The organism is Actinophytocola sp. (assembly GCF_035634895.1).
Classification (GTDB): domain Bacteria; phylum Actinomycetota; class Actinomycetes; order Mycobacteriales; family Pseudonocardiaceae; genus Actinophytocola.
Window position 1 is genome coordinate 1 of sequence record NZ_DASQCC010000127.1, and the last position, 57,671, is coordinate 57,671.

42 protein-coding genes (1 of these 42 running past the window's edge) are annotated in these 57,671 nt (G+C 70.9%); 27 read left to right on the forward strand and 15 right to left on the reverse strand.

Annotated features, from left to right (window positions below; translation table 11 throughout):
* The coding region (locus VET29_RS18415; protein WP_324921849.1) for a hypothetical protein at positions 1-473 on the reverse strand (473 nt) is incomplete at its 3' end.
* A 367-nt stretch (positions 474-840) separates the two neighbouring features.
* Here VET29_RS18415 and VET29_RS18420 point away from each other — a divergent pair.
* On the forward strand, positions 841-1,692 hold the full coding sequence (locus tag VET29_RS18420) for an LLM class F420-dependent oxidoreductase (protein WP_324921853.1): 852 nt from the start codon (positions 841-843) through the stop codon (positions 1,690-1,692).
* Between the two features lie 117 nt (positions 1,693-1,809).
* Complete coding sequence (locus tag VET29_RS18425) at positions 1,810-3,246, forward strand: Nramp family divalent metal transporter (RefSeq protein ID WP_324921856.1); 1,437 nt, start codon at positions 1,810-1,812, stop codon at positions 3,244-3,246.
* A 69-nt stretch (positions 3,247-3,315) separates the two neighbouring features.
* Here VET29_RS18425 and VET29_RS18430 read toward each other — a convergent pair whose 3' ends face one another.
* The 4 genes from VET29_RS18430 to VET29_RS18445 all read right to left on the reverse strand — a co-directional run bounded on the left by VET29_RS18430 (position 3,316) and on the right by VET29_RS18445 (position 9,835).
* On the reverse strand, positions 3,316-4,125 hold the full coding sequence (locus VET29_RS18430; RefSeq protein ID WP_324921858.1) for a hypothetical protein: 810 nt from the start codon (positions 4,123-4,125) through the stop codon (positions 3,316-3,318).
* A gap of 156 nt (positions 4,126-4,281) precedes the next feature.
* Positions 4,282-8,727, reverse strand: a complete 4,446-nt coding sequence (locus VET29_RS18435) for a protein kinase domain-containing protein (protein ID WP_324921861.1) — start codon at positions 8,725-8,727, stop codon at positions 4,282-4,284.
* Positions 8,728-8,766: 39 nt separating this feature from the next.
* A complete protein-coding gene (locus VET29_RS18440; protein WP_324921863.1) occupies positions 8,767-9,417 on the reverse strand; it encodes a hypothetical protein in 651 nt (216 codons plus the stop codon).
* 1 nt (position 9,418) lies between these two features.
* A complete protein-coding gene (locus VET29_RS18445; RefSeq protein ID WP_324921866.1) occupies positions 9,419-9,835 on the reverse strand; it encodes a hypothetical protein in 417 nt (138 codons plus the stop codon).
* A gap of 309 nt (positions 9,836-10,144) precedes the next feature.
* Between VET29_RS18445 and VET29_RS18450 the strand changes: the two genes are divergently transcribed.
* From VET29_RS18450 to VET29_RS18480, 7 genes are all read left to right on the forward strand, one after another.
* Entirely contained in the window at positions 10,145-11,617 is a 1,473-nt protein-coding gene (locus VET29_RS18450; protein WP_324921869.1) for an argininosuccinate lyase, read from the forward strand.
* Positions 11,618-11,625: 8 nt separating this feature from the next.
* Positions 11,626-13,761, forward strand: coding sequence for a pyridoxal-phosphate dependent enzyme (locus VET29_RS18455; RefSeq protein ID WP_324921872.1), 2,136 nt, complete (start codon positions 11,626-11,628; stop codon positions 13,759-13,761).
* A 118-nt stretch (positions 13,762-13,879) separates the two neighbouring features.
* Complete coding sequence (locus VET29_RS18460) at positions 13,880-23,557, forward strand: non-ribosomal peptide synthetase (RefSeq protein WP_324921874.1); 9,678 nt, start codon at positions 13,880-13,882, stop codon at positions 23,555-23,557.
* 7 nt (positions 23,558-23,564) lie between these two features.
* Positions 23,565-26,168: an amino acid adenylation domain-containing protein gene (locus VET29_RS18465; RefSeq protein ID WP_324921876.1), complete on the forward strand. Its 2,604-nt coding sequence runs from the start codon at positions 23,565-23,567 to the stop codon at positions 26,166-26,168.
* The gene (locus VET29_RS18470) at positions 26,168-26,464 is read left to right on the forward strand and encodes a hypothetical protein (RefSeq protein WP_324921878.1); all 297 of its coding nucleotides are present in this window, start codon (positions 26,168-26,170) and stop codon (positions 26,462-26,464) included. Before VET29_RS18465 ends, VET29_RS18470 begins: the two co-directional genes overlap by 1 nt.
* The gene (locus VET29_RS18475; RefSeq protein ID WP_324921882.1) at positions 26,464-27,693 is read left to right on the forward strand and encodes an MFS transporter; all 1,230 of its coding nucleotides are present in this window, start codon (positions 26,464-26,466) and stop codon (positions 27,691-27,693) included. The genes VET29_RS18470 and VET29_RS18475 overlap by 1 nt, the downstream gene beginning before the upstream one ends.
* The gene (locus VET29_RS18480; protein WP_324921884.1) at positions 27,680-29,893 is read left to right on the forward strand and encodes a penicillin acylase family protein; all 2,214 of its coding nucleotides are present in this window, start codon (positions 27,680-27,682) and stop codon (positions 29,891-29,893) included. The genes VET29_RS18475 and VET29_RS18480 overlap by 14 nt, the downstream gene beginning before the upstream one ends.
* A gap of 358 nt (positions 29,894-30,251) precedes the next feature.
* On the opposite strand, the gene VET29_RS18485 is transcribed toward VET29_RS18480, so the two are convergent.
* Both VET29_RS18485 and VET29_RS18490 read right to left on the reverse strand, forming a co-directional pair.
* Positions 30,252-30,491 carry a zf-HC2 domain-containing protein gene (locus VET29_RS18485; protein WP_324921886.1) on the reverse strand — a complete coding sequence of 80 codons (240 nt, stop codon included), beginning with the start codon at positions 30,489-30,491 and terminating at the stop codon, positions 30,252-30,254.
* Positions 30,492-30,518: 27 nt separating this feature from the next.
* Positions 30,519-30,893, reverse strand: a complete 375-nt coding sequence (locus VET29_RS18490) for a VOC family protein (RefSeq protein ID WP_324921964.1) — start codon at positions 30,891-30,893, stop codon at positions 30,519-30,521.
* A 117-nt stretch (positions 30,894-31,010) separates the two neighbouring features.
* Between VET29_RS18490 and VET29_RS18495 the strand changes: the two genes are divergently transcribed.
* Positions 31,011-31,607: a TetR family transcriptional regulator gene (locus VET29_RS18495; protein ID WP_324921888.1), complete on the forward strand. Its 597-nt coding sequence runs from the start codon at positions 31,011-31,013 to the stop codon at positions 31,605-31,607.
* 55 nt (positions 31,608-31,662) lie between these two features.
* Entirely contained in the window at positions 31,663-33,183 is a 1,521-nt protein-coding gene (locus VET29_RS18500; protein WP_324921890.1) for an FAD-dependent monooxygenase, read from the forward strand.
* Here VET29_RS18500 and VET29_RS18505 read toward each other — a convergent pair.
* Positions 33,171-33,386, reverse strand: coding sequence for a hypothetical protein (locus tag VET29_RS18505; RefSeq protein ID WP_324921892.1), 216 nt, complete (start codon positions 33,384-33,386; stop codon positions 33,171-33,173). The two genes, VET29_RS18500 and VET29_RS18505, sit on opposite strands and share 13 nt — an antisense overlap.
* Positions 33,387-33,526: 140 nt before the next feature.
* Here VET29_RS18505 and VET29_RS18510 point away from each other — a divergent pair, with 140 nt between their 5' ends.
* Positions 33,527-34,381, forward strand: coding sequence for a helix-turn-helix transcriptional regulator (locus VET29_RS18510; protein WP_324921894.1), 855 nt, complete (start codon positions 33,527-33,529; stop codon positions 34,379-34,381).
* Here VET29_RS18510 and VET29_RS18515 read toward each other — a convergent pair.
* Positions 34,378-35,130: a putative hydro-lyase gene (locus VET29_RS18515; RefSeq protein ID WP_324921896.1), complete on the reverse strand. Its 753-nt coding sequence runs from the start codon at positions 35,128-35,130 to the stop codon at positions 34,378-34,380. The two genes, VET29_RS18510 and VET29_RS18515, sit on opposite strands and share 4 nt — an antisense overlap.
* Positions 35,131-35,191: 61 nt before the next feature.
* Here VET29_RS18515 and VET29_RS18520 point away from each other — a divergent pair, with 61 nt between their 5' ends.
* A complete protein-coding gene (locus VET29_RS18520) occupies positions 35,192-36,475 on the forward strand; it encodes a hemolysin family protein (RefSeq protein ID WP_324921898.1) in 1,284 nt (427 codons plus the stop codon).
* A 15-nt stretch (positions 36,476-36,490) separates the two neighbouring features.
* Here VET29_RS18520 and VET29_RS18525 read toward each other — a convergent pair whose 3' ends face one another.
* Both VET29_RS18525 and VET29_RS18530 read right to left on the reverse strand, forming a co-directional pair.
* Positions 36,491-36,682, reverse strand: coding sequence for a DUF397 domain-containing protein (locus VET29_RS18525; RefSeq protein WP_324921902.1), 192 nt, complete (start codon positions 36,680-36,682; stop codon positions 36,491-36,493).
* A gap of 124 nt (positions 36,683-36,806) precedes the next feature.
* Complete coding sequence (locus VET29_RS18530; RefSeq protein ID WP_324921906.1) at positions 36,807-37,772, reverse strand: GlxA family transcriptional regulator; 966 nt, start codon at positions 37,770-37,772, stop codon at positions 36,807-36,809.
* Positions 37,773-37,824: 52 nt separating this feature from the next.
* On the opposite strand from VET29_RS18530, the gene VET29_RS18535 reads away from it, so the two are divergent.
* From VET29_RS18535 to VET29_RS18545, 3 genes are read left to right on the forward strand one after another with little or no spacing between them, the layout of a single operon-like run.
* The gene (locus tag VET29_RS18535) at positions 37,825-38,220 is read left to right on the forward strand and encodes a cupin domain-containing protein (RefSeq protein ID WP_324921909.1); all 396 of its coding nucleotides are present in this window, start codon (positions 37,825-37,827) and stop codon (positions 38,218-38,220) included.
* 47 nt (positions 38,221-38,267) lie between these two features.
* A complete protein-coding gene (locus VET29_RS18540; RefSeq protein WP_324921912.1) occupies positions 38,268-39,128 on the forward strand; it encodes an NAD(P)-dependent oxidoreductase in 861 nt (286 codons plus the stop codon).
* Positions 39,125-39,562, forward strand: a complete 438-nt coding sequence (locus VET29_RS18545; RefSeq protein WP_324921916.1) for a GNAT family N-acetyltransferase — start codon at positions 39,125-39,127, stop codon at positions 39,560-39,562. Before VET29_RS18540 ends, VET29_RS18545 begins: the two co-directional genes overlap by 4 nt.
* Here VET29_RS18545 and VET29_RS18550 read toward each other — a convergent pair.
* Positions 39,548-40,117, reverse strand: coding sequence for a TetR/AcrR family transcriptional regulator (locus VET29_RS18550; RefSeq protein ID WP_324921918.1), 570 nt, complete (start codon positions 40,115-40,117; stop codon positions 39,548-39,550). The genes VET29_RS18545 and VET29_RS18550 overlap by 15 nt on opposite strands.
* 144 nt (positions 40,118-40,261) lie before the next feature.
* Here VET29_RS18550 and VET29_RS18555 point away from each other — a divergent pair, with 144 nt between their 5' ends.
* Positions 40,262-41,527 carry a hypothetical protein gene (locus VET29_RS18555; RefSeq protein ID WP_324921920.1) on the forward strand — a complete coding sequence of 422 codons (1,266 nt, stop codon included), beginning with the start codon at positions 40,262-40,264 and terminating at the stop codon, positions 41,525-41,527.
* A gap of 51 nt (positions 41,528-41,578) precedes the next feature.
* Here VET29_RS18555 and asnB read toward each other — a convergent pair whose 3' ends face one another.
* A complete protein-coding gene (asnB, locus tag VET29_RS18560) occupies positions 41,579-43,504 on the reverse strand; it encodes an asparagine synthase (glutamine-hydrolyzing) (RefSeq protein ID WP_324921966.1) in 1,926 nt (641 codons plus the stop codon).
* A gap of 191 nt (positions 43,505-43,695) precedes the next feature.
* Here asnB and VET29_RS18565 point away from each other — a divergent pair, with 191 nt between their 5' ends.
* Genes VET29_RS18565 through VET29_RS18595 form a run of 7 tightly spaced genes read left to right on the forward strand, consistent with a single transcriptional unit; the run spans position 43,696 to position 50,883 of the window.
* A complete protein-coding gene (locus VET29_RS18565) occupies positions 43,696-44,499 on the forward strand; it encodes an MBL fold metallo-hydrolase (RefSeq protein WP_324921922.1) in 804 nt (267 codons plus the stop codon).
* Entirely contained in the window at positions 44,496-44,747 is a 252-nt protein-coding gene (locus tag VET29_RS18570; RefSeq protein ID WP_324921924.1) for a hypothetical protein, read from the forward strand. The genes VET29_RS18565 and VET29_RS18570 overlap by 4 nt, the downstream gene beginning before the upstream one ends.
* Entirely contained in the window at positions 44,744-45,355 is a 612-nt protein-coding gene (locus VET29_RS18575) for a DedA family protein (protein ID WP_324921926.1), read from the forward strand. The genes VET29_RS18570 and VET29_RS18575 overlap by 4 nt, the downstream gene beginning before the upstream one ends.
* Positions 45,339-47,432 (forward strand): phage holin family protein, encoded by a 2,094-nt coding sequence (locus tag VET29_RS18580; protein ID WP_324921928.1) that lies wholly within the window; start codon positions 45,339-45,341, stop codon positions 47,430-47,432. Before VET29_RS18575 ends, VET29_RS18580 begins: the two co-directional genes overlap by 17 nt.
* Positions 47,422-48,516: an alkaline phosphatase family protein gene (locus tag VET29_RS18585; protein ID WP_324921930.1), complete on the forward strand. Its 1,095-nt coding sequence runs from the start codon at positions 47,422-47,424 to the stop codon at positions 48,514-48,516. Before VET29_RS18580 ends, VET29_RS18585 begins: the two co-directional genes overlap by 11 nt.
* Positions 48,517-48,526: 10 nt before the next feature.
* On the forward strand, positions 48,527-49,297 hold the full coding sequence (locus VET29_RS18590; protein ID WP_324921933.1) for a cyclase family protein: 771 nt from the start codon (positions 48,527-48,529) through the stop codon (positions 49,295-49,297).
* On the forward strand, positions 49,294-50,883 hold the full coding sequence (locus VET29_RS18595) for a thiamine pyrophosphate-binding protein (RefSeq protein ID WP_324921935.1): 1,590 nt from the start codon (positions 49,294-49,296) through the stop codon (positions 50,881-50,883). Before VET29_RS18590 ends, VET29_RS18595 begins: the two co-directional genes overlap by 4 nt.
* Before the next feature lie 19 nt (positions 50,884-50,902).
* Here the strand turns inward: VET29_RS18595 and VET29_RS18600 are convergent, their stop codons facing one another.
* Complete coding sequence (locus VET29_RS18600) at positions 50,903-51,862, reverse strand: magnesium transporter CorA family protein (RefSeq protein WP_324921937.1); 960 nt, start codon at positions 51,860-51,862, stop codon at positions 50,903-50,905.
* Positions 51,863-51,944: 82 nt separating this feature from the next.
* On the opposite strand from VET29_RS18600, the gene VET29_RS18605 reads away from it, so the two are divergent.
* The 3 genes from VET29_RS18605 (at position 51,945) to VET29_RS18615 (ending at position 54,869) form a co-directional block, all read left to right on the forward strand.
* On the forward strand, positions 51,945-52,391 hold the full coding sequence (locus VET29_RS18605; protein WP_324921939.1) for an SRPBCC family protein: 447 nt from the start codon (positions 51,945-51,947) through the stop codon (positions 52,389-52,391).
* A 113-nt stretch (positions 52,392-52,504) separates the two neighbouring features.
* Complete coding sequence (locus tag VET29_RS18610; RefSeq protein WP_324921969.1) at positions 52,505-53,725, forward strand: exonuclease domain-containing protein; 1,221 nt, start codon at positions 52,505-52,507, stop codon at positions 53,723-53,725.
* Positions 53,726-53,837: 112 nt separating this feature from the next.
* Positions 53,838-54,869: an alpha/beta hydrolase gene (locus VET29_RS18615; RefSeq protein WP_324921941.1), complete on the forward strand. Its 1,032-nt coding sequence runs from the start codon at positions 53,838-53,840 to the stop codon at positions 54,867-54,869.
* Here the strand turns inward: VET29_RS18615 and VET29_RS18620 are convergent.
* A protein-coding gene (locus tag VET29_RS18620) for an AfsR/SARP family transcriptional regulator (protein ID WP_324921943.1) crosses the window boundary here: on the reverse strand, positions 54,862-57,671 show its 3' portion. 442 nt of this gene lie beyond the right edge of the window; the window shows 2,810 of its 3,252 coding nt (coding positions 443-3,252); its start codon lies beyond the right edge, outside the window; the stop codon is at positions 54,862-54,864. The genes VET29_RS18615 and VET29_RS18620 overlap by 8 nt on opposite strands.

The window sequence follows — 57,671 nt, forward strand, 5'->3', positions numbered from 1 at the left end:
GACAGCGCGAAGGCCTCCAGCAGCAGGTAGTTCCGGTGCCAGGGCCCGGCCAGTGCGATCCGCTCCAGCTTGTCGACCCCCATCATGGGCAGGCCCTTGGTGACGAGGACGAACAGGGCGTACGCCGCCAGGCACGCCAGCGCCACCGGCAGCAGCTCGTAGGACCTCGTGGACCGCGCGGGCCGCGCCTCGTCGAACGTCCGCCGCTGCGGTGCGAGCAGGTCCGCGATCGCCATCGCGACGAGGGCGAGCGCGAACCCCGTGGCCGCCCTCGGAATCTCCTCCACCACGATCCCCGAGTACGCGGCGGCTCCCGCGATGAGGTTGACCAGCGGGCCGAACGTGACGAACACGAACACCGCGGCGATGCTCACCAGGACGTTCCGCGTCCCGCCTCGGAGGTAGAGCCGGACCAGGACGGCCAGTGAAACGGCGAGGTCGACCAGCACGACCGCCGCGGCCTGTGCGGTCAACCGGACCTCTCGCTCTCGCCCGAGGAAGCGCGTTCCGGTGCGCGGTCACCACGCGTCGAAGCGTGCCCATGTCCCCGGGGTCCCGTCCCGACACCGTGGTGCGACACGGCCCCGAAGCGGTCGGACAGGTCTCGGCTCACGGTGTTGCCACCCATCGGTCAATCAGCTGGCTGGTGGGACCCACCACCGCCCGTGACGCTAGGGGAGGCTGGACGCGGCCCGCCACACGGAACGATCGATCTCAGCCCAACGGTGGGGATGTCCGCTCGAACGGGTGGTTCCGGTCCACGCCGGCGACACCCGATAACCAACGGCGATAAGAGAAGGTCTTGGACCCGTCGTGCCTGCCCGGGCCACGCTGGCGAGCATGGAGCTGGGAGTACAGGGACTGAACGCCAAGGCCGTGCTCGGGCCGGACCACACGGTGCGGCTCGCGCGGCTCGCCGAGGAGCTGGGCTACACGTCGTGGTGGGTCGGTGAGCACGTGGTGCTGCCGAGCCCGCGAACCCCCGAGTCGCCGATGGCGTCGACCGATCCCATCCTGGACCCGTTGGCGCAGCTGGCTTTCGTGGCCGCCGTGACCACGCGGATCCAGCTCGGCACCGGGATCGTCATCCTGCCGCAGCGCAACCCCGTGGTGCTGGCGAAGCAGGTGGCCAGCCTGGACGTGCTGAGCGGGGGGCGGTTCATGCTCGGCGTCGGCGCGGGCTACCTGGAACCGGAGCTGGCCGCGGTCGGCGTCGACCTCGCGACGCGTGGCAGCCGGACGGACGAGTACCTGGACGCCATGGCGTCGCTGTGGCACGACGAGGCGCCCGCGTTCCACGGCCGGCACGTCTCGTTCGAGAAGGTCGACGCGTATCCACGCCCCGAGAACGTGCGGATCGTCGTCGGCGGGCACAGCCGGGCGGCGTTCCGGCGGGCGGTGTCCCGCGGCCACGGCTGGTTCGGCAACGGCGGGCCGGAGGACCTGGTGGCACACCTCGATGGCCTGGCGCGGGCCGCGGACGAGGTCGACCGGCCGGCGCACCTCGGTCGCCTGGAGATCAACTACATGCAGCTGAACCCAGTGCGGCTCGACGCGCCGACCGTGGCCCGGTACGCGGCGCTCGGCGTCGACCGGTTGATCGTCTTCCCGCTGCCGCTCGAGGACCCGGACGACGTCGCCCGGTTCCTGGAGTACCACGCGGACCTGGTCACCCGCCGGCGACCGGGCTGACCCGGCTCCGGTGTCACGAGAAGTCGCCGGTCGATCCCTCGGATGCAGTATGCGGTATGCCTGTTTTCCCGCGTACGATCTTGCGCGAGACCCTTTTCCCGCGAAGGGATCACCGCAATGACGAGGCAGCACGACGACGTGTCATCTTCGGCGGCCTGGCGGTTCCCCGCCCGGTACCTGCCCCGGCCGGAGGTCCGGCCGTTACCGGCGCCGCCGGCGTCCACCTGGCGCATCATCGGTCCCGGCGTCATCGCCGCCGGGGTCGGGCTGGCGTCCGGCGAGTTCATCCTCTTCCCCTACATCGCGTCCCAGGTGGGGCTCGTCTTCGTCTGGGCGGCGGTGGTCGGGCTCGTCACGCAGTTCTTCCTGAACATGGAGATCGAGCGGTACACGCTCGCCACCGGCGAGACCGCGCTCACCGGCTTCAGCAGGTTCTGGCGGCACTGGGGCCTGGTGTTCGCGGTGCTGACGATCTTCGCGAACCTGTGGCCCGGCTGGGCGACCAGCTCCGCCACGATGATCACCTACCTGACGGGCGGCGGGAACGTCGCCCTGATCACCGTGGCGCTGCTGCTGTTGATCGGCCTCATCCTGACGCTGGCGCCGGTGGTCTACGTTGCCCTGGAACGCGCGGAGATGGTGAAGGTCGCGGCCGTGCTGGTCCTCCTGCTCGTCGGCGCGATCGTCGCGATCTCGGCGGACGCGTGGGCGGACGTGCCGAAGATCGTCACCGACGCGTCGGTGCCCGTCGACACGCTCGGGCTCGCGCTGCTGATGGGCGCGCTCGCGTTCGCCGGCGCCGGCGGCGGGCAGAACCTGGTGCAGAGCAACTGGATCCGCGACAAGGGCTTCGCCATGGGCCGGTACGTGCCGCGGATCACGAGCCCGGTCACCGGCAAGCCCGAGGCCGCGCCGAGCACCGGTTTCATCTTCGAGCCGACCGACGAGCACCTGTCGCGCTGGCGTTCCTGGTGGCGTTTCGCGAACCGCGAGCAGCTGTCCACGTTCGTGCTGATCACGTTCCTGACGATCCTGTTCACGTCGCTGCTGTCCTACTCGACCGTGTACGGCAAGCCGGACCTGGAGAACAACATCGGCTTCCTGCAGACCGAGGGCGAGGTGCTCAAGTCGGACGTTGGGCCGTGGTTCGGCGTCCTGTTCTGGGTGATCGGCGCGTTCTCCCTGTTCGCCGCGGCGCTGGGCATCGTCGACTACACCGCACGGCTGGTCGCGGACGTGGTCAAGACCTCCTACGCCAGGGACACCAAGGAAAGCACGCTCTACTTCGGCGTGGTGTGGGTCCTGGTGCTGGTCGGCTGCCTGATCGTGGCCGCCGGCTTCGCACAGCCGCTGGTGCTGCTGGTGATCTCCGCGTGCGTCGGCGGTCTGATGATGTTCATCTACTCCGGGCTGCTGATCCTGCTCAACCGCAGGGTGCTGCCGCGGCAGATCCGCATCCGCGCCGGGCGGGCGGCGGTGCTCGGCTGGTCGGTCGCGCTGTTCGGCGTGCTGAGCGTGCTGACACTCATCGAGCAGCTCGGCAAGCTGTTCTGACGGGGGTGCCGACGGCCGGCGGCGACTGGTCCAGAACGTCCACAGTGGAGGGTGGCGGAAGGTGCGCGGTCAGAAGTCGCGTGCCGCCTGCTCGACCTCGTCGAGGTCCTCGGCCGTCACCAGCCGGTACTCGGCGACCCGCTTGCCGACCGCGAACCTCGGGTTCTGGATCCGCCCGCTGCGGGCCTCCGAATAGGGGTCCGCCAGCTCACCGAACGCGATCTGCGACACCGCCCGGATCGCGTCGTCGACCCGTTGCGGCCGCTCGAGGTTCCACGCGTCGCCGCCGCGCCAGGCGCGGATCCGTTCGTAGATCCGGCGGTTCGTCGGCGGGAACGGGGAGTCGTCGTCGCCGGCCAGCCACGGTTCGGCCAGGGCCAGGGCGACGTACCACTCCTTGGAGCGCCGGGTCAGCTGTCCTTTTCGGACATGCGGCTTCAGCTCGGTGTCGTGGTGGACCGAGGCCATCGGATGCTCGGTCACGGCCGTGTAGTGCACGGTGAACGTCATCAGCAGGTCCGTGTACAGGTCGATCCCGACCCGCTTTCCCGCCAGCACGATCAGCTCGTTCTTGCCGTCGTCCAGCAGGGCACGCATGTCCCGCACGAGCGTCACCCGCCGCGCGCCGCCCGGCGCGTCCAGCAGGCTCGACAGCCGGCCCTCGCCCGCGCCGAGCCAGCGCAGCCACGCGGCCTCGGCGCCGACGACCAGCTCGGCCAGCGTGCCCGACACGTGCGGCGCGCAACCCGGCAGCCGCAGCTCGACCCGTCCCGGTCCGGGTCCGGCCGCCGAATGCGGGTCACGACCGAACACCAGCCGCTCACCCGGGCCGAGCATCACCGGATGCAAGTCGCTGCCCCGCACCATGACCTGCGGCATCCCACTCCCCACCATCGGATCCGATGGACGGCAGACTACCCGGCGCGGGACCGCCACCGGGAGACGAATGGCGGTAGACATGGCCATACGGTCGCATTTCCGAGCGCCGCCGCGCAGGCGGAACGTTCCTAGTGCCCCGTCCAGGTGGAGTGGGCACTAGCAGCCGATCGAGGAGAGGCGCTTCTCCCCCGCGTCGGCGAGGTTGTCACACAGGCGCCGCACCGCCGCCGCCGGTTCCAACTGCCAGACGCCGACGTCGGTGTCGGTGCCGCCGGACACGAGCAGCTTCCCGTCGGCCGAGAACACGATCTCGTTGAGCGGTGAGGAGTGCCCGGAGAGCACGGCCAGCAACCGCCGGTTGGGCAGATCCCACAGCCGCACGACCGAGTCGTCCGTGGTGATCGTCGCCAGCGTGCGGCCGTCCCGCGAGATGGCGACCTCCCGGACGGTCGAGCTGTGCCGGCCGAACCGGTAGCGCACCTTCCCGGTCGCCGCGTCGCGGACCTGGAGGTAGCCGCCGACGCCCGCGGTGACGATCGAGCGGCCGTCCGGCGTGAACACCGCGGTCACCAGCGTGTCGGTGTCGAGTGGAACCGGCTTCTCCTTGCCGAAGTCCGGCAGCCGCCACGACAGCATGGTCGCGGTGTTGTCGCCGTCGGTGTCGCTGCCGACCCGCGAATCACCCTGGTTGTCGATGAGCGCGAGCAGGCGGCGGCCGTCCGGTGAGAACGCCAGCTTGGCCGGGAACTGGTCGTTGCCGAGCGGGAGGTCCGCGACCTGTTCGAGCGTGGCCACCGCCCACACGCCGACCCGGTAGTCGGCCGGCATCTCGAGGCTCACCGGGTTCTGGTGCGCGGCGGCGAACAGCTTCCCGTCGGGTGAGACGGCGAGGACGCCCCGGAACTCGCGCTTGTCGAGGTGGATCGACCGCGGGCGGGTGAGGTCGCCGTTGCGTGCCGTCACGGTCAGCGTGCCACCGACGGACCCGGTGATGCGCGTCCCGTCCGGGGTGTAGCGGATGGTGTAGGTCGCGGAGTCGAGGCTCGACTGCCCGACGTCCGCGCCGGTGCGGATGTCCCACGTGGTGAGCGCGCCGTCCGCGTCGCCCGCGGTCGCGGTCCGGCCGTCCGGGCCGATGTCCAGGCCGGTCACCGACGCGGTCAGCTTCGAGTGCCAGTTCACGTTGGTCTGCCAGCGAAGCACGGTGCCGTCGCTGGCGGCCGCGACCCGCGTGCGGCCGTCTGCGGACACGGCGATCGAGAGCACGGTGCGGCCGGTCGTGGTGCCGCTCCTCGGCCCCTGCGTGAGGGAGCCGGAGAAGTCGCCGTTCAGCGGGTCCCACAGGGTCAGCGCGGTCGAGTCGCTGTTGGTGTACAGGACGGTGCCGTCGGGGTTGAACGCGATCGACGACGGCCCCTGCCCAGGATCGGTGGTGTGCCTGGTGATGTCGGGGAAGGCCCGCACCAGCGCGCCAGTCTCCGGGTTCCACAGCCGGATCGTGTTGTCCGCGACGCTGGCGGTCGCCAGCAGGTTGGGGGAGAACGCCACGAGCACCGAGATGATCCCGTCCTCGCCGTGCCGCCCGGTCTTCGCGTGCTCGGTGTTGGCCGACACGAGCGTGCCGTCGACGGTGTTCCACAGGTCCAGTCCGCCTGCGCCGTCACCGACCGCGAGCCGTTCGCCGGAGTTGCTGTAGGCGAGGCTGAACGTGTTGGTCCTGCCGGTGCCGATCCAGCGGTTCACCCTGCCGGTCCTCGGGTTCCACTCCCCGATCCCGATGGTGAGGTCCGACCGGATGCTCACCGCCGCCAGCGCCGTGCTGTCCGGGCGCCACGCCACCGGCCCGATGGCGGGCTGGGCGTCGGCGAGCCGGCTGACCGGCTTGCCGTCCGGGATGGACCAGACCCTGATGCCGCTCGTGGTGTCGCCCTTCTCGGCGTTGACCGACGAGACCGCGAGAAGACGGCCGTCCGGGGAGAACCGCACCGCGAGGATCGAGCCCTTCAGCCTGATGTCGATGTCGAGCCGCTCGCGCCTGGTCATGTCCCAGACCACGACCTGGCCCTCCCCCGAGCCGACCGCGATCATCCCGCCGTTCGCGGTGACGTCGATCGTGTAGCCCTGGGGCAGCCCGGAGGCGAAGTGCGACGGGTAGGTGAGCATCGGCGCGGACAGCAACGCGCCGCGGGCCTCCGAGGTCGGGCTGGTGTGCCAGCTCCTGACGGCCTTGCTCATCGCGTCGATCGGGTCGGTGTACGCCTCCGCCTGCGACTCCGCCGCGAGTGCCCGCGACTCGGCCACGTTGCGGGCGTCGTCCGCCTCGCCACGCGCGACGAACGCGACGAAACCGGCCACGAGCGCGAGCACCAGGAACGTCGCGAGGCCGACGACCACGCCACGCAGCCTGCGGTTGGTCCGCCGCCGGTCCCGCTCGCCGGCCCGCAGGAACGCCTGCTCGTCGTGCGTCAGGTCGGTCCGCCCGTTCGACCAGTCGAGCGCCGCGGCCAGCCGCGCGCCCCGGTACAGGTCGCCGCGGTCCTGCCCACCGGTCCGCCAGTTGGCGGCCGCCTCACCGAGCCGCTGGCGCACGAGCAGGCCGTCGCGGTCCTCCTCGACCCACTGCCGCAGCCGGGGCCACGCCGTCAGCAACGCGTCGTGCGACAGGGAGACGGCGTCGCTGTCGACCGTGACGAGCCGCGCCGCCACCAGACTTTCGAGGATCCTCGGCGGCACCTCGGCCCTCGGCGCCCGCCGCCGCGCGATGCCGCCGCCCTCCAGCAGCGTGACCATGCGCAGCAGCGTGGCACGCAGCGCCCACCGGTCCGGCTCGGCGAGCCGCGAGTACACGCCGTCGGCGGTGAGCGCGACGGCCCGGTCGACGCCGCCCGTGCGCTGGTACCCCTCCAGCGTCAGCCGGTTCCCGTGGCGGTTGTGCCAGGTCTCCCGCAGCGCGTGCGCGAGCCGCGGCAGCGCGCCCGCGTCGTGGCCCGCGTCGGTGATCAGCCGGTCCACCAGGCCGGGCTCCAGCTCCAGGCCCGCCGCCTCGGCCGGCAGGGTGACGACCCGGGTCAGCTCGTCGGCCGTCAGCGGGCCGAGCACGTACGGCGCGTCCAGCGACGGCTTCAGCGACGGCAGCGTGATGCAGTGCTCGACGAAGTCCGCGCGCACCGCGACTACCACCCGCGCCGGCCACGCGCTCGCCAGCGCCGTCGCGAACGCCTCCCGCTCGCGCTGGTTGGCGCACTGCGTGAACAGCTCCTCGGCCTGGTCGACGGCCACGACCAGCGGCGCGTTCCCGCCGGCGGACCTGCACAGCTCGCCGAAGTCGCCGGGCCGGACCCACAGCCGCTGCGCGAGCTCGCGCGGGTTCGTGTGGGTGAGCGCGGCGAGCCGGGCGGCGAGCGTGCCGATCGGCCGGTCCCCCGGCGTCATGGCCAGCGACTTCGCGCCGGCCTTCGCCTGTGCGGCGAGCAGCCCGGCGTTGAGCAGCGACGACTTGCCGGCACCCGACGCGCCGACGACCAGCAGCGGGCCGTCGTTCGCCTGGTGGCGGGCCAGCCGCGCGAGCAGGTTCCGCACGGCCTCCTCGCGGCCGAAGAACCAGTCGCTGTCCCGGATCCCGAAGCTCTGCAGGCCGGGGTAGGGGCAGCTGTCGGTGCTCGCGGCGACCGGCGGGGTCGCCTGGTCCCGCAGGAACGACATGAGCAGCTGCACGAAGTGGTCGCCCTGGTGGGTCGTCGCGACCTCGGCCGCGGTCGGCGCCTCCGCCGTGACGGTGCTGATCACGCTGGCCGCCGCTTTCATCAGCTCCCCGGCCGTCGGGTACCGCCGCCGGGGGTCCTTCTCCATGCCCGTGCGCACGACGAGGTCCATGGCCGGCGGGATGCGCCGGTCGAACAGGGACGGCGCGGGCGGTGGGTCGGACAGCTGGGCGGCGAGCTTGCCGACGGTGTCCGGCGCGGGGAACGGCACCCGCCCGGTCAGGCACTGGAACAGCACGCAGGCCAGCGAGTACACGTCCGACGATGGGTCGAGCGTGCCGTCGGTGCCCCGCATCAGGCGCTCGGGCGCCATGTAGTCGAGCGTGCCGACGTAGTCGCCGGTGTTGGTCAGCTGCGTGACGTCCTCGGCGATCGGGCGCGCGATGCCGAAGTCCGCGAGGTAGGCGTTGCCGGCCTCGTCGAGCAGGATGTTGGCGGGCTTGACGTCCCGGTGCAGCACCCCGGCCGCGTGCGCGGCGTCGAGCGCGCTCGCCACCTGGCCGAGGACCTCGATCGCGCGGGCCGGCGACAGCGGCCCGTCGGCGAGCACCCGCTTGAGGTCCGGGCCCTCGATCAGCGCCATGTCGAGGTAGAGCCGGCCGTCGATCTCGCCGAAGTCGTGGACCGGGACGATGTGCGGCTCGTTCAGTCCCGCGACGAGCCTCGCCTCCCGGCGGAAGCGGGCGAGGAACTCCGGCTCCGCGAAGCCGGGGAGCCTCTTGAGCGCGACGTGCCGGTCGCGGACGGTGTCGTAGGCGCGGTGCACCTCGCCCATGCCACCGCGCCCGAGCAGCTCCTCTATGCGATACGGACCGAACAACTCCGCGACCGTATCCGTCATGTGCGCGCCCTCCCCGCTTCTGTTCCTACGGGCGCATGATTATTTACACTTGTCGCGCATGTCCTGGATGGCGGCGCTCACCTCCGCGTCCGACGCGGTGGAGGGCAGGTCCCAGATGAAGTGCTTCGTCGCGTCGACGCACGGCTGCAACGCCGAGTTCTGTGACTCCAGGTCACCGTTGTGCTGCTGGGCGTCGGACTTGTCCCCCTCGGCCGCCGAGGCGTCCTTCTTGGCGTCGGCCAGCTCGGCCTGCTTGTCGTTCAGTACCGAGGTCGCCTTGTCGTGGTCGCTGTTCGCGGACACGAACAGGCCGGCGAACACGCCGGCGCCGGCGAACATGAGCACCGCGGCCAGGATCAGGATGATCTTCGCCGTGTTCTTCGGCCTGGCGGGCTCCGGCGAGAGACCCGGCTGGCCGCCCGTGTAGTACGACGGGAAGGACGCCGTGGGCTGGGGCTGCTGCTGTGGCATGCCCCCGGCCGGGGACTGCGGGTAGGACGAGGCCGGGAACGGGGCCGAGTAAGGGTTCTGCGGCTGCTGCTGCGGGATCCCGTACGGGTTCGACGGCTGCGGGGCGCCGTAGGGGTTCGGCGGCGGCTGCGGGGGGTCGTACGCCTGCCCGGCCTGTGTCTGGTCGTTCGAGCCCGGGTAGCCGGACTGGTTCTGTGGGTTCGAGAAGTAGTCGGTCATGTCAGGACCCACCCGTCCCCAGGTCCTTCGGGCAGCTGTCCACCATCTGGTCGACCGCCTTCGTCAGCGCCGCCTGGTCGCCGTTGCCGAGGGCCTGGAGCGCGGCCTTGGTGGCGTCCGTGCAGGCCTGGAGCTGGTCATGGGTGCTCTGAAGACCCTCTCCCTTGTCCCGGAGGTCGGTGGTCTCCGACTTCGCGTCCGAGAGCTTGCCCTTCTGGTCCTTGATCTGCTGCTCGGTGTTCGTGACCTGACTGTTCGTGTCCGCGGCCGCGCCCTTCTCGCTGAGAAACAAGAAGAGAAACAAGCCCGCGGCGAGCGCAAGCACCGCCACGAGCACGCTCAGGACGATGGTCGCCGTCTTCTTCGAACCGTTCGGCACGCCGGGTGGCGGCCCGGCGGGGGTGACTGGTTGGAACACTTACGACTCCCACCTTCAGCGCGTCCGCGCACGCACCGGCCCTGCCCCGGTACGCCCGCCTCGCCATCAGTCTCGTCGCCTGGGACGGCAACGGTAACTGGAATGTTCCGTACCGGGACGAAATTGGGCCGACCGGAGGAACGCCTCGTTCAGGACGAACCAGCAAGCCTAACGTCCTCATGACCTCTCTGTGAACAACTCATCCGGTTCCGTTATCGAACAACGAAAACCCCGTGACCCCTGCCCTGGTTTCCGGTGATCCCGTTCAGGGACTCTTGCTTCGTACCGCGGTGACGAGGGGGAGCTGATGTGACCACCCGCCTGAGCGGCCGGGTCAACGCCGCCCCCGCCGAGTTGTTGCACGAAGAGATTCTCCGGCCACAGTTCGAGTACGAGGTCGCGAACCTGCTGCCCTGGTACCTGGTCATCGAGAAGGTGCTGCTGGTCGAGTACCTCCGGTTGGGACTGATCCCGGCCGTCGACGCCACCGCCGTTCGCGCCGTCCTCGACGGGACGACCGCGGCGGACCTGACCGCGGCACCGGACGTCAACATGTCCGACTTCGCGTTCGCACTCGAACGGCACGTCGAGGAGCGGCTGCCCACGCCCGTGCCGGCCTGGCACGTCGACCGCAGCCGCAACGACCTGCAGTCCTGCGCCCAGCTGATGTTCGGCCGCGACCAGCTCGGGCACGTGGCGCGCGACCTGCTCACCCTCGGCCGTGCCGCGCACCGGCTCGCGGGCGAGACCGCCGAACTGCCCATGCCCGGGTACACCCACCTGCAGGCCGCACAGGTGATCACGCCCGGGTTCTACCTGGCGGCCGTGGTCGAACAGGCGCTGCACACCGCGGACCGGCTGCTGGCCACCTACGACAGCATCGACCGCTGTCCACTGGGCGCCGGCGCGATGTCCGGACAGGAGCTGGACTGGGACCGCGACCGGATGGCCGCGCTGCTCGGTTTCCGGGCACCGCAGCCACACGCGCTGGTCGCCGTCGCGTCCCGCGAGTGGGCACTGGAGATCACCGCGGAGCTGTCGGTGCTCGGCGTGGGGATCTCGCGGTTCGCCACCGACCTCATGGCGTGGGGGTCCAGCCAGTACGCGTTCATCGAGCTGCCGGACTCGCACGCCGGGATCTCGGCCGCCATGCCGCAGAAGAAGAACTTCCCGCTGCTGGAACGGATCCGCGGCCGTTCCGCACACCTGTCGGCGTTCCATGTCGACGTGGTGCTCGGCCAGCGCGGCACGCCGTTCGCCAACATGGTCGAGGTCTCCAAGGAGGCCTCCGCGCACCTGCTGACCGCGCTCACCACGGCCCGGGGCACGCTGCGGCTGTTCACGGAGGTGCTCGCGCACCTCCGGTTCCGGCCGGACGGGATGCGTGCGGCGTGCGCGGCGGAGCACCTCGGCGGGTTCACGCTCGCCAACCGGCTGACGCTGCTGGAGGGCGTGCCGTGGCGGCGGGCACAGGTGATCGCCGGCCAGTATGTCGTTGCCACACAGGGAAGACCGCCGGCGGACACGTCGAAGGAGATCCTGGCGGAGGTCGCGCGGGCGGCCGGGTTCCCGCTGTCCGCGCCGGCGGCGGCACTGGCCGGGGCGTTCGAGGTGGACGCCGGGCTGTGGGAGAAGCGTTCCGCCGGCTCGGCGAACCCGGACTCGGTGCGCGATCTCCTTGCCGCGCAGGCGGTCCGGCTGGACGCGGCGGGCGAGGCGTGGGATTCGCGGCAGGAGCGGGTGGCCGGCGCGCTGGCTTCGCTCGACGAGCTACTCACCTAGGACTCCTCATGCGCTTCGACGGCATTCTCGACGCGATCGGGCACACACCCCTGGTCCGGTTGCGCATCGCCACGGCGCCCGGGGTCGAGGTGTACGCGAAGCTCGAGCTGCAGAACCTCTACGGCATGAAGGACCGGGTCGCGCGGCACACCGTGCTGGAGGCCCGGCGGACCGGCGTGCTCGCCGACGGGGCGCCGATCATCGAGAGCTCCTCCGGGACGATGGCTCTTGGCGTCGCCATGGTGGGTGCCGCGCTGGGGCATCCGGTGCACGTCGTGACGGACCCGCGGATCGACGCGATCAGCCTCGCCAAGCTGCGGGCGCTCGGGGCCGTCGTGCACGTCGTCGAGACGATGTCCGGTCAGGGCTGGCAGGGCGCGCGGCTCGCGCGGCTCGCGGAGTTGCGGTCGTCGCTGCCGGGCGCGTTCTGGCCGGAGCAGTACTCGAACCCGGACAACCCCGCCGCGTACCGGGCGCTCGCCGCGGAGCTGCTGGCGGATCTCGGCACGCTCGACGTGCTGGTGGGGTCGGTGGGCACCGGCGGGTCGCTGTGCGGGTCGGCACGGGCGCTCCGGGAGGGGCTGCCGGACCTGCGGGTCGTCGGTGTGGACAGCGTCGGCAGTGTCCTGTTCGGACAGCCGGACCGGCCGGGCCGGCTGCAGGGCGGGCTGGGCAACAGCATCCTGCCGAAGAACCTGGACCGGCGGCTTGTTGACGAGGTGCACTGGCTCAACGACCGGGAGGCGTTCTCGGCGACCCTGGACCTCGCGCGGGAGCACCAGATCTTCGGCGGCAACACGTCCGGGTCGGTGTACCGGGTGCTGCGGCGGGTGGCCGAGCAGTCGCCGCCGGGCACGCGGGTGGTGGGCATCCTGCCGGACCGTGGCGACCGGTACGTGGAGACCGTGTACTCGTCGTCGTTCTGGTCCGGCCACGGGGTTTCCGGCCAGCCGCTCGCGCCGGCGCCGGCCGTGGTAACGCCGGGGACGGTGGTCGACAGCTGGTCCTCCGTCGCGTGGCCGGCGCCCACCGGCCGGCGGCACCTGCTCTTCATCGAGGCGAACACGTCCGGGACGGGGATGCTGGCGCTCGAGGTGTCCCGGCGGCTCGGGCTGGCGCCCGTGCTGCTGACGAACGACCCCGCGCGCTACGGCGATCCCGGTGACGTGCTTCGGTGTGACACCAGCTCGATCGCCGCACTGCGGGCGACGATCAAGGACGAGTTCCGCCGCGACGAGCTGGCCGGCCTCACGACGACGAGCGACTTCTACGTGACCGCCGCGGCGGAGCTGGCCGAATGGCTCGGCCTGCCACGCAACCCGGTCAGGGCGATGCGGGTGTGCCGGGACAAGTCGCTGCTGCGGGAGCGGTTGTCGTTCGTCGGCGTGCGGCAGCCGCGGTTCGCGGTGGCCCGGCAGGTGGGTGAGGTCCGCGCGGCGGTGGCCGCGGTCGGGCTGCCCTGCGTGGTGAAACCGGTGGACGACTCGGCGTCCAACGCCGTTCTTCTGTGCCACACCGCGGAACGGGCGGCCCACCACGCGGCGGCCGTCCTGGCGACAACGGCGAACGTGCGCGGGCTGCCGACGGCCGGGGCCGTGCTGGTCGAGGAGTACCTGTCCGGGCCGGAGCTCTCGGTCGAGCTGTTCACCGTGGACGGTACGACCCACCTCGTCGGCATCACGGACAAGGACGTCACGCCGCCGCCGTACTTCGTGGAGCGCCGGCACCTGTTCCCCGCGGAGCTGCCGACCGCGCTGGCGTCGGTGGTCGAGTACACGGCACGGGCCGCGGTCGAGGCGGCCGGGGTGACACTGGGCGCGACGCACACCGAGGTGAAGGTGACCGCCGACGGGGTCGCGGTGATCGAGGTCAACCCCCGGCTCGCCGGCGGCATGATCCCCGCCCTGGTCGAGCACGCGACCGGCGTCGACCTGCTGGAGCAACAGCTCCGGGCGGCGGCGGGCCTGCCGGTGTCGCTGACCCCGACGCGCCGGGAGCACGCCGGCATCCGCTTCCGCCTGGCGAAGCAGGCCAGGAGCGGCTACGACCGGCTCGGCCACGTCATCGCACACGCGGACACCCAGGAGGGCGTGCTCGCCGCGCTCGCACTGGACGGCGAAGATCTCTTGGAGGACGTAGCATGATGCAAGCTCGCGCAGCCTGTACGTACGAATGGGACTTTCGTGCGGACCCAGGGAGCAAAAAGGACGGTCCGCTCGTTGCCATGGGGATAGCGTCGGGCAGGGCGGGCGTGGTGGCGTCATGATCTCGATCCCGCACGCCCTGGTCCGCTGGGCAGAGGAGCGGCCCGACGACACCGCGTTCACGTTCGTGGGCGGCGGCCTCGCCGTCGAGCGGGAGCTGACCTACGCGGAGCTGGCCGAGGCGGCCGGGCGCGTGGCCGGGTTCCTCCGCACCCGCGTCCAGCCGGGCGACCGCGCGCTGCTCCTGTTCCCACCCGGCGCGGACTACCTCGCCGCGTTCCTCGGCTGCCTGTCCGCCGGGGTGGTCGCCGTGCCGCTGTACCCACCCCGGCCCGGCGCGAAGCTCGACCGCATCACCGCCGTGATCCGCGACTGCCAGGCGCCGGTCGCCCTGACCACCGAGGCGATGCTGCCGCTGCTGAGCGACCTTCCCGTGACGCCGCACGCCGTGGACGGGCTCGCCGACGAGCCGTCGCTCACCCTGCCCAAACCCGCGCCGTCGATCACGCTGCCGAACCCCGAGGCCGTCGCCTTCCTGCAGTACACGTCCGGGTCCACCGGGAACCCCAAGGGCGTGATGGTCAGCCACCGCAACCTCGCGGCGAACCTGTCGGCCATCGAGGCCGGGTTCGGGGTGCGGGACGACGACGTGATCCTGTCCTGGCTGCCCATGTACCACGACATGGGGCTGATCGGCACGACCCTGCTGCCCCTGTTCACCGGCCGGCCCGCGGTGCTGCTCAACACGTTCGAGTTCGTGCGGGACCCGCTCGGCTGGCTGGTCGCGATCGACCGCTTCGGGGCCACCTGCTCGGGCGGTCCGAACTTCGCCTACCAACTGCTCACCGAGCGGTACGACGCGGACCGGCTGTCCGGGGTGGACCTCTCCCGCTGGCGGATCGCGTTCAACGGCGCGGAACCCGTCCGGGCGGACACCCTGGCCGCCTTCGCGGAGCGTTACGCGGCACACGGGTTCGCCGGCGGCTCCTGGTTCCCGTGCTACGGCCTCGCGGAGGCGACCCTGTTCGTCAGCGGTACCGGGGCCGGCTGCCGGACGAGCACGGTGGACGGGCGGGAGATCGTGTCGTCCGGCACGGTCGCGATGGACACCGAGGTCGTGATCCGCGGTGACAGCGGGCTTCCCCTGGCCGACGGCCAGGTCGGGGAGATCTGCGTGCGTGGCCCCGGTGTCGCGCGCGGGTACTGGAACAAGGACTCGACCGGCACCTTCCGCACGTCGATCCCCGGCCACGCCGGGGACTTCCTTCGCACGGGTGACCTCGGCGCGCTCGTGGCCGGCGATCTGCACGTCGCCGGCCGTGTCAAGGACCTGATCATCATCGGCGGCCGCAACTACCACCCGCACGACGTCGAGGCCGCCGCGGCGACCGACGACCGGGTCCGGCTCGGCTCCGCCTTCCAGGTGGACGACCGGGTGGTGCTGGCGCTGGAGGTGAACCTCCGGTCCTCGCTCGACGGTCTGGCGGACGCGGTTCGCCGCGCGGTCCAGACCACCTGCGAGCTGGAGCTGACCGAGATCGTGCTCGTCCGGCCCAACTCGATCCCGCGCACCTCCAGCGGCAAGATCCGCCGTGCGGAGACGCGGACCCGCTACCTCGCCGGCCGGCTCAAGGTCATCACCGCGACGACCGCCCCGACCGGGCGCGCGGGCGACGTGCGTGCCCTCCTGGCCGAGCGGATCGGGTTCACGCTCACCGACGAGGACTTCCGGCGGCCGCTCGCCGCGCTGGGCATGGACTCGCTGAAGCTGGTGGCCATCAAGGGCGCCGTGGAGCGGACCCTGGGGGTGTCGCTGCCGGTCGAGCTGTTCTTCGGCGATGCCACGCTCGAGGACGTGATCGCCGCCGCGGACGCGGCCACTCCGGTGGCGCCGCTCGCCACGCCGGACACGCACGCCGCCACGGACAGCCAGCTTCAGCTCCAGTTCTTCGACCAGCTCCACCCGGACGACCGGTCCAACACGCTGTCGTGCGCGTTCCGGTTGAGCCGGCGGTTCACCGACGTCGAACTGCACGCCGCGGTGAGCACGGCGGTCACCCGGCACGCCGCGCTGCGCACGACGATCGTCGACGGCGTCCAGGTGGTGGGCGACGAGCCGCGGTTCGGCTGGGACAGCCTCGAACTGGCCGACGACACGGACAACCACGACTTCCTCAACGTGGTCACCTACCGGCCGTTCGACCTGACCGAGGGTCCGCTCGTGCGGGCCGCGGCCGTCCACACCCCGGCCGGCACGACACTGCTCCTGGTCTGCCACCACGCGATCGCCGACTACGCGTCGCTGCGGATCGTGCTCGCCGACGTCATCGCGGAGCTGTTCGGCGACAAGGACTTCGCGCTCGGCACCGGCCCGACGACCGCGCTCGGCTGGGCCGCGGAGCAGACCAGGGACACCCCGGAGAAGCGCGCGAAGCTGACCCGGCTCGCGGCCCGCTGGCGGCCCTACCGCGACCAGGTCCTGTTCCCGTCGACGCCGGCCGCCCGCCGCCGGAACCCGGCGTCCACAGTGGACTTCACGGTCGACGCCGGCACGCTGTACGAGCACTGCAAGGAACGTGGCTTCACCCCGTTCGTCACGCTCGCCGCCGCCTACCTGCGGGCGCTGCACCGCGTGACCGGCTCCCCCATCGTCGCCGTCGCGACCCTGCACCACGGCCGCGCCGACACCCGGTTCGCCGGCTCGGTCGGGTACCTGGTCAACCCCGTGCCGCTGCTGGGCGACTTCAGCCGCGGCGACGACCTGCCGGCGCTGGAGGACCGCACGTGGCGCGGCCTGCGGGACGCGCTCGCGTGCGCGGAGGTGCCGTTCCCGCGGCTGGTTCGGGCGCTGTCGCCGGCGCGGCACGGCCAGAACCCGGTGTTCCAGGCCACGATCACGTTCCAGCAGTCCGCCGACGGCCGCCTCGGCGACGGGTTCGCCATCCCGTGGAGCGGCGCCCGGGCCACGGTGTCCGGTGTGGACATCGAGGTGGTGGACGTGCCGCCGCGGGACGCGGCGTTCGCGGTGAGCCTGTACGGCGCCCGCGACGGCGACGAGCTGGTGTTCCGCCTGGTGTACCAGCGGGACCTGGTCGACGAGCCGACCGCGCGCCGCGTCACCGAGGAGTTCCAGCTGGCCCTCGCCGAGGCCGTTGGCGGCGTCGAGCCGGCACGCGAGGAGATCCCGGCGCCGTCGCTGGCCTGGGTGCCGAACCTGGCCGACGGCTTCGCCCGCGCCGTGGAGCTGTTCGGTGACCGGACCGCGTTGCGGGAACGGGGCACCGGACTGTCCTATCGCGACCTGGACCACCGCGTCGCCGAGCTGGCCGGGGTGATCGGGGCAGGCGCCGGTGGCACCGTCGGCATCCTGCTCGAACGGTCGGCGGAGATGGTCATCGCGGCACTGGCCGTGATCCGCAGCGGCGCCGCGTACGTGCCGGTCGACCCTGGCACGCCCGCGGCACGCGTCGGGCTGATCCTCGCCGACGCCGCGCCGTCACTGGTGATCACGTCCACCGACCTCGCGGACCGCGTGCCGGACGGCGTGCCGACCCTCTTGGTGGACGAGCCGCTGCCGGCCGCCACGCCATTGGCGGCCGACTCCTGTCCGTCCACCTGGGACAGTCGGGCGTACGTGATCTTCACGTCCGGCACGACCGGCCGACCCAAGGGTGTGCAGGTCTCACACGGGAACCTGTTGCGGCTGTTCACATCCACCGAGCGGCAGTACGGCTTCGGCCCGGGTGACGTGTGGTCGCTGTTCCACTCGTTCGCGTTCGACGTGTCGGTGTGGGAGATGTGGGGCGCGTTGCTGCACGGCGGCTGCCTCGTGGTCGTCCCGCGTGCGACGGCCAAGGACCCGGCGGCGTTCCGTGAGCTGCTGCGGGCCGAGCGCGTCACGGTGCTGTCGCAGACGCCGACCGCGTTCAACCAGCTGGTCGCCGAGGACGTCCCGCACGCCGACCGGCTGCCGCTGCGCTGGGTGGTGTTCGGCGGCGAGGCGTTGCACTTCTCCGACCTGCGCCGCTGGGTCGCCAAGTACGGCGACGACGAGCCACGCCTGGTCAACATGTACGGCATCACCGAGACGACCGTGCACTCGTCGTTCCGCCGGGTCCGCCGCGCCGACCTCGACCAGGGCAGCAGCCTCATCGGCGTGCCACTGTCCGATCTGGACTTCGTGCTCGTCGACGAGGCGCTCAACCCCGTACCGCACGGGGAGATCGGCGAGATCGTCGTCACCGGGCCCGGTGTCGCGCTCGGCTACCTCGACCGGCCGGACCTGACCGCGGAGCGGTTCATCACCGTCGCCGGCGTGCGCGGCTACCGGTCCGGCGACCTCGCGGCCCGCACGCCGGACGGCGAGTTCGCCTACCACGGCCGCCGCGACGACCAGGTCAAGATCCGCGGCTTCCGCATCGAGCTGAGCGAGATCCGGGCCGCGCTCGGCGCCGTCCCGGGCGTGCTGCGTGCCGCGGTGGTCGTCGACAGTCCCAAAGCGACTGTCGTGAAGGAACGCGCGGTATCGACGCGGATCACCGACACCCGCGACCTGATCCGCGGCGCCGCGCCGGCCCCGAGTGCCGGACCACGGATCGTCGCGTACGTGGTCGGTGACGACACCCTGGTGCCGAACGTGCTGTTCGAGCAGCTGCGGGCGCGGCTGCCGGAGTACATGGTGCCGGCGTTCGTCGTCGCGGTCGACGAGATCCCCACCAACCACAACGGCAAGGTGGCCAAGGACCGGCTGCCCGCGCCGACCGCGGCGAACTGCCTGCGGGAACGCGAGGTCGTCGCCGAGGTGGCCGCGGGCACGGACGTCCAGCTGATGTGCGGCCTGTTCGAGGAGGTCCTCGGCACGACCGGGGTTCTGCCGGACGACTCGTTCTTCTCCGTCGGCGGCGACTCGATCATCGCGTTGCGGTTGCGGGCGACGGCCCTGGCCCGCGGGATCTCGATCGAGCTGAGCGACCTGTACTCGTTGCAGACGCCCCGTGCGCTCGCCGCCCACCTCGACCTCGCCGACGGCGCGCCGAAGTCCGGGGCACCCGTGCCGCTGGCGCCGTTCGACCTGGTCACCCCGGACGACCGGCGGGCGATGCCGGCCGGCGTCGTGGACGCGTACCCGATCGGCACCCTGCAGGCCGGGCTGCTGTTCCACAGCGCGTACCAGGCCGACGTGAACATGTACTGCGACATCTTCATGTTCCGGCTCCGCGCGCCCTACGACCACGCCGCGATGACCGAGGCGGTCGAGCGGGTGGTGGCCCGGCACGAGATCCTCCGCACGTCGTTCGACTTCACCCGGTTCTCGCTGCCGCTGCAGCTGGTGCACGAGACGGGGTCGCCGCGGCTCGACCTCACCGACCTGACCGGGCTGAGTGCCGGCGAGCAGGACGCGTCGCTGGGCGAGTGGCGGCAGCAGGAGATGACCACCCCCTACGACTGGGCCTGCCCACCACTCGTGCGGTTCGCCGTGCACGTCCTGTCGGACACGGAGTTCCAGTTCTCCATGGGCTTCCACGACGCACTGCTCGACGGGTGGAGCGAGTCGGCCCTGGTGACCGAGATCCTCACCGACTACTGGGCCATCCTCGGCGGCGCCTCCCCCGCCGTGAAGGAGCCGCCCGCGTTGCGGTTCGCCGACTACATCGCCGCGGAGCAAAGAATCCTGGCTCGTGAGGAGGTCCGTGAGTTCTGGGCCACCGAACTGTCCGAAGTGGAGCCGACGCTGCTCCCCCGGCTCGCGGCCGGCTCGACGGACGCGCACGACGGCCGGATGGGCTTCCTCAGCGTGGACGTGCCGGCCGACCTCTCGGCACGACTCGACGAGCTGGCCGCCGCCAACCGGGTGTCGCTCAAGCACGTCCTGCTCGCCGTGCACGCCCGCGTGCTCGCGTTGCTGACCGGCCGCACCGACGTGATCCTCGGCGTCGAGTCGAACGGCCGGCTCGAGGGGCCCGGCGGCGCGGACGTGCTCGGCGTGCACCTGAACGTGGTGCCGTACCGGCTGTACACCTCGGACCTGCCGTGGACCAAGCTGATCGACTCGGCGCTGGCCAAGGAGACCACGCTGCTCGACGTCCGCGCGTTCCCGTACGCGGACGTGCAGCGGATCGCCGGCGTGCCCGACCTCACCGACATCAGCTTCAACTACACCCACTTCCACGGCTACCAGCGGCTCGCCGCGGCGACCGACATCGCCGTCCTCGACGCGAAGGCGTACCTGCAGACGAACTTCACGCTGCGGGCCGAGTTCAACAAGGACCCGTTCAGCAAGCTGCTGACGCTGGACCTCGAGGCGAACCTGGAGCGGGTCAGCGAACCGCAGCTGCGGCAGATCGCGGAGGCCTACGCAGGCGCGCTGGAGCACGCCGTGACCGCGCCGGACCAGGTGCCGACCAACCGGGACCTGCTCGGCGAGACACGCTGGCGGGCGCTGCTGACCGAGGCCGCCGGGCCGGTACGCACGCACGCGGCCAGCGGTTTCCTCTCGGTGTTCGCACGGGCGGCCGAGCTGTACAGCTCCACCGTCGCGGCGGTCTGCGGCCGGGACTCGATCACCTACGGCGAGCTGGCCAACCGGGTGGACCGGCTGGCGGGCTGGCTGCACGCGTACGGGGTCGACCGGGGCACGGTCGTCGGCCTGCGTGCCGGCCGGAACCTGGACTACCTGGTGGCGGTGCTGGCCATCATGCGGATGGGCGGGGTGTACCTGCCGCTGCCGGCCGGGCCGCCGCTCCGGGTGGCCGGCATGCTGCGGCGGGGCGAGGCCCTGCTGGTGCTGCACGACAGCGCGTCCGCCGAGCTGGTCCAGGAGGCGGTGGACGGCACGACGACGGCCACGATCGACCTGGCCGACGCGCTGTCGGCGGCGTACGTCCACGCGCCCTACCAGGCCCCGCACCCCGGCGGCGACGACAACGCGTACGTCATCTTCACCTCGGGCTCGACCGGTGAGCCGAAGGGCGCGCTGCTCCGCCACGACGGCATGCTGAACCACATCCAGGCCAAGATCGAGGTGCTGGACCTGACCTCGGCGGACCGCGTCGCCCAGGACGCGGCCGCGACGTTCGACATCTCCCTGTGGCAGTGGTTCGCGCCCCTCGCCGTCGGCGCCACGACGGTGATCTACCCGGACGAGGTCGCGCAGGACCCGCCGACGCTGCTGCGTGCGGTCGCCGGCGACGGGATCACCGTGCTGGAGGTGTCGCCGTCGGTGCTCAGTGTGTTCTGCGGGGAGCTGGACCACTACGGCGTGCGGGCGTACCCGCCGTTCGACCTGCGCTGGGTGGCGTCGAGCGGCGAGACGCTGAAGCCGAAGACGGCCAACGAGTTCCGCCGCCTGCTGCCGTCGGTGCGGCTGATGAACATGTGGGGCATCACCGAGACCTCGGACGACTGCACCCACTACGAGGTGACCGGCGAGGCCGACGAGCGGGCGCCGTCGGTGCCGGTGGGCGGCCCGATCGCGAACTCGGCGGTGTACGTGCTGGACGCGAACCGCGAGCCGGTGCCGGTGGGCACTCCGGGCCAGCTTTACGTGGGTGGCGTCTGCACCGGCGCGGGCTACGTCAACGACCCGGACCGGACGGCGACGGCGTTCGTGCCGGACCCGTTCACACCGGGCCGGGTGCTGTACCGCACCGGTGACCGCGGCAGGCGGCTGGCCGACGGCGGGATCGAGTTCCTGGGCCGGTTGGACAGCCAGCTGAAGATCCGCGGCCAGCGGGTCGAGCTGGGCGAGGTGGACCGGGCACTGGCGAACGTCGAGAGTGTGCGGGAGAGCGCGGTCGTCGTCCGCACCGAGGACGGCGAGAAGCGGCTGGCCGGCTTCTTCGTCGCGCCGGCCGGACTGTCCACCTCGGTGCTGCGCAAGGCGCTCGGGGCGGTGCTCCCGCGCTACGCGGTGCCGGACTTCCTGGTCCGCGTGGACGAGCTGCCGCGTACCGCGCACGGCAAGGTCGACACCAGGGTGTTGCGGGCACTGGACGTGACGGAGCAGGGTGACGCCGCGGCGTCGCCGGCGGCCACCCCGACCGAGCGCGCGATCCTCGAGGTGATCGGCGGCGTGCTGAAGACGGCGGCCACCGACCCGACCGCGGACTTCTTCGAGCTGGGCGGTCATTCCCTGCACGCGACGCAGGTGATGGCGCGCCTGCGGGACCGTTTCGGCGTCGACCTGCCGCTGCGGCTGCTGTTCGAGCACCGGACGGCCCGCGGCCTGGCCCGGTGCGTCGACCGGGCCGACCTGGCGGCGGAACCGTTCGCCCTGGAGGGGATCCCGGGCCGGCCTGCCGGCATGACCCGGTTCCCGCTCGCGCTCAACCAGGCGAGCCTGTGGTTCCTGCAGCAGGTGGACCCGGACGACCGCGCGTACGAGAACACGAGCCTCCTGCACATCACCGGCCGCCTTTCCGTGGCGGCACTGCGTGCGGCGGTCGACACGTTGGCGCGGCGGCACGAGGTGCTGTCACTCCGGTTCGGCAGCGAGGGAGGCGTGCCGTACCAGGAACCCGGCCCCCGGTCGCTGGCGCTGGAGGTCGTGGACGACGCACCGGCGGACGTCGCGGCGTGGCTTCGTGAGCACGACGGCCGCTTCGATCTGGCCCGGGGCCCACTGGCACGGGCGAGGCTGTGGCGGATCTCCGAGACGGAGCACGTGTTCGAGTGGAGCACCCACCACATCGTGTCCGACGGCTGGTCGAGCGACGTGGCGATGCGGGAGCTCCGCGAGTCGTACGAGGCCTACCTCGCCGGACGGTCACCGTCGCTGCCCGAGCTGCCGGCGCAGTACGCCGACTACGCCCGCTGGCAGGGCAGGTACCTGGTCACCCAGGCCGACACGGGTTTCTGGCAGTCCTATCTGGACGGTTACGAGGGCGAGCTGCCCCTGGCGACCGACTTCCCGCGCGGGGAGGACCGGTCCAGGACGGCCGGCTACGCGACCAGGACGTGGTCGGCCGAGTCGGCCGACCGGTTGCGGGAGTTCGCCACGGCTCGGCAGGCCACCCCGTTCATGCTGGGCCAGGCCGCGACGGCCGTGCTGATGGCGAAGGTCGCGCAGCAGTCGGACATCGTGCTGGGTGCGGTGGTCGCGGGCCGGACGGTGCCGGGCACGGAGAACCTGATCGGCTTCTTCGCGAACACGCTGCCGCTGCGGTACACGGTCGACCTGGACGACACGCCGTCGATGCTGCTCGACACGGTCGCGCGGAGTGCCTTGCGGGCACTGGAGAACCAGCTGGTGCCGTTCGGCCGGATCGTGGAGAGCAGCGGAGTCGGCCGCACGCCAGGGGTTCCACCGCTGGTGCAGGTTCTGGTGACGTTCGACAACTTCCCGCTGGACCTGTCCGGCCTGCCGGGCGTGTCGAGCACGGTGACGCAGGTCCCGCCGGCGACGAGCCAGTTCGACCTGCTGTTCCGGTTCGTGGAGTCCGACGGCCTGACACTGACCGTGCAGTACGACACGACCCTGTTCACGGCCGGGACGGTGGCGCGGCTACTGGACGGAATGGCCGCGTTGCTGGACTTCTTCGTCAGCAGGTCCGACGAGCCGCTGTCGGCGGCGGAGCTGGTTCGCGAGGAGGACCGGCGGACGCTGGTGACCCTGTGGCACTCGCTGACGGGCGAGGACTTCGAGCCCGTGGCGGCGCTGGAGTCGCCGGCCTTCACGGAGTTCGTTGACCTGGTCGAGAAGCGCGGTCTGCTGACGGCGCTGCTACTGGCGTTGTGAGGTATCGGTGAGCACTGACCGCGCGGACGCGTTACGCAGACGACTGGCCAGGCAACGTGGCCTGTCCGTGGTGGACGGCACGTTGGTGGGCGTCACGAGCCTGGACGAAGGCTTCCGCCGCACGGTGGCCCGCCACCCGGACCGCCCCGCGGTTCGCCACGACGGCACCACCGTGTCCTACCGCGAGCTGGACCGGCGGGTGACGGAGTTGGCCGGCGCGCTGGACGTGGACCCGACGGCGCCGGTGGGCATCCTGCTGGACCGGTCCGTCGACATGGTGGCCGCGGCACTGGCGGTGGTCCGCGCCGGCGCGTCGTACGTGCCGATCGACCCGGCCACCCCGCCGGCGCGCGTGGCCGCGATCCTCACGGACGCGGCACCGTCGGCGGTGATCACGTCGTCGGCACTGGCGGACCTGGTGGACGCGCCCGTGGTGCTGGCGGACCGGGCCCTTCCCACCGGCGGCGGCGCTCGTCCGTCCACCTGGGACACGAGGGCGTACGTCATCTTCACGTCCGGCACGACCGGGCGACCGAAGGGAGTCCAGGTCACCCACGGGAACCTGCTGCGCCTGTTCACGACGACGGAGGCACAGTACGGCTTCGGCACATCGGACGTGTGGACCCTGTTCCACTCCTTCGCGTTCGACTTCTCGGTGTGGGAGATGTGGGGTCCCCTGCTGTACGGGGGCTGCCTGGTGATCGTGCCGAGGGAGGTCGCGAAGGATCCCGTCGCGTTCCGCGAGCTGCTGCGAACCGAACGCGTGACGATGCTGTCCCAGACCCCCACCGCGTTCAACCAGCTGATCGCCGAGGACGCCCGGCACGCCGACCGGTTGCCGGTGCGCTGGGTGGTGTTCGGCGGCGAGGCGCTGCACTTCGGTGACCTGCGCCCGTGGGTGGCGAAGTACGGCGACACGGCCCCCGCGCTGGCGAACATGTACGGCATCACGGAGACGACGGTGCACGCGTCGTTCCGCCGGGTCCGCCACGCCGACCTCTCGTTGACGGGAAGCCACATCGGTACCCCACTGTCCGATCTGGACTTCACCCTGCTGGACGTCTCCCCGGACGGCGCCGGCGAGATCGTGGTGACGGGCCCGGGTGTGGCGACCGGCTACCTGAACCGCCCGGAGCTGACGGCCGAGCGGTTCGTGTCCGTCGAGGGCACCCGGGGCTACCGCTCCGGCGACCTGGCCGCGAGGCTGCCCAACGGCGAGTACGTGTACCACGGCCGCAAGGACGACCAGGTCAAGATCCGTGGCTTCCGCATCGAGCTGGGCGAGGTGGAGGGCGCGGTGCGTGCGGTCCCCGGCGTCGCGCGGGCGGTGGTGGTGGCACAGGACCTGCCCGGCCAGGGAGCGACCCTGATCGCCTACGTGGTCTCGTCGCTGCCGGCCGCCGACCTGCGCCAGGCGCTGGCGAAGTCGTTGCCGGAGTACATGATCCCGGCGCGGTTCGAGTTCCTGGACACGCTGCCCATGAACGGAAACGGCAAGCTGGACCGCGCGGCACTCCCGACCCCGGGCCAGGCGCCGCGCAGGGCCGCCACCGATCTGATGGACCCGGTCACGGCGCGGGTACACGCCATGGTGGCCGGCCTGCTCGACGCACCGGCGGTGACGCCGGCGGCGAACTTCTTCGAGCTGGGCGGCCACTCCCTGCTGGCGACGCGACTGCTGGCGGCGGTCCGCGAGGCGTTCGGCGTGACGATGCCCCTGCGCGAGTTCCTCCGCACGCCGACGGTCGCCGCCCTGGCGGCGGCGGTCCGCGGCGGCATGCCCGCGCCGCGGCCGGGCCCGCTGATCCGGTTGCACGACAAGAAGACCGGCAACCCGGCGGTCGGCATCCCCGGCATACTGGGCTTCGGGCAGTCGTTCGCACAGTTGTCGGCCGCGATGCCGGACCGCGCGTGGTACGCGGTCAACCTGCGGGACGTGGCGGCACGCCACGGCGAGCTGACCGTGCCGGTGCTGGTGTCGGACATAGCGGACCTGGTGACCGAGGCGGTGGGAGGACGGCCCGTACACCTGGTCGGCCATTCGTACGGCGGATGCCTGTCGCACTACCTGGTGACGGCGTTGCGGGAGAGAGGCCACCAGGTGGCCAGCCTGACCCTGCTGGACGCGTTGGAACCACGGGGTTTGGCGGCGGAGCTGGCGGACACGGGCGAGCACCGCGTGTGGGAGTTCCTGACGAACGTGGCGACCGTCTTCCCCTCGGCGACGACCCGCTGGGCCGGCGAGCTACCGTCCGCGGCGGACACACTGGCGACGGCCGAAGCCCTGCTGGGCGAGGAGGCCAAAGCCCTGTTCGACGGCGACCTGGCGGCGGCCTTCGAGTCCTACCGGCGCCTGGCGAACGTGACGTGGCCGTCGTCGCCCCCGATCTCCTGCCGCGCCTTGCTGGTGACGGCGACGAACCCGCCGACGGCGACGGCGGAACAGGCGTGGAACTGGCTCCCCCTGCTCCGGAACGGCCTGGAGAAGAGGGAGATCGCGGCAAGCCACGTCGGCATGGTGCAGGCTCCGCACGCCGAGCCCCTCGCCGAGCTGCTGACCGACTTCTTCGCGGACACGGAAACCCTGCCCCACAACCAGAAGGCCTCGTGATGGCCGCGCACCCTGGTCGCCTCGGGCACGTGGCGCGCGACCTGCTCACGCTCGGCCGTGCCGCGCACCGGCTCGCGGGCGAGACCACCGAACCGCCCATGCCCGGGTTCACCCATCCACGGGCCGCCCAGGTGATCACGCCCGGGTTCTGCCCGCGCGCCGCATCCGCACCGACCCGAGCCACCGCGGGCGCCCGTCCACCATCCCCGCCCCTGGCCACCGACCGTGTCCCGCGGCCGGGTCCGTTCCGTCCGGCCGCCCGCCGGCCCGCTCCCATCCACCGGAAGGGGTTCTGATGTCCGTACCCGTTCGGCCGCCGTTCCTGGCCAGGTTGCTCGTTGGCGGGGCCGGGATCATGAGCCTGGCCAACTCGATCACGATCCCCTTCCTCGCGATCTTCCTCTCCCGCCAGCTCCAGCTCGACCCGGCCACCATCGGCCTCGTCATCGGCTCCTCGGTCTTCTTCTCCATCTTCGCGGGGTTCCTCGGCGGCACGCTGTCCGACATCTTCGGCCGCGCCCCGGTGCTCCTCGCCTCCCTCCTCGGCGTCGTCGTCGCCTTCACCGGTTTCTACCTCGCCGAGCACGTCATCGTGGTCTTCGCCTGCAACGCGCTGATGGCCCTCTCCACCGCGTCGTTCAGCCCCGTGGCCAAGGCGCTCCTGGCCGACCTCCTCCCCACCGGTGACCGGGTCCGCTGGTTCTCCTACCAGTACCTCGTCTTCAACATCGGGTTCGCCGTCGGGCCGCTGCTCGGCGTCTTCCTCGGCGTGTCCGGCGGCCGCGGCGCCTTCCTCGTCGGCGCGCTCGCCTACGGCGTCTACCTCACGATCCTCGCCAGCGCGCTGCGCGTCGCGCCGGCGACCAACGCCGCGAAAACCGAGACCACCAGCGTCCTCAACCGTTTCGCCGGCAGCGTCCGCGCCGTCACCACCGACCGGCGGCTGCTGTGCTTCCTCGTCGCCGGCCTGCTGCTCGAGGCCGTACACCTGCGCATCTCCGCGCTTCTCGCCCAGGACCTCGCCATCGACTTCACCGACGGCGCCGCGATCCTCGCCGTGGTGATGACCACGAACGCCGTCACCGTCGTGGTGTTCCAGCTCTTCGCGTCCAAGATCGTGCTGCGGAAGGACCCGGTGACCGCGATCGTCATCGGTGGGCTGCTGATGTTCGCCGGCATGGTCGGGTTCGCCACCGCCACCGGAATGTGGGCCTTCATCGTCGCGATGGTCGTGTTCAGCATCGGCGAGACGTTCATCGTCCCGTCCGAGTTCGCCATCATCGACCGCATCTCGCCGGAAGAACGCCGCGGCAGCTACTTCGGCGCGCAGACCTTCGCCCAGCTGGGCGGGTTCGTCGGCCCGTACCTCGGCGGCCTGCTCCTCGCGACGTGGAACGGCACCGTCATGTTCCTCGGCGTCGGCGTCCTCGCACTCCTGAGCGCCGGCTTCTACCTGGCCATCGGCCGCCGCGTGCCCGGTCTCATGCAGCCGGTCGAGGAGGAGACCGCGAGTGCGGCTCACTGACCTGGCCGCACGCCTGGTCGCCCGCTCCGGCCGCGCCCGCCACACCGGACACCGCCGGGTGGCGGGCATCCGGTCCGAGACCACGATCACCCGCGACGACCGTGGTGTGCCGACCATCCACGCGAGCACCGAGCCGGACCTCTACTTCGCGGCCGGCTACGCACAGGCGCAGGACCGCCGCTGGCAGATGGACGTCCTGCGCCGCAGGGCACACGGCCGCCTGTCGGAGATCCTCGGCCCCGCGACCGTCGCCGAGGACACCCGCGCCCGCCGGCTCGCACTGACCAGGGTGGCCCGCGCGAGCGAACGGCTGCTGTCCGACGCCTGCCGCGCGAACCTGGCCGCCTTCAGCGAAGGCGTCAACGCGGCGACCCGCGGGTTCGCCCTGCCACCCGAGTTCCTGCTGCTGCGGTACCGCCCGGAGCCGTGGACCCCACTGGACTCGATCGCACTGGTCAAACGGCTCGGCTTCGACCTGGGCCTCAACCTCAAGTACGAGCTGTTCCGCGCCCGCCTCGCGGCGGAACACCCCGAGTACAACGATCTCCTGGGCGTGCCAAGGTATCCGGCGGACGGCCCGGTGACGATCCGCTCGCCCGAGGGGCCCGCGCCGACCACCGCCGCACTCCCCACCGAGTCCCGTGCGTGGCTGGCGGACCTCCTCGCCGGCGAGCAGTCCACCGGCTCGAACGCCTGGGTACTGGCCGGCGGCCGAACGGCCAGCGGGTTCCCGTTGCTGGCCAACGATCCGCACGTGTTGTTCACCCATCCCAGCCTGTGGTACCAGCAGGGACTGCGCCTGCCGGGCGCCCGGGGCTACGGCGTGACCGTCCCGGGAATCCCCGGCCTGATAGCCGGCGCCAACGACGATCTGGCCTGGGGCGTCACGAACTCCACGGTGGACACGCAGGACCTGTGCACACTGGACGGCACCCCACCACTCTGGCGCGAGAGCACGACGATCACCGTCCGAGGCGCCGACGACGTGCTGACAGAGGCCGCGGGCGGCGACGGTTACGTACACTTCGACGACGGCATCGGCCTGTTCTGGAGCGGCTGCATCCCATCCGCGGAGATCGAGTCCTGCCAAAGAATGTGGCGGACGGGGTCCTATGTGGACTTCCGCGAGGCACTACGGTCCTTCGGGGTGCCGGTACTGAACGTCGCGGTAGCCGGCCAGGACGGCACGATCGCACTGAAGACGGCCGGCAACGTGCCACACCGGGTCCGTGGCAGCGGCGTGGCCCCAGGCTCGTACGCGGACGTCGCCCGGTCCTGGCAGCGGTTCCTGGACTTCGTCGAGCTACCCGAGGTGGTCGACCCAGCGGAGGGCTACATCGTCTCGGCGAACCACAAGCTGCTGCCCGACAACGCGCGGATCGACGTGGGCCAGGACTGGGTGGCGCCGTACCGGGCGGCCCGCATCGAGGAGCTGATCGTCGCGACCCCACGGGTCAACCCCGAGGACTGCGCCCGCTGGCAGCTGGACGACCTCGACGGCCGAGCCAGAAGGCTACTGCCCGCTCTGCTGGAGGAACTACCGGAGGACTCGGCCGCCTACGAGCTGCTGGCCAACTGGGACTGCCACGACCGCCCCGAAGCCCACGCACCCCTGGTCTTCATGCGCCTACTACAGATCGCCGGCGACGAGTGGCTGGGCAACGCGGTGGGTTCGGACCTGGCCGCACTGGTCCCGGACCTGACGCAACTACTGGACCACCTGGTCCTGAACCCCGCCGCCCGCAAGGGACTGAACGCGAGCGCGGACACCTTCGCGGAGGCCGCAGCCCGGATCACCCCGACCCCCTACGCCGACATACACCGAATCGTGGACCCCCACCCACTGGCGAGGGCGGCATCGGTGTTCCACCGACCGCCAACCCGCGTGGGCGGCAGCCGACACACGGTGTGCCTGATGGCCCCGAACCCCGAGGGAGAGGTCATCGAGGGCGCCCCATGGCGTTTCGTGGCGGAACCACGCCCTGACGGTTCTCGTATGTGGGACGTCCTCCGGCACGGCAGCTCCGGCCACCCCCGCTCCCCCCACTACGACGACCAAACCCCGGCCCACACAAGCGGGGAGCTGCACCCGATGACCTTCGCCGCACCCCCGGGCAGACACCACCTACTACTGACACCACGTACGAATGGCGTGTTCGCTCGCCCCGACCGGGTGAAAGCTATCCACAGGCCCGGCTGACCAGGCATTTCGTCAGACCCGCCCGGTAGACTGGCGTGGCGGGGTGCCCCCGGGATCGGGTGGGGGCTGCCTACGCAACCATCACGGGGACGCAGATTCGAATTTTGGGTCACCAAGGTCGACTTCCTGCAGTCCCAGTCAGCCTTTCGGCTCGCGTATCGACCCCCGCGAACCAGCCCGGCTCACCGGTGCAATGACTGAAGTTCGGCGATTTCCGAGTTGTCAGCCTCCGTGGCGGACGGGGGAGAACCCCGACCCGGGCCTTCGCGCACCCGTCGATTCTGTGACTTTGCCGGCCCCAAGCGGGTTCGGCTGGCTGCCTACGCAACCATCGGGGACGCCGATTCGAATTTTTGGGTCACCGGGGCTGCCATCTCGGCGAGCCCAGGAGGCCGTCTCGCGGTTCGACCCGGCCGAGGACCGCATCCGTCAGGTCCGGCGCCGGCGGCTCCGCACCCCACGACCCGGTCAGCGTGGTAGCCGCCACGTACCAGTCCTGGCACTCCGGGCAGGAACCGAGATGCTCATCGGGCGAGGCCGGTTCCGTCTCGCCGTCGAGGCGGGCCGACAGGGCTTCACGGCACGTGTCGCAGTCCACGGTTCTATTGTCGCGGCACGCGGGTGTTCAGTTCCCGGCACCCTCCCGCACGAAGAGGCAGAACGGGTGCCCGGCCGGATCCAGGCACACCCGGACATCCCGCTGCGGTTGGTACTCCGCGACCTCCGCTCCCTCCGCCACCGCGTGTGTCAGCTCCGCCCGCAGGTCGTCGACCTCGATGTCCAGGTGGGCCATCATCAGCTGCGCGTTGTCCGCCGCGGGCCACGCCGGCCGCCGGTACCGCTTCTCCGTCTGGAACGACAGCCGCGCGGTGCCGCCCGGCTCACGCAGCGACACCCAGTCGGGCGAGTCCTCGGCCACCTCCCAGCCGAGCAGCCGGCGGTAGAAGTCCGCCAGCTCGCGGGCATCGGGCGCGTCCAGCACAACACCCGTGTACGTCATCGTCATGCCGGCAGTGGTTGCCGTACACACCCGCCGTCAAACGGCGCACACACGAAATGCTCAACTTGCGTGTCACGCAAGATTGCGTGCCACGCAAGTTCAGGCTATGGTTGCGCCATGACCGGACTGCGGGAGCGCAAGAAGCAACAGACCCAGGAGGCCTTGAGCTGGGCAGCGCTCCGCCTCAGCGTCGAGCGCGGCTTCGGTCAGGTGCTCGTCGAGGACATCGCCGCGGAGGCCGGCGTTTCGCCACGCACGTTCAACAACTACTTCTCCAGCAAGGCGGAGGCCATCGCGTGGCGGCAGCTGAACCGGGCACTGGAGACGGCGCGCGGCATCCGGGAGCGCCCACGTAGCGAGCCGCTCTGGGAGTCGGTCGCCGAGGCGCTCGTCATGCACGAGGGCATCGAGCGTCAACCCGATCCGCGATGGACGGCCGGCGTCCGGCTCATGATGACCGAGCCGGCCCTGTTCGGCGAGTACCTGAAGGCAAGCGCGGCAGCGGAACGAGCCTGGGCGGCGGCCATCGCCGAGCGAACCGGCACCAGGCCGACCGACATGTACCCGCAACTGGTCGCGGCGGCACTGAGCGCGGCGCACCGGGTGGCCACGGAGCAGTGGCTGCAGGCGGACCCACCGGTGCCGCTGGCGACCCTGGCGCGAGAGGCGTTGCGCCAGATCGCGGCGGGCCTACCAGATCCTTCGGTCCAGTAAGGCCGGACCCACACACGCGAGCACCGCGGTCGCGGTGCCACAGAAAGGCGTCCCCATGCCCGACGATGTCGTGGTGATCGGCGGCGGACCGAACGGTCTGCTGCTGGCCATCGAACTGGCCCTCGGCGGCGTCCGCCCAACGGTGCTGGAGCAGCACACCGAGCGGCCGTCGATCCTGAAGGCCAACGGACTGGTAGGCCGGGTGGTACAGGCCATGGACTACCGGGGCCTGCACGAGAGCCTGGGCGGCGGCCCGAGACCGGTCCGGATGCCGGGCTTCCAGTTCGGCGCCGTACCACTGAAACTGTCCGACCTGGCCGATCACGACCTGTACATGCTCCCGATCCCGCAGCTGCAACTGGAGAAGGTCCTGGCGGAACGCGCGGCGGAGCTGGGCATAATTGTCCACAAAGGACACACGCTGCGGTCGATCGACCAGGACGCCGACCATGTGACAGCGGAGATCGTCGGCCCACAAGGAAAGTACACGCTGACCACCCGGTACCTGGTCGGCGCCGACGGCGGCAGCAGCATCGTGCGCAAACAGCTCGGCATCGGATTCCCCGGCATCACGGACGACACGTTCGTGAGCCGCTCCGGCCAGGTCGCCATCACCGCACCGATGGCGACCGGCGACGGCTCACTGGAGATACCGGGCGTCGGCCTCCTGCGCCCGCGGTCATTCACCCGCACCGACAACGGACTCTTCGCCTACGGCATGTTCCAACCCGGCGTCTTCCGCGTATCCGCCCTGGAGTGGGGCGGCGACCCCCTGCCGGAGAACGAGAACATGCCGTTGTCGGAGCTGCGCGACGCGGTGAAGCGAGTCCTGGGCACCGACGTGCCGATGACCGAACCCGCGGACGCGCCGTCCGGCCTCCGCAGGCTGACCGGCATCAACTCCCGCCAGGCGGAACACTACCGGCGCGGCCGCGTGTTCCTGGTGGGCGACGCCGCCCACGTGCACAGCGGAATCGGCGGCCCAGGCCTGAACCTGGGAATGCAGGACGCACTCAACCTGGGCTGGAAACTGGCCGCCACGGTGCGCGGCTGGGCCCCGCCGGACCTACTGGACACCTACGAGTCCGAGCGGCACCCGGTGGGCCAGCGAGTGATCATGCAGACGCGCGCGCAGATGGCGCTGACCGTGCCAGACCCGAACATCACCGCACTACGCGACCTGATGACCGAGCTACTCGCCGACAAGCCGGCACGCCAGCACCTAGCCGACCTGATGGCCGGCGCGGACGTCCATTACGAGACAACGGACACGCACCCGATGTCCGGCCGCTGGCTCCCAGACCTGCCGCTGGACAACGGCAAACGAGTAGCCGACCTGATGCGAACGGGCCGCCCCCTGCTACTCGACTTCAGCAACACGGCCGAGGCGGTCAGCGACTGGTCCGATCGCGTCGACGTCGTCACCACGACAACGAACGCCACCACAACGGCAATACTCGTCCGCCCCGACGGCTACGTGGCATGGGCGAGCGACAACGGCGTGGCGGGCTTGGAAGACGCCCTACGCGCCTGGTTCGGCGAGCCTTCGAGCAAGTCCCACCATCACATCGCCTGACGAGCCCGGGCAACGGCATGCTGCGCCTCAGCAAGTACCTGCTGGCAACGCTGTAAGACCTCGAGCGTCATCCCTATGGACAACTCCATCGACCCCAACGCGACGATTTCAACCCCATCCCCGTCCGGATCAATCCGATATCTGATCTTCGTGTCGTCGAGGAGGTTGACGTATGCGCCGCCGCGAACAAGTTCTCCATCCACCGCCAGCCTCCTTATCTACTTTCCTAGAGCGTAACTTACATACGTAGGATCCTTCACCTCGCCAAAAGGGTGAATCTACGTGCGTAGAACCGTCATTTGTGGAAGACTGACGGCAATTGCCACAGAATGAGGCGTCCGCCATGAAGCCTGAGCACGTTCAGGTTGCGGCGACACTCCGCCGCATGCGCGAAGAAGCGCGGGTCACCAGAGACGAGGCGGCCCGCGTTCTTGGTTGCACGAGATCGAAGATCGGCGATCTCGAAACCGGCCGCTCCAAGCCCAAACCGGCCGAACTGGAACGTTTGCTCGATCACTACGGAATTCTCGGCGCCGAGCGCCACGAAATGGTTGAGTTCGCGCGGTCTTCCCGAACCCGGCGTAAACCCAGCCCGTACACCGCTTCGGTCATTCCCACGACAGTTCGCCGAGCCGTCGATCTGGAGACGCAGGCAATCTCCACAATGTTCTATTCGTCCGACCTGATCCCCGGATTGTTGCAGGTCACACCCTACGCAAGAGCGCTACTGGAGTGGGACGGGGAGAGACATCCAGAGGATGTCGCACGAGGACTCGAACTGCGGCTGGAACGGGCCCGCGTGCTCACTCGGACCCATCGGCCGCCGCTGCGTCTCTGGTGCGTTCTCGGCGAGGCCGCGCTGCGGACCGACGTCGGTGGCCCGAAGGTGATGCGCGAACAGATAGAACACCTCGTGAAGGTGAACCAGGAACTCAACAACCTGGTGATCCAGATCCTCCCTCTGGGGTCCGGACCACACACGTTCCTCGGCCTCACCGTGACCATGCACCGCTTTCCGTCGCCGGCGCCGGACATGATGATCTTCGAGGGTTACGAACGAGAGATGGTCCGGGACGCGCCTGCGGAGATCGCCCGGGTGACACACCATCTCGACCTGCTCCGGGCCAAGGCGCTCGGCAAGGAGGAGAGCACCGAGTTCATGCAGCAGGTGCATCAGGAACTACCCGAACTTGGCTAGCCCTGGAGCAGCTGGTACTCGCTGTCCTGGACGTCGGTGACGAACATGTGGCCGGGTGCGTGCGTGATCGCGAACGGCGGGCGGGACGCCATGAGCGCGGCCTGCGGAGTGACGCCACACGCCCAGAAGACCGGCACGTCACCAGGCTCGGCGACCGGCCGGTCCCCGAAGTCCGGACTGTCCAGCGCGGTGATCCCGATGGCGGCCGGATCCCCGACATGCACCGGCGCCCCGTGCACGGCCGGCATCAGCGCCGTCACGCGGACCGCCGTGTCGACGTGCTCGCCGGGAATCATCCGCAGCGACACGACCAGCGGGCCGTGCAGCCGCCCAGCGGGCCGGCACTGCCGATCGGTGATGTACATCGGCACGTTGCGCCCGTGACGGAGCGGCACCCCGGCCGCCCGCAACGCGGACTCGAACGTGAAGCTGCAGCCGATGAGGAACGCGACGAGGTCGTCGCGCCAGTAGTCCGTCGCGTCGGCGGGCTCGTCGGTCATCAGCCCGTCCCGCCAGATCCGGTACCGCGGCACGTCGGTGCGCAGATCGGCGCCGTCCGCGAGGACCGTCCGAGGGCTGCCGGGATCGGTGACATCAAGAATCGGACACGGCTTGGGGTTGCGTTGGGCGAAGAGCAGCGTGTCGTAGGCCCAGTCCCGCGGCACCGCGATGAGGTTGGCCTGCGTGTAGCCGGGGGCGAGTCCGGCGGTGGGCCCGGTCTCATGTGTCCGGACCTGAGCTGGAGTCATGACTCGAACCGTAGCTTTGGCTGGGTACCGTAGGCGCCCAGTCGCACAGGAATGGGACGGCATGAGTGGCTATTGGTGGAACATCGTGCTGGTCGGCGTCCTCGTGGTGCTGAACGCGTTGTTCGCCGGGAGTGAGATCGCCCTGATCTCGCTGCGGGAGGGCCAACTGAGGAGCCTGGAGCGGCGGGGCACGGCCGCGTGCCGCACCCTGGTGCGCCTTGCCCGCGACCCGAACAGGTTTCTCGCGACGATCCAGATCGGCATCACCCTGGCCGGCTTCCTGGCGTCGGCGGCCGCGGCGGTGTCGCTGGCGGAGCCGGTCGCCCCGCTGTTCAGCTTCCTCGGCAGCGCCCGGGAGGCCGTGGCGATCGCCCTGATCACCCTGATCCTGACGTTCTTCACCCTGGTCTTCGGCGAGCTGGCCCCGAAGCGCCTGGCGATGCAGAACGCGGAGCGCTGGGCGTTGACGGTCGCGCGACCGCTGGACTTTCTTTCCCGGCTGTCGAGGCCGGCGGTGTGGGTCCTGGGCAAGACGACGGACCTGATCGTGCGCGTGTTCGGTGGAGATCCGAAGGCATCGTCCGAGCAGTTGAGCCCCGAGGAACTGCGTGACCTGGTGATCGGCCACCGCGGCCTGAACGCCGAACAACGCACGATCATCACGGGCGCCCTGGAGATCCACGAGCGGATCCTCCGCGAGGTCCTGGTCCCGAGAAGGAACGTCTTCACGATCCGCGCCGACGTCCCGACGCCCGACGCCCGCAACGCACTGGCCTCGTCAGGGCACACGAGGGCGCCGATAGTGAGGGACGGCCACCTGGACGATGTCATCGGCGTAGTGACACTCCGCGACCTCCTGGACGACTCCCGCCCACTGTCCGAGGTGGCCAGACCACCAGTCGTCTTCCCCGACTCGGTACGTGTCTCGGACGCCCTGCGCCGCTTCAAGGACGAACGCGAACAGTTCGCCCTGATAGCCAACGAACACGGCGCGATCGACGGGATAGTCACCCTCGAAGACCTGTTGGAGGAGATCGTCGGCGAGATCTACGACGAGACCGATCCGGACATTATGGCCGTCCAGACTCGTCCGGACGGCGCACTCCAACTTCCTGGGACCTTCCCAATACATGACTTGGTCGACTTGGGAGTTGAGATCACCGACCGCCCCGAAGGGGACTACGCCACAATTGCCGGTCTGGTACTAACCGCCCTGGGCCGAATCCCAACCCAACCGGGGGACCAAGTGGTCCTTTCGGAGTGGACGATCGAGGTAACGGCCGTCGCGCATCACGCCATCACTGAGGTACGCCTACACCATCATCCGAACAGCGCCATAGAGTAGTTGGCCTTGGAGTAGTTATACATCGTAGTCGCCATCCTTCACGCTGGCGACGAAGACGCCCCACTCCTCGTAAGTGAACGTCGCGGTGCCGGCATCACGCCGCAAGTTGTTTCGGACGTGCACGACGTCGCCGGTGAACATCGTCTCCACGCACGTCGCGCCGTTCGATGTTCGCCGGGGGACGAACCAAGAGTTGATCTTTAACATGGGCCAAAAGTATGCACCAGACGACCGCACCACCGTGTCCGGGTCACCCCGAACGGTGATCGCGATCACCTACTATGGGTGACAAAGCTTAAACCCTGTTCACCATTGAAGGATTCGGCGGTCGTCACGCGGCCGGGCCGAAGCGGCGTCGGTAGGCGGACGGCGAGAGGCCCGTGTGGCGACGGAGTTGGGCGCGGAGGTTGGCGGCGGTGCCGAGGCCGCTGGCGGCGGCCACCCGGTCCAGGCGGAGCTCGCCGCGTTCTATCAGGCGGCAGGCCAGGGTCACGCGCTCGGTGGTCAGCCACGCCAGTGGGGTGGTGCCCAGCTCGGCGCGGAACCGCCGGTGGAGGGTCGCCTGGCTCGTGGCTGCCTGGGCGGCGAGTGTGGCGACGGTCAGGGGCTGGTCCAGGCGGGTGCGGGCCCACTCCAGGACCGTGGTCAACGACGTGTCCGGGATCGCTGGGACCGGGCGCTCCACGAACTGCCGCTGACCGCCGTCCCGGTGGCCGGTGAAGACCAGGCGGCGGCTCACCGCGTTGGCCGTCTCGGCGCCGTGGTCCTGCTGGATCAGGTGTAGGCCCAGGTCCAGGGCCGCGGCGCTCCCGGCCGCCGTCAGCACGTTGCCGTCGGCCACGAACAGGACCTCCGGTTCCAGGTGCACCGCCGGGAACCTGCTCCTGAACTCGGCCGCCCACCGCCAGTGTGTCGTTGCCCTGCGGCCGTCCAGCACGCCCGCCTCCGCCAACGTGAAGGCGCCCGTGCAGAAGCTCACCAGGCGCGCTCCCCGGGCGGCCGCACGCCTGATCACCGCCCGGACCGCCGGGGTCGACCGCTGTTCCGGGTCCGGGCGGTTCGGGACGATCAGGGTGTCCGCCGCCTCCGCCGCGGCCAGCCCGGCCACGCCGGTCATCGTGAACATGCCCTGGTGCATCCGGACCCTCGGCCGTGCCGCGCAGATCGTGAAGTCGTACCACTCGCGGCCCAGCTCCGGCCTCCGCAGGCCGAACAGCTCGGTCGCCACGCCCAGTTCGAACGGGTTCGAGCCCTCGTCGACCAGGACCGCCACTCGGTGCGAGGATTCTTGCGACATGTGCGATTCCTAGCACTCGTGCCGTCCCGGCGCAACGCGGCAGGATCACGCCATGAGCCAACCCGTCGCCCTCCACGACGTCCTCGCCTCGTTCACCGACGCCTGGAGTCCGCGCATCGTCGCCTACCTCAACGACTACGACATCCGGCTCGCCCGCTTCGCCGGGGAGCACATCTGGCACGTGCACACCAACACCGACGAGTTCTTTCTCGTGCTCGACGGGACCATCCACATCGGCCTTCGTGAACACGACGGGGAGCGGACCGTCATCCTGGGCAGGAACGAGATCTTCGTGGTGCCCAGGGGCACCTTTCACCGGCCCTCGTCCTCTGACGGCGCGGTCGTGCTGCTCGTCGAACCGACCGGGACGCTCACCGTTGGCGACGAGCACGACGACGTTCCCGACCACGTCGACGCCACCACCGGGCATCCGCGGAAAGGTCTATGACAGGTGTCATGATGCGGCTATCATGACACCTGTCATAGGAGGTGGCCGTGCGGGTGGGGTTTCTGGGGCTCGGTGTGATGGGGCAGCCGATGGCGCTCAACCTCGCGCGGGCCGGCACGCCGCTCGTCGTCTGGAACCGGACGCCCGAGCGGGCCGCGCCGCTCGCGGACGCCGGTGCCCTCGTGGCCGGCGGGCCGGCCGAGGTGTTCGACGTCAGTGACGTCGTCCTGCTCATGCTGGCCGACGAGACGGCCGTCGACGACGTGCTCGGGCGTGGTACGCAAGCGTTTTCCGCACGGGTGGCCGGGCGGGTGACCGTCCACATGGGAACCACCGCGCCCGGCTACTCCCGAGGTCTCGTCGCGGACATCGAGGCCGCGGGCGGGCGGTACGTCGAGGCACCCGTGTCCGGGTCGCGGATCCCGGCGGTCAAGGGTGAGCTGGTCGGGCTGCTCGCCGGGGACGCCGTCGACGACGTCCGCCCACTGCTCGCCCCGATGTGCCACCAGACCTTCGTCTGCGGACCGGTGCCCAACGCACTGCTCATGAAGCTCGCCGTCAACCTCTACCTGATCACCATGGTCACCGGGCTCGCCGAGGCCGCGCACTTCGCCGGCCGGCAGGGTCTCGACCCGCGGCTGTTCGAGGCCGTGCTCGCCGCCGGGCCCATGGCCAGCAGCGTGTCCCGCGGCAAGGCGGCCAAGCTCGTCGCCGGGGACTTCGACGTGCAGGCCTCCATCGCGAACGTCCTCGAGAACAACCGGCTCGTCGCCGAGGCCGCCAGGGCCGCCGGGCTCGCCTCGCCCCTGCTCGACGTCTGTCACGCGCTCTACGGGGAGGCCGCGAGCCTGGGGCACGGCCCGTCGGACATGATCGCCGTGATCCGCGCGATCGAGGCGCGGTCATGATCAGGGTGGTCCAGCCGGGTGACGGGGAAGCCCTCGCACGCATGATGAACCGGTGTTCGCCGCGCACCACCTACGAACGGTTCCACGGGGTGGTCACCGAGATCCCGCACGCCTACCTGCGGTCCTGCCTCAGCGGCGCGCACCTCGCCCTCGTCGCAGAACAGGGCTCCGAGATCGTCGGGCTCGCCAGCATGGCGCGGGACGAGGACGTGCCCGAGATCGGTGTCGTCATCGAGGACGGCTGGCAGGGCCGGGGACTCGGACGTGCGCTCGTCGCGGCGCTCGTCGAGAAGGCGGACACCCCGGTGGTCCGGATGGAGCTCTGCCGCGCCTCGCTCCTCGACTACGTCAAGGCCACGTTCCCGATCGTCGCCAGTGCGAGTCACGGGTGTGACGTGACGCTCGACGTCGACCTCGGCTCAGCTGTCCAGTAGTGGACCCAGCTCGGCGACCACCGTCGTCAGCGGACCCACGTCGCCGTGCAGCCGGGCCGACATGATCGCGCCCTCCAGCGTGCTGATCATCAGCGTCGCCAGCCGCTTCGCGCGCCGGGGTGGCACGTCCATCGCCGACAGCTCGTCCGCGACGGTGGCCTCCCAGCGTCCGATGCCGGACCGCAGCTCGGCCGTGACCGGCGAGTCCGTGCCCACCAGGTCCGCCGCGGCCGCCATGATCGGACAGCCCCGCGCGTAGCCGCGCTCGGTGAAGTCCTGCTTCCACTGCCGGGCCATGTGGGCGAACAGTCCGGACGGGGTCGGGTTGCGCGCCGAGCGCCGGTACGAACGCACCCGCTCGGCCGCGAAGTCCGCCGCCCACAGCACCGCCTCGCTCACGAGCTGGTCCTTGCCGCCGGGGAAGTAGTGCTGGAACGAACCGCGCGGCGCCTTCGCGTACGCCACGACGTCCCGCACGCCGGTCCCGGTGGCGCCCCGCGCACGCAGCAGCTGCATGGCGCCATACACCATTCGTTCTCTCGGCGTGTAGCTCATGACCAGGCTCCCTGTATGACGGCTGTCATAAGGCTACCCGAGGAACGTGACCTACCGGCAGTTCGCGGAAAGCGCTACCACGGCGCTCGGCACCCGGCTAGGTTCGTGTCACCCGTTCGGGTGACCAACGACGAAGGTGGATAGATGGGCAGTAGAAGAGCTGTGGTGCTGGGGGCGGTCGCGACCCTCGCACTGCTCGCCGGGGTGGCGAACGCCAGCGCGGCACCGTCCGGATCGGACGGACACGGGGTCGGGATCGACGCGCATCTCCGGCAGGCGCGTACGGCGGCCGACGATCCGCCGCTGTCGCAGTTCATCCCGGTGAACCCGTTCCGGGTGCTGGACACCCGAGACGGCCGCGGACCGGTCGGCCCGAACGGCACGACCGTGGTGGACCTGTCGGCGCAGCTGCCTAGCAACGCGACCGCCGCGGTGCTGAACGTGACCGGCACGGAGCCGACCGCGAGCACGTTCATCTCGGTGTACCCGGCGAGCGGGTCACGCCCGGCCGCGTCCAGCCTGAACCTTTCCCGCGGCCAGACACGGGCGAACCAGGTGAGCGTGGCGGTCAACGCGGACCGCGCGGTGGCGTTCTACAACCTCGCGGGCAACACGCACGTGGTGGCCGACCTCGCGGGCTACTACATCGACAACATCAACGCGGGCGCCGGTTCCCGGTACACCGCGCGGACACCGCAGCGGATCGCCGACACCCGCGGCGGCAGCCCGCTTCCGGGCGGCTCGGCCATCGTGCTCGACCTGTCGTTCCTGCCGGCCTCGGCGACCGCGGTGACGTTCAACCTGACCGGCCTGGACGCGTCACAGCCCACCGTCGTGTCCGCGTTCCCGGACGGACAGTCCGTGCCGCTGGTGTCGAGCCTGAACCTCGGCCGGAACGAGATCGTGCCGAACCAGGTCACGGTGCAGATCGGCGGCAACCGGCAGGTCGACGTGTACAACGCCTTCGGCTCGGTGAACCTCGTCGTCGACGTGGTCGGTTTCTACTCGACCAGCCAGGGTGACTTCTTCGCGCCGATCCCGCCGGAGCGGGCGATGGACACGCGGCCGGGCAAGGGACTCAACGGCGCGCCGGGCAACTTCATCGGGCTGTTCGGCTGGGGTGAGCAGACCGGTCCGGGCACCATCTCGGCGGTGGCCGGCAACCTGACCGCGACCAACCCGGGCAACGCCCAGTACGTCGTGGTGTGGCCGGGTGGTGCGGCGCGGCCGACCGCCTCCAACCTGAACCTGGTCGCCGGCCAGACCGCGGCCAACGCGGTCAACGCCGGGATCGGGTACGAGCCGCTGATCAACGGCGGCAAGCGGACGGTCAACTTCGCGAACAACGCCGGCTATGTCGACGTGATCTTCGACATCTCCGGGTTCTTCGTGACGCCGCCGACGCCCTGACAGCGGACGAAGGCGCCCGGACGGTCCACCGACCGTCCGGGCGCCTTCCCGTCAGAGCTTGACCGGGTAGGCCGGCTCCGGGACGCGCACCTTGATGCGGTTCTCCACGAAGATGCCGTGCCACAGCATGAACACGATAAGCGCCCACAGCTGCCGGCTGCGGTCCCGGTCCCCCGTGCGGTGCTCGTCGAGCAGGGCGAGGACGGCGCGGCGGTCGAGGTGCTCGTCGGTCTGGGACTCCGTGACGATGGCCCGTGCCCACTCGTACATCTCGTCGCGTAGCCACAGGCGGATCGGGACCGGGAAGCCGAGCTTGCGGCGGTTCAGCACGTGCGGCGGGATGATCCGCTTCAAGGCCTGACGCAGCGCGAACTTCGTGGTGCCGCCGGCCAGCTTCATGTACCGCGGCAGGCGGGACGCGACCTCGAACACCTCGGTGTCGAGGAACGGCACCCGCAGCTCGAGCGAGTTGGCCATCGTCACCTTGTCGGCCTTCACCAGGATGTCGCCGCGCAGCCAGGTGAACAGGTCGACGTGCTGCATGCGGGCCACCGGGTCCCAGTCCCTGGACACCCGGTACCAGGGCATGGTCACGTCCTTGAACCCGATGTTCTCGTTGTAGTGGCGCAGCACGGCCCGCAGCTGCTGGTCGCGGAAGTTGCGTGCGTTGCCGTAGTAGCGGTCCTCGAGCGACAACGCGCCCCGGCGCAGGAGGTCCTTGCCCCGCACGCCTTCCGGGATCTTCGTCGACACCTTGCCAAGCACGCGGCGCATGCCGTCGGGCATCTTCTCGAACGCGGCCAGCGACACCGGCTCGTTGTAGATCGTGTAGCCGCCGAACAGCTCGTCGGCACCCTCGCCGGACAGCACCGCCTTGACGTACTTGCGTGCCTCACGGGCGATGAACCACAGCGGCACGAGCGCCGGGTCGGCCACCGGATCGTCCAGGTACCACACGATCAGCGGCAGCGCGTCCATCATCTCCTGCGCCGACACGGTCTTCACCACGTGCCGCACGCCGATCGCCTCCGCCGTCTCGGCGGCGACGTCCACTTCGGAGTAACCCTGGCGCTCGAACCCCGTGGTGAACGCGATCAGGTTCGGGTTGTACTCCTTGGCGAGCGTCGCGGTGGCGGTCGAGTCGATGCCGCCGGAGAGGAACGCGCCGACGGTGACGTCCGGGTCGGAGATCATGTGCTTGCCGACCGAGTCCCGCATGACGGCGGCGATCTCGTCGTAGAGCTTCTCCGAGTCCGGCACCGGCTTGGCGTCGAACGTCGGGAAGAAGTACCGCTGGAACTGGATCCGCTGACCGGGACGGACGTGGAAGAACGTGCCGGACTCGACGCGGCGGATGCCGGTGTGCATGGACTCCGGCTCCGGGACGTACTGGAGGACCAGGTAGTGCTGCAGTGCCCGCCGGTCCAGCTGCTCGCGGACACCCAGCGGGCCGGACAGCTCCAGCAGGCTCTTCTTCTCGCTGGAGAACGCCACGCCGCCGGGGCCGCCCGACCAGTACAGCGGCTTGATGCCGAACGGGTCCCGCGCGCCGAAGACGACCTTGTCCTGGGCGTCCCAGATCAGGAACGCGAACATGCCACGCAGCTTGCGCACGGAGTTCGGCCCGAGGTGGTGGAACGCGGCGACGATGGCCTCGCCGTCCCCGTTGGTCCGGAACCGCACGCCGTACCGGTCGGCGAGCTCCTTGCGCAGCTCGCGGTAGTTGTAGATCTCCCCGTTGAAGTTGAGCGTGTAGCGCGTCGGGTTCTCCGGCGGGCCCCAGACCAGCGGCTGGTGCGAGTGCTCGAGGTCGATGAACGCGAGCCGGTTGAACCCGTAGACGACCTCACCCTGCGCCCACGTGTCGGTCTCGTCAGGGCCGCGGTGGCGCTGGCAACGCATGGCGGCGCGGATGGCTTCCCGACGGGCGACGGCGTGTGCCTCGGTGGGGCAGATCAGTCCTAGTAGGCCGCACACGCGTGATCTCACCTCGCTACTTCATTGGGGGATGTCACCCACTATGCCCTACGGCGACTGTCGCCGGGACGTGTGGGGCGACTGTCAGGTTGCACCCGCAACCGGAACTGTGCGCATCGTCGCCGGGTACTCCGCGCGGCTCACCCCGCGGTGAGCGACGCCACGCGCGGCGGACTGTAATACTCGATGGCGTGGTCTCTCTTGGTCTGCGGTTCGTCGGACACTCCACCGTGCGGATGGAGCTGGCCGGTCACGTCGTGCTGACCGATCCCGTGCTCACCAACCGGGTGTCGGCGCTGACCAGGGTGACACCGCCCGCCACGGCCGCCGACCGGGCCGACGTCGACCTCGTGCTGCTGTCCCACCTGCACGGGGACCACGTGCACCTGCCGTCGCTGCGGCTGCTGCATCCGCATGTCCGGGTGGTCGTGCCGCGCGGCGCCGGGGACTGGCTGCGGTCCAAGGGCGTGCGGCGGGTCGACGAGCTGGCGCCCGGGGAGGAGCTGACGCACGGTGACCTGCGGATCATCGGGGTCCGGGCGGAGCACTCCGGGCACCGCTGGGGACCGCGGCTGACACACGGTCCGCAGGCCGAGGCGATGGGGCACGTCATCGAGGGCGGCGGGCGCAGGGTGTACGCCGCCGGGGACACCGACCTGTTCCCGGAGATGGCCGGGCTGGGCGAGCTGGACGTCGCGTTGCTGCCGGTGTGGGGGTGGGGGCCGACGCTGGGGCCCGGACACATGAACCCGGAGCGTGCCGCCGCGGCCGTCGACCTGCTGAGGCCGAGGGTCGCCGTGCCGGTGCACTGGGGGACGCTCGCGGTCGCGGGGCTGCCGAAGGCGCCGGGGCGGCACGGGCGGCGGATGCGGCACCTCCTCGAACATCCGCCGGTCGAGTTCGCCGCGGCCGTGGCGGATGCCGGCTCGCCGACGAGGGTTCTGGTCACCCGCCCCGGCGAGAACGTCCGCCTGCCGGACACGGTCAGGTCATGACCGATGCGCCGGTGACCACCGCCGCGCGGCGCTCCCTCGCGGCACCCGCTACCGCGAGCGGCACGCCCGCCGACGCCGACGCCCGGCCAGACGCCGAGGGGCCACACGATGCCCCGCTGTCCACGTTCAGGGCGCGGCCAGCGTCCTCACGGCGCCGCGGCCGGCCAGGACACCGCCGCGACACCGACACCCCTGCCGTACGCACCAACACCAGGACGCCGGCCCTCGCGGGCGAGGGGCCGGCGTGAGCGGGATCTTCGGTGTCGACTGGAGCCACCCGTCGTCGATCGGGTACCCGGTCATCTTCGGGGGCGTGCTGGTCGGGTCGATAGTGCCGATCCTGCCGACCGGCGCGGTCGTCGGCGCCGGTGCCGCGCTCGCCATGACCGGCCAGCTGAACCTGGCCCTCGTCGTGCTCTGCGCGGTGGCCGGCGCGCTCATCGGCGACCTCGTCACGTTCGTCGCCGGGCGCGGGGGTCGCGGACCGCTGTCCCGGTTCTTCGAGCGGCGGCAGTCGGCCGAGAAGCTGGCCGGTGCGCGGGAGAGGTTCGGCCAGCGGGGCTGGCTGCTCATCGTCGTCGGCCGGATGGTGCCGGCCGGGCGCATCCCCGTGCTCCTCGCCGCCGGGGCGCTCGACTACCCGTGGCGCAGGCTGCTCCCCGCGGTCGCCGGCGCGTGCCTGCTCTGGGCGGTCGCCTACGCGCTGCTGGGCGTCGTCAGCGGTGGGCTGTTCGACAACCCGCTGGTCGCTACGCTCATCGCGACGACCCTGATCCTGGTGATCACGCTCGTCGTCGGGCTCGTGTCGCGCCAGCGGGAACGCAAACGCAAGAGAGGCCATGTCACCACAAGCTGACCAGGGGAGACTCCTCCGAGGTGGGCGTGAGATCGCCCGCCTCGTGCTCGTCTGGGCGCTCGTGGCCGTCGCGCTGCACCTGCTCGACCTGTGGCTCGTCGACTTCGCCATGCCCTACTGGTGGCAGCCCATCGCCCTCGCGGCCATGCTGGGCGTGCTCAGCGCGGGCGTGTGGCCGCTGATCATGCGGTTCGCGCCGCACGGCACCGTGCTGTTCCTCGGACTCGGCTCGTTCCTGCTGCTCGGCGCGGGTGTCCTCGGCATCTCGTTCGCGATCCCGGATGTCATCGTGGCGAACCTCGAGACCGCGGTGGTGGTCGTGGTCGTCATCGGCGCGGTGTCCGGCCTGGTGTCCAGCGGCCTCGCGATCGACGAGGACGAGGTGTTCTTCCGCCGTGCCGCCCGCCGGTTCCGCCGGGACGGCGAGGACATGGCCGACGGGCCGCCCGGCGTGCTGCTGCTGCAGATCGACGGCCTCGGCTACGACACCGTCCGCCGCGGCATCCGCGACGGGGACCTGCCGACGCTGTCCCGCTGGCTCGAGGAGGGCAGCCACGTCCTCACCGACTGGCACTGCGACTGGAGCTCCCAGACCGGCGCGAGCGTGTGCGCGCTGCTGCACGGCAGCGACGACGACATCCTCGGCTTCCGCTGGTACGAGAAGGACCGCGACCACGTGATGGCGTGCGCGCACCCGAACGACGCGGCCGAGATCGAGCGCCGGCACTCCACCGGCCAGGGGCTGCTCGCGAACGGCGGCGCGGCCCGCGGCGGCCTGTTCACCGGCGACGCCGACCACGTCAGCTTCACGATGAGCGCACTCCCCTTCCTGACCAGGGGCAGGCGGCGCGACGGGATGGGCTCCGGCTACTACGCGTACTTCGCCAACCCGGTCAACGTGCTGCGGACGTTCGGCTCCGCGCTGGTCGACGTGCTGCGCGAGATCTCCGCGTCGCTGCGCCAGAAGCGGGCCGGGGTGCGGCCGAGGGTCAAGCGCGGCCCGTTCTTCCCGTTCGCCCGCGCCGGCACCACGGTCATCGCCCGCGACCTGGTCGTCTCCGCGATCATCGGTGACATGCTGGCGGGCCGGCCGGTCGTCTACGCGGACTTCCTCGGCTACGACGAGGTCGCGCACCACACCGGCATCGAGCGGTTCGACGCGCTGGCCGTCATCCGGGCCATCGACCAGCAGATCGGCAGGCTGTACCGGGCGGAACGGCTCTCGCCCCGCCGCTACCACCTCGTCGTGCTGTCCGACCACGGCGTCACCCAGGGCTGGGCGTTCACCAACCGGTTCGGCGAGTCGGTCCAGGAGCTGGTCGGCCGGCTGTGCGGAGGGCGCCCGCCTGCCGATGGCCGCAAGCCGCCCCGGTCGGCCTGGCAGCTCGGCGCGGCCATGACCGAGGCGGCCACCGGTTCCGGGCCGATCGCGCTGGCGCTGCGGCGGCGCGCGGCGTGGGCGGGCACCCCGGACCGCCAGCGCGACGCCGAGGGGCAGCCGGCGGCCGTGGCCCGCGCGGCGCCCGGCGTGGTCGTGGTGGTGTCCGGGCACGTCGCGATGGTGTCGTTCACCGAGCACCCCGGCCGGGTCGACCTCGAGACGATCGAGCGCGAGTTCCCCGACCTGCTGCCGGCGCTCGTCGACCATCCCGGCGTCGGGTTCATGCTGGTCCGCAGCACGCGGTCGGGACCGGTCGTGCTGGGCCGCGACGGCGTGCGGCGCCTCGACATGACCGGCGACGACGCGGTGACCGGGGAGGACCCGCTGGCCAGGTACGGCCCGCACGCCGCCGACCTGGTCCGGCGCACCGACGGGTTCGCGCACTGCCCGGACATCATCGTCAACAGCCGGTACAACGAGGTCACCGACGACGCGTCGCCGTTCGAGATGCACGTCGGCTCGCACGGCGGGCTGGGCGGCGGGCAGTCCCGCGGGTTCCTGATGTACCCGGCGAGCCTGCCGGCGCCCGGCGAGATCATCGGCGCCGAGCGGCTGCACCGGGTGGTGCGGGACTGGCTGACCCACCTGGGCCACCCCGTGCCCGCACCGTCCGCGGAGCTGGTCCATGACGCCTGACTACGACCGCTCGCTCGCCTCCGTGCTGCCCGGGCTGCTGGCCGAGCCGGCACGGGCGGTCGCGTTGCTGCTGGTCGACGGGCTGGGCGCGGAGCTGCTGTCCGCCCACGCCGCCGACGCCCCGTTCCTGGCCGCCCTGCCCGACGCGGGCCCGCTGACCGTCGGGTTCCCGTCCAGCACGGCGACCAGCCTCGCGTCGCTGGGCACGGGGCTGCCGCCGGGCGGACACGGGTTGCTGGGCACGTCGCTGCGGCTGTCCGACGAGATCGTGATGGAGACGCTGCGCTGGACCGAGCACGGCACGCAGGGTGGCGTCGACCTGCGGGAGTCGTGGGTGCCGGAGTCCGTGCAACCGGCGCACACGGTGTTCGAGCAGGCCGCGGCGGCCGGGATCGGGGTGACCGTCGTGTCGCAGCCGAGGTTCCAGGGCTCCGGGCTGACCAGGGCGGTGCTGCGTGGGGGCACCTACGTAGGTGCGCACGCGTTCGGCGACCTGGCCGCGGCGACGCTGACCGCGCTCGGGACGCCGGGCAGCCAGCTGGTGTACGGCTACCACGCCGACCTCGACGCGATGGGGCACGTGCACGGGCCGGGGTCGCTGCCGTGGCGGCTCCAGCTCGCACAGGTGGACCGGCTGGTGGAGACGGTCGCCACGCGGCTGCCCGCCGACGCCGTGCTGGCGGTGACGGGTGACCACGGCATGGTCGCGATGGACCGTAGTTTCGACGCCGACACCCACCCCGACCTGCGCGCGGGCGTGCGCACGCTCAGCGGCGAGCCCCGTGCCCGCCACGCCCACGCGGAGCCGGGCGCCGCGACGGACGTGCTGGCGACGTGGCGGTCGGTCCTCGGCGACGACGCGTGGACGGTGTCCCGGGAGCAGGCGATCGACGAGGGCTGGTTCGGGCCGCTGTCGCCGCGCTTCGCCGACCGGATCGGCGACGTGCTGGCCGCCGCGCGCGGCACGTCCGGCGTGATCCGCTCGACGGCCGAGCCGTTCCTGTCGCGACTGGTCGGCCAGCACGGCTCGCTGACGTCCGCGGAGCAGCTCGTGCCATTGCTCATGGCGCGTGGCGTGCGGTAGACCTGCCCTCATGCCGCTGCTCACGGACCTGCTGGACGCGCTCTCCGGCGGTCAGGTCGAGATCGTCGACCTGACCGCGCCCCTGTCGGCCGACACGCCGATCCTCCAGCTGCCACCGCCGTTCGCCAACACGATCCCGTTCTCGCTGGAGCTGATCAGCCGCTACGACGCGGACGGGCCCGCCTGGTACTGGAACAACATCCACACCGGCGAGCACACCGGGACCCATGTGGACGCTCCGGTGCACTGGGCGTCCGGCAAGGACAAGGCCGACGTGTCGCAGCTGCCGCTCGGCAACATGGTCGCGCCCGCGGTCGTGGTCGACATGTCGGCGCGGGCGGCGGAGAACCCGGACTTCCTGCTGTCCATCGAGGACGTCAAGGAGTGGGAGGCCGCCAACGGGTCGCTCCCGGCCGGCTGGCTGCTGCTGCGCACGGGCTGGGACGAGCGGTCCACCGACGCCGCCCGGTTCCTCAACGCCGACGAGACCGGGCCACACACGCCGGGCATCGCGCCGGAGTGCGCGCGGTGGCTTGCGGAGGACACGCCGCTTCTGGGGCTCGGCGTGGAGACGGTCGGCACGGACGCGGGCGCCGCACACGGGTTCGAGCCCGCCTTCCCGTGCCACCACTACTTCCTGGGCGCCGGGAAGATGGGGCTGACGCAGCTGCGGAACCTCGCGTCGCTGCCGCCGACCGGGGCGGTGCTGGTGGTGTCACCGCTGCCGATCATCGGTGGGTCCGGCAGCCCGGCCAGGGTGTACGCGCTGGTCGAGCGGTGAGCACGGCGGACCTGGTCGGCTCGACGCTCGCCGAACTCGGTGTGGCGCAGGCGTTCGGCGTGGTCGGCAGCGGGAACTTCGTGGTGACCAACGCGTTGCGGGCGGGCGGGGTGCCGTATGTGGCCGCCCGTCACGAATGCGGCGCGACGGTGATGGCCGACGCGTACGCCAGGATGAGCGGCCGGCTCGCGGCGGTCTCGCTGCACCAGGGCTGCGGGCTGACCAACGCGATGACCGGAATCACGGAGGCCGCGAAGAGCCGGACCCCGCTGCTGGTGCTGACCGCCGACACCGCGGGCTCGGCGGTGACCGCCAACTTCCGCATCGACCAGGATGCGATGGTCACCGCGGTCGGCGCGGTGACCGAGCGGGTCCACTCCCCCTCCTCCGCCGTCGCGGACACCGTGCGGGCGTACCGGACGGCCGTGCAGGAGCGGCGGACGGTGGTGCTGAACCTGCCGCTGGACGTGCAGGCGGCGCCGGCCGTCGCCGCGCCGCTCACGGTTCCCGTTACGCCGCGACCGGTTCGGCCGCATGCCGACGCGGTCGCGGCACTGGCCGAGGCGCTGGCGAAGGCGCGGCGGCCGGTGTTCGTGGCCGGCCGCGGCGCCCGCCACGCCGGCCGGGAGCTGCGGGAGCTGGCCGCCGCCGCCGGCGCGCTCCTGGCGACCTCGGCGGTCGCGCACGGGCTGTTCGCCGGGGACCCGTGGTCGCTGGGCATCTCGGGTGGGTTCGCGTCGCCACGGACGGCGGAGCTGATCGCCGGCGCCGACCTCGTCGTCGGCTGGGGCTGTGCGTTGAACAGGTGGACGACCAAGCGTGGCGAGCTGCTCGGCGGCACGGTCGTCCAGGTCGACCTGGACCCGGCGGCGTTCGGGGCGCACAACCGGGTCGACCTCGGCGTGGTCGGCGACACGGCGGAGACGGCGCGGGACGTCCTCGCCGTACTGTCCACACAGGACGGTTACCGGACGGCGCCGGTCGGTCCGGTGCGGTGGCGGGACGTGCCGTACGAGGACCGGTCCACCTCGGACCGGATCGACCCGCGCACGTTGAGCGCCCGGCTCGACGAGCTGCTGCCGGCGGACCGGGTCGTCGCGGTGGACTCCGGCAACTTCATGGGGTACCCGAGCGCGTACCTGTCGGTGCCGGACCAGTACGGCTTCTGCTTCACGCAGGCGTTCCAGTCGATCGGCCTCGGGCTGGCGACCGCGATCGGCGCGGCGCTGGCCCGACCGGACCGCCTCCCGGTGGCGGCACTGGGCGACGGCGGGTTCCTGATGGGCGTGGCCGAGCTGGAAACCGTGGTGCGCCTTGGCATCCCGATGGTGATCGTGGTGTACGACGACGCGGCGTACGGAGCCGAGATCCACCATTTCGGCGCCGACGCGGACCTGTCGACCGTCACCTTCCCGGACACCGACCTGGCCGCGCTGGCCGCGGGCTTCGGCTGTCAGGGCCTGACCGTCCGCACACCGGCCGACCTGGACGGGATCACGACCTGGTCCCGCGACCGTCCACTCCTGATCGACGCGAAACTCACGAACGACGGCGGGTCGTGGTGGCTGGCGGAGGCCTTCGGCTAGGCACCGCTGGACTGGGTTGTCACAGCCAGTCGCGGTGTTTGAACAGGACGTACAGCCCGCCGCCGATGGCCAGGATCACGGCCGTGGACAGCCAGAAACCCCAGGCCTGACCGAAGCCGGGATAGGGGACGTTCTGGCCGTAGAACCCGGTGATGGCGGTCGGCACGGCGATGATGGCCGCCCAGCCCGTCACCTTCTTCATGATCAGGTTGAGGCGGTTGCTCTGCAGGTTCAGCTGCGTCTCGCGGAAGGTGGCGACCAGCTCGCGCAGCGAGTCGGTCCACTCCGTCACGCGCAGGACGTGGTCGTAGACGTCCTGGTAGTACGGCGCCATCGCGCTGCCGGAGCGCCGGGTCAGCGTGTTGATCACCTCGCGCATCGGCACCACGACGTGCCGCAGCATCCCGAGGGACCGGCGCAACGTCAGCGCCCGCCGCAGCATGAGCCGGTCGGCGGGGCGCTCGTCGAAGATCATGTCCTCCAGCTTCTCGATGTGCTCGTCGAGCGCCTCGACCATGTCGAACTGGGTGTCGGCCACGTAGTCGAGCAGGCCGTGCACCAGGAAGTCGACGCCGTTGCCCGCGAGGTGCGCGAGGTCGTCCCACCGCTTGACCACCTGGTCGATGTCGAACCGGTCGCCGGGGCGGACCGTGACGACCGCGCGCGCGGTGATGAACACCCCCAGCTCGGCCTTGCTCAGCCGGAGCGTCGCCTGGTCGAGTGACACCGCGTAGGCGGACAGGTAGGAGTGACTGTCGTACTCGTCGAGCTTCGCCCGCTGCCGCGACTGCACCGCGTCCTCGACGGCGAGCTCGTGCAGGCCCAGCTCGTCGGCGATCAGCGCCAGGTCGTCCTCGGACGGGTCGCCGAGGTCGAGCCAGATCGTCAGGCTCTCGTCCCGCAGGTGCTCGGAGATGTCCTCCGGCGGGAAGCCCTCCGCGACGAGCTTCCCGTCGCGGTACAGCCGTGTGCGTGCCACCGCTCAACAGTAGACACCCGGTCGCCGTCCGGCATCCGCTCTGGGATGATGCCGGCCAGCACCCACTGCCCGAGGAGGCGGCATGGCCGGTCAGTTCGAAGGCACCGCGGAGATCGACCGACCGATCGCCGAGGTGTTCGCGTTCCTCGCGGCCGGGACCAACGACCCGAAGTTCAGCCCCCGCGTGCAGCGGATCGAGAAGAAGACGGACGGCCCGGTCGGCGTGGGCACGGTGTTCGTCAGCACGGTGAAGGACGCGGGAATGACGACGGGACGGGAGTTCCGCATCACCGAGCTCGAGGAGCCCACGAAGATCCGCTGGGCCGAGCAGTCGAAGAACCTGGTCACCGCGGTTGAAGGTGGCTACGACCTGACCGATCTCGGCGACGGCCGGACCCGGCTGCGGGTGTTCAACGTCCTGCAGGGCAACGGTTTCGGCAAGCTCCTCGCCGGCTTCGCGCTCAAGGCGGCACAAAAGGACGCACCGGCGTTCGCGAACCGCATCAAGAATGCGGTCGAGGCCTCGTAACCCTTCCGCGGTAACGAGACCGCATCGATCAACATCGCTACGAAACACAGCCGTTCCCAGCCACGAAAACACGGCTGAGTTCGACCTGGGGTAGCGACGAGAAATCGGTGAGAATGTCCAACTTGGGGTATGCCGTCGTCGATGTCGAGACGACCGGCCTGTTTCCGGGGCGTCATGACCGGGTGGTGGAGATCGGGGTCGTGCTCGTCGACCGGGCGGGCCGCCAGGTCGACGAGTGGGGCACGCTGGTGAACCCCGCCCGAGATCTGGGACCACAGCACATCCACGGCATTCGGTCGAGCGACGTGCTGCGGGCGCCGTCCTTCGCCGAGATCGCCGGCGATCTGGCCGCGCGGCTGGCCGGGCGTGTCGTCGTCGCGCACAACCTGAGTTTCGACCTGCGTTTCCTGATCGCCGAGTTCGAGCGCGTACGACTCACGGTCCCGCTGGACTACGAACGTGGTCTCTGCACGATGATCCTGGCGAGCCGGTATCTCACCGACGCGGCACGTTCACTGGCGGCATGTTGCGCGTCCGCGGGAATCGACCACGCCAACCCGCACTCGGCACTGCATGACGCACGTGCCTGCGCCGAACTGCTCGCGTTCTTCATCAGGAGCGCGGGCCGGCCGGAGCCGTGGCGGGTCCTGTTCGCCGCGGGCCGGGACCCGTGGCCGCCGCTGCCGAGGCCGTGCGGTCGCACGAGTCCCCGGACGCTCGCCGAGGCGGTGCCACCGGCGTTCCTGGAACGCCTGATCGACCGGCTGCCGCGGGTCCAGCAGCCCGCACGCGCCGACGAGTACCTGGCCCTGCTCGACCGCGCGCTGCTGGACCGGCACCTCTCGGCGAGCGAGCAGGAGGGCCTGATCGAGGTCGCGCGGGCACTCGACCTGACCTACGCGGACGCCCTGGTCCTCCACCGCGACTACCTCACGGCACTCGCCACGGCGGCCTGGTCGGACGGCGTCGTCACCGACGACGAGCGGCAGGACCTGCGAAATGTCGCCGGCCTCCTGGGCCTCGGCGAACTGGACGCCGAGATCGCCCTGCGAACGGCACGGACGACGGAGGCGGAACCGCGGTGGGGCCAGTTCCGCCTGCGGCCGGGCGACCTGGTCGCGTTCACCGGCCAGATGGCCGGCGAGCGCGCGGAATGGGAGAACCGCGCCATCCGCGGCGGCCTGAAGGTGACCGGGGGTGGCGTGACCAGACGAACCAGGATCCTCGTCGCCGCCGACCCGGACTCCCTTTCCGGAAAAGCGGTCAGGGCACGGCAGTACGGCATCCCGATCGTCACCCCGGAGGCGTTCGAGAAGCTCATGAAGCAGCTGTGAAACCGGAGCCGTGAACCCGGGCGCCGGGAACACCGCGGACGCCGACGAGAGGCATCTCACGCCCGGCGTAATCCGGTCGATGGGGTGGGCCGGCGTCCCCTAGGCTCCCGTCATGTTGCCCTGGTCCACAGAATTGGCCGGTCGTATCGAGGACGGGATCGTCCACAGTGAGCTGTTGCGGGACAACCCGCTCGGCGACCCGCACGACCGGCCCGTCTACGTCTACCTGCCACCCGGCTACGACGACTCCGACCGGCGCTACCCGGTCGTCTACGTGATCCAGGGCTACACCGGGCACGTCGGCATGTGGTTCAACCGGACGCCCTTCCGCCGTCCCTTCCCCGAGCTGGCCGACGACGTCTTCAGGGCCGGGGACACCCCGCCCGCCATCGTCGTCTACGTCGATGCCTGGACGGCCTACGGCGGCAGCCAGTTCCTCGACTCCCCCGCCACCGGGCGCTACCACTCCTACCTCTGCGACGAGGTCGTCCCCTGGGTCGACGCCCGGTACCGCACGCTCGCCGACCGTGCGCACCGCGCCATCATGGGCAAGTCCAGCGGCGGCTACGGCGCGATGATCACCCCCATGCTCCGGCCGGACCTCTTCGCCGCGCTGGCCACCCACGCCGGCGACGCCCTCTTCGAGGTCTGCTACCCGGACAGCTTCCCGCTCATCGCGCGCACCCTCCGCGACGAGTACGACGGCGACTACGCGAACTTCCTCGCCGGCCGTGCCGGCCGGGTACACGGCACCAAGGACAGCGACGACGGGCTCATCGAGATCTACGGCTACGCCGCCGCCTACTCCGGCAATGCCGACGCCTCCGTCTCGCTCCCCTTCGACGACACCGGCGCCATCATCACCGACGTCTGGGCGCGCTGGCTGTCCCGCGATCCGGTCCGCATGGCCGCGGAGCCCGAGTACGCCGAGGCGCTGCGCTCCCTCACCGCGGTCTGGATCGACTCCGGCCGGTCCGACGACTACTACCTCGACCTCGGCGCGACGGCCTTCCGCCGCGCGATCGACAAGGCCGGTGTCGCCGACGACCGCGTGTACTTCGAGCTGTTCGACGGTCGCCACGGCGGCATCGAATACCGCTATCCATTGTCGCTGGCGTGGCTGTGCGCACGAATCGCTAGCTGATTTCGGCCAGGACCCATCTGATCGCGTCGATTTCGGGGGCGGGTCCCTGGAAAATCTCCAGTGACGTCAACCATTCCTGCTTGGCCTGTTCGCGTTCTCCCTGGGACAACAGACCAAGGCCCTTGATATGCAGCGCCCTGGTCTGGCCGTAAGGCGAGCTTACTTCCTGGTGAATCGCGAACGCGTTGCTCGCGTGGTCGACCGCCTGGGCGTGGTTGCCTTTTTCGTGGGTTATCCAGGCCAGGAGTATTTCGGCGTCGCCGCGAAGGCGGCGCAGCTCGCCCCGCTGGGCCAGGCCGATGGCGGTCTGGGCGTGTTCCTGGGCGTCGTCGAGATGGCCTGCCGACTTGTCGATCGACGCCAGCTGCAGCGTGGCCTCGACGCGGGCCTTGGTGTAGTCGAGCTCGTCGGACCGCTTGAGCGCCGACTCCGCCTGGGCGCGCGCCTGTTCGGTCCGGCCGAGGTCGTGGTAGATGCCCGCCAGGGAGACCAGGGAGTCGGTGATGTCGTACTCGTCGCCCAGCTCCTCGGCGACCGCCAGGGCCTGGGTCGCGTGGGCGATCGACGCGTCGATGTCGCCGATCTTCGAGTAGGCGTGGGCGAGTGCGCGGAGCGCCTCCGACTCGTAGTGCTGGTCGCCGCTTCGCCGGTACAGCTCCAGCGCGAGGAGGTACTCCTCGATGGCGCCGTCGAACTCGCCGCGCCTGATCATGATCATGCCGAGACTCAGGTGCGCCGCGCCTTCCGCCGAGTCGCTGGACTTCGCGTCGATCAGGTCGAAGGCGGAGAGCGCGTACTTCTTGGCGACGTCGAGCTGGTCCCGCTGTTCCTCGCAGAGGCTCAGGTTCAACAGCGCCAGCAGCTGGAGGTCGGTGAACTCGTGGCGCTCGGCGACCCGCAACGCCTCCCCGATCTGGTCGGCCGCGTCGCGCAGGTACCCCTGCGTCGCCAGCGCGTCGCCGAGGGCAATGCGCGCGCGGACCTCTCCCTCGGAGAACCCGAGCTCCAGGTAGTGGCTGAGCTCCGCCCGGATGTGCGGAAGCGCCCGCTGGACGTCCCGGATGCGCGCGTACACGGACGAGAACGCGGTGTGCATGGTCGCCATCGCGCGCCGGTTCCCGGTGCTCGTGGCGGCGCTCAGCGCGATCTCGAAGGCGCCCAGCGCCTCGATGCGGTAGTCCCGGTGCGTCACCACGTAGGCACGCAACGACTCCGACAGGTACCAGCCGATCTCCGCCGGCCCGTAGTGGGCGGTGTAGCGGATGGTCGCGATCAGGTTGGGTGCCTCGTCGTTCATCCACTGCGCGGCGTTCGACACCGCGGGCGCGCGCGGCGCCCCCAGGATGCTCGAATGGTCGCGCGGCAGGCGGATCCACGTCGGGTACAGGGCGTCCGCGGCGACGTCGGCGGTCGTGACGTAGTAGCTGTGCAGGCGTGCGAGTGCGGCGTGCAGGTCGCCGGGGTCGTCCTCGGTGACGCACCGGTCGTGGGCGTAGAGGCGCACCAGGTCGTGGAACCGGTAGTGCCGCGGCCGGCTGGGGTGGATGAGGCTCGCCGCCGTGAGCTCGCCGAGCAGCCGCTCGGCCGTCTCGGCGGGGACGTCGGCCACGTGTCGCGCGCACCTGCGGCAGAAGTCGGATCCGGGCACCAGGCTCAGCAGCCGGAACAGGCGCGCCGCGTCGGCGGAGAGCGTCCGGTAGGACAGGTCGAACACGGCACGCACCGTGGCACGCGGGTCGTCGGCGATCGTCAGCGCGGCGAGGCGGTCGCGCTGTTCCAGCTCGGAGATGAAGTCGGGCAGCGGGCGCGCGCTGTGCAGGTAGGCCGTCGCCGCGACGCGCATGGCCAACGGCAGGTGCCCGCACAGCTCGATGATCTTCCCGATGTCGGTGTCGGCCGGCATCGGCGCGGTGCCCAGGATGGCGCGGATGAGCTGTTCCGCCTCCGGTGGTCTCAGCGGCCCCAGCTGCAGCAGGCGTGCCCCGGTCAGCGCGGCCAGGCTCGGCATCTGCGACCGGCTGGTGATCAGCACCGCCGACTCGGGCGCGGCCGGCAGGAGGTCCTGCACCTGCTGTGCGTTCGCCGCGTTGTCCAGGACGAGCAGGATGCGTCGGTCGGCGACCAGGCTGCGGTAGGTGTTGGTGAGATCCTCGAGCTCCGTCGGTACCTGGGTGGAGGGCAGGCCGAGCGCGGGTAACACCCGGCTGAGCACCCGCGCCGGGCTCAGCGGCGTGTGTTCGGAGTAGCCGTGGAGGTCGATGAACAGCTGCCCGTCGGGGAACCGGGTCCGCACCTCGTGTGCCAGCTTGACGACGAACGCGCTCTTGCCGACGCCCGGCATGCCGCTGATGACGAGCACCGGCGTGCTCGCGCTGGACGGGGCCGTCAGCACGGTCCGGGCCATCGCCAGCTCCGCGGTGCGGCCGACGAAGTCGCCGAGGTCGGCCGGCAGCTGCGCGGGCGTGAGGCGCACGAGCACGGAGGTGCCCGCGGTGGCGTGCTGTGCGGTGTCGTCGAGGGTGTCGGTGAGCACGCCGTGGTGGGTGCGCTCCAGCTCGGTTCCCGGCGTGATGCCGAACTCGTCCGCCAGGTACGCACGCGCCCGCCGGTACGCCGCCAGCGCGTCCGCCCGCTTGCCGGAGCGGTACAGCGCCACCATCAGCTGGGACCAGGCGCGTTCGCGCTCCGGGTGCCGCGCGGTCATCGCGTGCAGGTCGGCGACCAGCTCGGTGTGCCGCCCCAGCCTCAGGTACGCGTCGGCGCGCTTCTCGATCGCCTGGCCGTACTCCTCCAGGAGGGTCT

What these genes read in the sequence shown, in the direction of transcription:
- VET29_RS18420 (WP_324921853.1), top strand. Translation starts at nt 841, where the DNA reads ATGGAGCTGGGAGTACAGGGACTGAACGCCAAGGCCGTGCTCGGGCCG.
- VET29_RS18525 (WP_324921902.1), bottom strand. Translation starts at nt 36,682, where the DNA reads ATGTTAAAGATCAACTCTTGGTTCGTCCCCCGGCGAACATCGAACGGC.
- VET29_RS18545 (WP_324921916.1), top strand. Translation starts at nt 39,125, where the DNA reads ATGATCAGGGTGGTCCAGCCGGGTGACGGGGAAGCCCTCGCACGCATG.
- VET29_RS18610 (WP_324921969.1), top strand. Translation starts at nt 52,505, where the DNA reads ATGTCCAACTTGGGGTATGCCGTCGTCGATGTCGAGACGACCGGCCTG.
- VET29_RS18615 (WP_324921941.1), top strand. Translation starts at nt 53,838, where the DNA reads ATGTTGCCCTGGTCCACAGAATTGGCCGGTCGTATCGAGGACGGGATC.
- VET29_RS18510 (WP_324921894.1), top strand. Translation starts at nt 33,527, where the DNA reads ATGAAGCCTGAGCACGTTCAGGTTGCGGCGACACTCCGCCGCATGCGC.
- VET29_RS18495 (WP_324921888.1), top strand. Translation starts at nt 31,011, where the DNA reads ATGACCGGACTGCGGGAGCGCAAGAAGCAACAGACCCAGGAGGCCTTG.
- VET29_RS18470 (WP_324921878.1), top strand. Translation starts at nt 26,168, where the DNA reads ATGGCCGCGCACCCTGGTCGCCTCGGGCACGTGGCGCGCGACCTGCTC.
- VET29_RS18475 (WP_324921882.1), top strand. Translation starts at nt 26,464, where the DNA reads ATGTCCGTACCCGTTCGGCCGCCGTTCCTGGCCAGGTTGCTCGTTGGC.
- VET29_RS18550 (WP_324921918.1), bottom strand. Translation starts at nt 40,117, where the DNA reads ATGAGCTACACGCCGAGAGAACGAATGGTGTATGGCGCCATGCAGCTG.
- VET29_RS18530 (WP_324921906.1), bottom strand. Translation starts at nt 37,772, where the DNA reads ATGTCGCAAGAATCCTCGCACCGAGTGGCGGTCCTGGTCGACGAGGGC.
- VET29_RS18440 (WP_324921863.1), bottom strand. Translation starts at nt 9,417, where the DNA reads ATGACCGACTACTTCTCGAACCCACAGAACCAGTCCGGCTACCCGGGC.
- VET29_RS18570 (WP_324921924.1), top strand. Translation starts at nt 44,496, where the DNA reads ATGACCGATGCGCCGGTGACCACCGCCGCGCGGCGCTCCCTCGCGGCA.
- VET29_RS18425 (WP_324921856.1), top strand. Translation starts at nt 1,810, where the DNA reads ATGACGAGGCAGCACGACGACGTGTCATCTTCGGCGGCCTGGCGGTTC.
- VET29_RS18515 (WP_324921896.1), bottom strand. Translation starts at nt 35,130, where the DNA reads ATGACTCCAGCTCAGGTCCGGACACATGAGACCGGGCCCACCGCCGGA.
- VET29_RS18455 (WP_324921872.1), top strand. Translation starts at nt 11,626, where the DNA reads ATGCGCTTCGACGGCATTCTCGACGCGATCGGGCACACACCCCTGGTC.
- VET29_RS18435 (WP_324921861.1), bottom strand. Translation starts at nt 8,727, where the DNA reads ATGACGGATACGGTCGCGGAGTTGTTCGGTCCGTATCGCATAGAGGAG.
- VET29_RS18585 (WP_324921930.1), top strand. Translation starts at nt 47,422, where the DNA reads ATGACGCCTGACTACGACCGCTCGCTCGCCTCCGTGCTGCCCGGGCTG.
- VET29_RS18490 (WP_324921964.1), bottom strand. Translation starts at nt 30,893, where the DNA reads ATGACGTACACGGGTGTTGTGCTGGACGCGCCCGATGCCCGCGAGCTG.
- VET29_RS18555 (WP_324921920.1), top strand. Translation starts at nt 40,262, where the DNA reads ATGGGCAGTAGAAGAGCTGTGGTGCTGGGGGCGGTCGCGACCCTCGCA.
- VET29_RS18590 (WP_324921933.1), top strand. Translation starts at nt 48,527, where the DNA reads ATGCCGCTGCTCACGGACCTGCTGGACGCGCTCTCCGGCGGTCAGGTC.
- VET29_RS18500 (WP_324921890.1), top strand. Translation starts at nt 31,663, where the DNA reads ATGCCCGACGATGTCGTGGTGATCGGCGGCGGACCGAACGGTCTGCTG.
- VET29_RS18580 (WP_324921928.1), top strand. Translation starts at nt 45,339, where the DNA reads ATGTCACCACAAGCTGACCAGGGGAGACTCCTCCGAGGTGGGCGTGAG.
- VET29_RS18605 (WP_324921939.1), top strand. Translation starts at nt 51,945, where the DNA reads ATGGCCGGTCAGTTCGAAGGCACCGCGGAGATCGACCGACCGATCGCC.
- VET29_RS18535 (WP_324921909.1), top strand. Translation starts at nt 37,825, where the DNA reads ATGAGCCAACCCGTCGCCCTCCACGACGTCCTCGCCTCGTTCACCGAC.
- VET29_RS18430 (WP_324921858.1), bottom strand. Translation starts at nt 4,125, where the DNA reads ATGCCGCAGGTCATGGTGCGGGGCAGCGACTTGCATCCGGTGATGCTC.
- VET29_RS18460 (WP_324921874.1), top strand. Translation starts at nt 13,880, where the DNA reads ATGATCTCGATCCCGCACGCCCTGGTCCGCTGGGCAGAGGAGCGGCCC.
- VET29_RS18520 (WP_324921898.1), top strand. Translation starts at nt 35,192, where the DNA reads ATGAGTGGCTATTGGTGGAACATCGTGCTGGTCGGCGTCCTCGTGGTG.